Source organism: Nostoc sp. (assembly GCF_036916985.1).
Classification (GTDB): Bacteria; Cyanobacteriota; Cyanobacteriia; order Cyanobacteriales; family Nostocaceae; genus Nostoc.
The window spans coordinates 115,344-173,014 of record NZ_JBALFD010000025.1 but is presented as its reverse complement, the minus strand read 5'-3'; the positions used below and the strand labels follow the sequence as shown (position 1 = coordinate 173,014).

Sequence of the window (57,671 nt, the reverse complement as noted above, 5' to 3'; positions counted from 1 at the left end):
GATGTAGTATGTTCGTTCGTCTCCTGTTTGCCCAGCATTTGAAGGAAAATTTCGACATTGCTTCTTCTTCACTCCATGAAAATAGCGCTGTTCTTGGAGGTATACCACGGATTGAGGAAGGTGTAAAGACCTTAATCGCACGATATCCCGATTTACGGATTATCCCAATTATTACAACTTGTTCAACTGAAACAATTGGGGACGATATCGAAGGAACCATTAACAAGCTCAACGTCCATTTAAAGCAGGCTTATCCCGATCGCAAGGTTATCCTGGTTCCTGTACATACTCCCAGTTACAAAGGCTCTCAAGTCACTGGCTATAATGTCGGCGTAAATGCAATCATTTCTACCCTAGCAAAAAAAGGTGAACCAACTGGCAAGTTGAACATCATCACTGGGTGGCTGAACCCTGGAGATGTTACCGAAGTTAAACGCATCTTAAAAGAGATGGACGTTCCAGGAAACATTTTACTGGATACAGAAACCTTCGATGCGCCCACAATGCCTGATAAGACAAGTTTTGCCTTTGGGAATACTACCATCGAAGACATCGCTGATTCTGCTAATGCGTTGGGAACTATTGCCTTATGTAAATATGAAGGCGGTAGTGCAGCCGAATTCTTACAAGAGAAGTTTAAGGTTCCTGCAATTATTGGCCCAACACCAATTGGTATCAAAAATACCGACATCTGGCTACAAAATATCAGCAAACTTACTGGCAAACCAATACCAGAATCTTTAGTCAGAGAACGGGGTAAAGCTATTGATGCGATCGCCGATCTCGCACACATGTTCTTCGCCAACAAGAAGGTAGCTATTTACGGAGATCCCGATTTAGTAATTGGTCTAGCAGAGTTCTGCTTAGAAGTTGAGTTAGAGCCAGTGCTGATGTTGTTGGGAGACGACAACAAAGCCTGCACCAAAGACCCAAGAATTGCCGAGTTAGAGAAGCAAGCAGCTTGTGATATTGAAGTTATCTGGAATGCAGACCTCTGGGAATTGGAGCGCCGCATTACAGATAAATCCCTAGAAATCGACTTGATTTTAGGTCATTCCAAGGGTCGTTATATTTCTATCGATAACAAGATTCCGATGGTTCGGGTAGGCTTTCCTAGCTTTGACCGCGCAGGTTTGTGGAAATATCCGGTGATTGGCTATAAAGGGGCAGAATGGCTAGCAGACAACATTGCCAACGCCATGTTTGCAGATATGGAGAACAAGCACGATCGCGAGTGGATCTTAAACGTCTGGTAGATTGAATTTTCAACGCAGAGGAACACAGAGTAAAACGCAGAGGAGCGCAGAGTTTGAACCTCTATTCAAAACTTTGCGTTCCTCTGCGCCAACCTCAGCGATCCTTTGCGTTTAAAAAAGATGAAATATTTGGAGGACTATCATGATAGATCAGAATGTCGTATTTTACGGAAATTTGAGCGAACTGTATCGCTTGGCAAAAGAGGGTAAGATTAAGACCACTTTACAAGGTAGTCATACCCGCCCTTGTAAATTTTGGACTGCAACGAAGATTTTAAGTGGGATTAAAAATGCGATCGTCATTTCTCACGGGCCGAGTGGCTGTGCTTATGGTGTAAAGCGGGCATACAAGCTGACCAATAGCCGCAATAGTGGTTCCCCTTATGAACCCGTGGTGACTACGAACATGAGTGAGAAAGCGGTAATTTTTGGAGGGGAAAAAGAATTAAAAGGCGCGATTCGAGAAGTAGATGAAAAATACCATCCCGATGCGATCGTTGTTGCTACTAGTTGTGCGTCTGGTATTATTGGCGATTGTGTTGATGACGTAGTGAATAAGGCACGTGGCGAAATCGATGCTGAGATCATGACGATACATTGTGAAGGATTCGCCGGGGAGTATCGTAGTGGATTTGATATCGTATTTCGGCAAATCGTAGACTTTATGGAGCCGCCAACTCCAGAACGGAAAGCACAACTAGCTGATTCTGTCAATATTGTGGGCGCAAAGATGGGCCCTGAAAGGACGGAAGTCGAAACTGATGTCAAAGAACTGGTGCGATTAATAGAAGCAATGGGGGCAAGAGTTCACAGCGTCATCGCAGGTGATTGTACATTAGAAGAACTCAAGCAAGCGCCGAGTGCGGCAGTTAATTGTACCTTATGTTTGGATCTTGGCTATACCATCGGCAAAGCCATGTCAGACAAGTTCGGTACGCCGTTAAATTCTACTATCCTCCCATACGGAATTAGTGCTACAGAAAAATGGCTCGAAGGGGCGGCAAAATATTTAGGCATGGAAGAACAAGCGGCTGCTTTGATGGAAAGAGAATATGCCGCAATTAAAACTGAATTTGAGGAAGCTAAGAGTTATATAGATGGGAAATTAGCGATTATCGAAGGACATGATGCTATCAAGTGCTTGTCCATCGCCCACATGTTGGAACGTGATTTTGGGATGCGTGCGGTAATCTATAATTTCCATCCCTGGAGTACAGAAGCACGAGAAACCAGTGTAGATTATTTGTTGGAAACAGGGTTAGACCCGGAAATCCTGATTACGAAAGGGACACTGGCCTTTGGCAAGTACGAGTCCATGAAACAAACAGAAGATGAATTACTGGATTTCATTGGTGGTCTTGATGCAGAATCGGTAGTTTATTTTGGTTCTTCCTTGAGTTTTCCCCATATTCCCGTCGTCGATTTAAATGCTATCTTAAATCGTCCCAGATTTGGCTATCGCGGAGCCTTAAAGGTCGCAAGGTGTATTAAAACAGCACTTCAATATGGCTTTAGACCTCGGAGTGCTTTGACCAAGCAAATGGTGTTCCCAAAAAATTCTGGGTTAGCATCTGCTCAATCATTGACCGGAAAACTAGCTCAAGACCTGCCAGATTGTACCGTATATGCAGCAGGAAAGAAGCGGGGAAAATGCTTTAACGAGTAATGAATGAAATTTTGTCTAACGAAGAAAATTGTAGGTTGGGTGGTAGCTTGCTTCCCCGTAGAGGTACGAAGTGAAACCCAACAAACTCTCGGAAATGTTGGGTTAAGAAACAAAACCCAACTACACGCTGATTCGGTGGCGTCTGATACGGGCAAGGCTTAAGCCAAAAATGTCAAAGCGGAATCCGTTACAAGCTGCGTGAAACACGGAAATGTTGAGGCAGAAGTCGCTACAGGCTATGTGAAACGGGTTGACCATATTCAAACCTTAGAGAAACAGGAGGGAAAAATGTCTGCTGGACTAACTTTTGATAATTGTGACCATAGTAAAGATCCAGTTGTTGGGTGCGCCCTTGAAGGTATTGCAACTACGGTTGCTGGCATTAAAGATGTCAGTATTGTGATTCAGTCTCCACAGGGTTGCGCGTCCACTGTTGCAGCTGGGTATGATGCTCATGAGGTTGATTTCACCAAGCGAAAAGTAGGTTGTACCCGCCTTTTTGAGTCAGACATTGTGATGGGAGCGTCTGAGAAACTCAAAAATATGATTAAAGAAGCGGATCAATCTTTTGATTCTAAGGTGATGTTTGTCGTTGGTACTTGCGCGGCAGACATTATTGGTGAAGATATTGCGGGATTGTGCAACCAGCTTCAGCCAGATATCAAAGCTAAACTCGTTCCTTTAATGGCTGGTGGGTTTCGGGGCAATGCTTACGATGGCTTGGAGATGGGTTTGGAGGCTTTACTTCCTTTTATCAAAAAAAGGCAGACTAAGAGAAGGGGCAGGAAGCCAAGGATTGTAAATATCATTGCGCCACAGGCAAATCTTAATCCTACTTGGTGGGCTGATTTGGAATGGGTAAAGCAGACGTTAAAATCTTTGAGGATCAGAGTGCAAACTGTGTTCTCTCATAATACCTCATTTGAAGAACTGGAGCAAGCTGGTGAAGCAACGGCCAATATTGTTCTCAGTCATGATGTTGGGTATAAGTTTGCTCGGAAAATGCAAGAGACTCATGACATCCCATTGATCCTTGATGATATACCTTTACCGGTAGGTGTAAATAACACTACTCGATGGTTGAAGGCATTGGCGGCACATTTCAAGATCGAAGAAAAAGTCGAACCGCTAATTAAACAAGGCGAAGAAATGGTCGTAGATACACTTCGCAAACGAGCATTGATGATTATTCCCCGATATCGTAACTGTAGAATTGCCGTATCTGCCGATGGGACGCTTGGCATTGGATTAGTCAGAATGCTTTTTGAAGAATTGGAGATGATTCCTGAAGTCTTATTATTTCGCTCGGCGATGCCTGATTCTCGTTTAATTCTGGAGCGAGAACTAGATAGTCTTGGTCTTGCTCCCCGCGTAGCATTTTCGGCAGATGGCTATCAAGTTAAACAGACCTTACAAGAGTTGGATGTTGATGCTGTGATTGGCTCGGCATGGGAAAAATACATGGCAGAGGAATTAGGAATCAAAATTGCTTTTGATGTATTTAGCCCCACTAACAGAGAAACTTATGTTGACAAGCCATATTTTGGCTATGAAGGCATGATCAATATGATGGAGGTGATTGCTAACGATTGGGATAGAGCTTTTCGTTCCAAAGAGATTCATTGGACATAGAAAAGTATTGTGTCAAGAATGTTTTGATATTTTGATGCAGAGTTATCATGTAGGGTGTGTTAGCGAAGCGTAACCCACTAAAAGATTGAAGTAGTGTGTTAGGCATAAGCCGTAACGTACCCTACTTATATTTCAAAAATCAAGGCGTAATCACCCTGAACATTAATTAAAAGTGCCATTGGTTTAGTACAATCGCACCTCATCGGCTATTTCGGTCAAAGATTGCAATTAGGACTAACTCTAGAATATGGGCGCAAACTCTTACATTTACCCCCATCTTATTTTGAAGGACGACGTAGTGGGGAAGTAGTCAGCCGCATTGCAGATGTTCACGCTTACAAACTAAAAAAAGCCAACTGCAAACTGATATTGAGAAAGCTAAGTTGCAGCTAGTGCAAATCGAGGCTCAAATTCACACTTTTAACAGTCAAATTACCGCCAAAACTGCTAAATTTAACCGGATTATGACTGCTAGCGAGGCGACATTAAGCGATCGCCAGCGCCAATATCAGGATAAAAAATTACCGCTGTGGCTGAATTCCAAGAAGCTAAAGCTAATCTCCATTCTACTAGGGCAGCACAGAAAATATATAATTGAGTGTATCAATAATGACTAAATCGGCGGGTGGCTATCCCGAACACCTCTCTTGTTGGGATGGGATTCCCGTCGATTTTTGTTGATTGGCTTTTCACCAAGAGAAAAAGATCCCCGACTTCCTGAAGAAGTCGGGGATCTTTTTGTTCATAACTATTTTTTAAATGCTGTATCAGCACTTAGTCATTATCATCTTTACGCTTATCGTAAGGCTCACCTGTAAAAGGTTGTACCCCTATAACAGGATAAGCATCATCCGTAGGCCTAAAAATCCGCATCGCAGCTTCAGAAATATACTGGGTTATGTTAGCAATGATTTTGGAAATAGCCATAATATTTGACTCCTCTTTTCGAGTCACTTTAATGGTGATGCCTATACTGTAATGCTAATATTCAAAGCTGGCGCTAATTCTCAATATATTGAGAACTTATGCAATGTTTATTTAGATAACTTCGCAATACTTTAGCTTCTCAAAAAGCCAAACTTTTTTCTTCGATTCTAATTGTAACATAGTTATTTCTTCAACTCTAGTTGGGGAAAGAGGCTGGCAAACAAACTTTCTCTGACAGAATCTTGTTTTTTTCATTGGCTGCCTGTTCCGATTAACATTATTACTAGCTATTACTATTAAAAAATATTAAGTATTTGATAAAGTTAGTATTAATTTGACTATTAATCCACCTTTTGACAGCGATCTCAGAAATATACTTGCTGGTAGTTGACATTATTTATGGTAAATATTACCATAAATAAAAGAAGCATCTTGTAAGGAAGCTCTTGCATGACAACTTTGCCAGATTTGAATTATGTACATAAACAGCAAAGCCAGCAGAACCAGGAATTAAACCTTTCTGCGGATGACTACAGCTTGCTGACCGACCTTTACCAGTTAACAATGGCAGCTTGTTACACAGGCGAAGGTATAGAACAACGACGGGCAAGTTTTGAATTGTCTGTCAGGCGATTGCCAGAGGGTTTTGGTTATTTAATTGCAATGGGGCTAACGCAAGCATTGGAATATTTAGCCAAAATCCGCTTTAGTTCGGCGCAAATTGCAGCGTTACAGGCAACGGGAATTTTCGCTCACGCAGGCGATCGCTTTTGGTCACTTTTAGCTGAGGGAAAGTTTACGGGTGACGTTTGGGCAGTACCAGAAGGGACGGCTGTGTTTGCCAATCAACCACTGTTACGAGTAGAAGCACCCCTGTGGCAAGCGCAACTAGTGGAAACTTACCTTTTAAATACGATTAATTACCAAACTTTGATTGCCACAAAAGCAGCCCGGTTGCGGGATATTGCGGGGGAATCAGCAACACTTTTAGAATTTGGCACAAGACGAGCATTTAGTCCCCAAGGGTCTTTGTGGGCGGCGCGGGCGGCTTTGGCAGGTGGTTTAGATGCCACCTCCAATGTGTTAGCAGCGCTACAACTGGGACAACAACCAAGTGGTACTATGGCACACGCCCTGGTGATGGCGTTGTCAGCAATAGAAGGCACTGAAGAACAAGCCTTTAGTGCATTTCATCGATATTTTCCGGGTGCGCCGTTGCTGATTGATACTTACGATACCATTGCTGCTGCCCAGCGCTTGTCTGAAAAAGTAAATTCCGGCGAAATGCAATTAACAGGAGTGCGATTGGACTCAGGAGATTTAGTTACCTTATCAAAACAGGTGCGATCGCTCCTTCCCGGTGTGCCAATTTTTGCTAGTGGCGACTTGGATGAGTGGGAAATTGCCAGATTAAAAGCTGCTGGGGCGCAAATTGATGGTTACGGACTGGGAACACGACTAGTTACAGGTTCGCCTGTAAACGGAGTCTATAAACTTGTAGACATTGATGGTATCCCAGTGATGAAGCAGTCTAGTGGTAAAGTTACTTATCCAGGATGCAAGCAGATTTTTCGCTCGTTTACGGGAGGTAAGGTAAAAGCAGACAGGTTGGGACTTTTAGGTGAAAGTTCTGTGGAAGAAGAACCTTTGTTGCAGCTGGTAGTGCAACAAGGTGAACGGGTGCAGCCGTTGGAATCGTTAGCAACAATTCGTCAGCGTACCGCCGCCTCAGTTGCTAGTTTGCCACAAGAGACACGGCGTTTGAATGATCCTGTCTCGGTGCAAGTGGAGATTTCTGCTGTACTGCAAGAGTTAACGGAGAAGACTAAGAAACGAACCGCAAAGGACGCAAAGTAAGATGATGAAAATTGCTTTGTTTGGTACTAGTGCCGATCCACCAACTGCTGGACATCAAAAAATTCTGAGTTGGTTATCTGAGGGTTATGATTGGGTAGCAGTTTGGGCAGCGGATAATCCATTTAAGTCCCATCAAACACCCTTGGAACATCGGGCGGCAATGTTACGATTGTTGATTGCGGATATAGACGCACCAAGGCACAATATTGCTTTGGAACAAGAATTGAGCAGCTTTAGAACACTGGAAACAGTAGAAAAAGCGAAGCTTATTTGGGGTGAGGATGCTGAATTAACAATGATCATTGGTTCAGATTTACTGAGTCAGCTACCACGTTGGTATCGCATTGAAGATTTGTTACAGGAAGTGCGACTACTGATTGTACCGCGACCCGGATATGCAATAGATGAATCTAGTTCAGAGGTAGTGCAAAAGCTGGGAGGGAAGATTGCGATCGCCAGTCTGATCGGTCTAGATGTTTCCTCAACAGCGTACCGCGAACATGGAGATTCTCAAGCCCTCATAGCCCCTGTAGTTGCCTATATTAATCGAGAGCATTTGTACGAATGCCAGGACGTTCACAAAAAAAGATACCAATTCCGTTAAACCAACAACCTTTGGCCGATTTCAAGGTTGGTGTTGATAATGTAATTTTTTCTGTAGATACTGTACAAAATCGGCTGTTAGTTCTCCTAGTAATGCGACAGCAAGAACCATTTTTAAATCATTGGAGTCTTCCCGGTACTTTGGTACGTCCTGGAGAGTCTTTAGAAGATGCTGCCTATCGCATTATGGCAGAAAAAATTAAGGTCAATAATCTCTACTTAGAACAACTTTATACATTTGGCGGGCCGAATCGCGATCCACGGGAAGCAACTGATAGTTATGGTGTACGTTATCTATCAGTTAGTTACTTTGCCCTAGTGCGATTTGAAGAAGCTGAATTAATTGCCGATCGCATGACTGGTATAGCTTGGTATCCAGTAAAACAAGTGCCGCAACTAGCTTTTGACCATAATGAAATTTTGGCTTATGGACATAGGCGGTTGCGAAATAAATTAGAGTATAGTCCGGTGGCTTTTGAAGTCTTGCCAGAAATGTTCACCTTGAATGATTTATATCAGTTATACGCCACAGTTTTAGGTGACAATTTTTCCGATTATTCCAATTTTCGGGCGCGTCTACTCAAGTTAGGTTTTTTATGCGATACCGGAATTAAGGTATCGCGGGGTGCTGGTCGTCCAGCTAGCTTGTATAAGTTTGACGCGGAAGCATTTGCTCCCTTAAAAGATAAACCTTTGGTGTTTATTTAATCAATTGTTACCCAGAGTTAACTGGTTCCCAGCCCGGAGGCTGGGAACGAGGCAAACTTTCTCAAACTCCTAACTCTTAACTAAAATGAAGATTGCGATCGCTCAAATTAATCCTACTATCGGTGATTTGCTTTTAAATGCCCAAAAAATCCTGGAAGCGGCACAACGAGCAGCATCTAGCGGTGCGCGTTTGTTGTTGACACCGGAACTTTCTTTGTGTGGCTATCCACCAAGGGATTTATTATTAAATCCAAGTTTTGTGGAAGCGATGGGCATTACTTTACAAAACTTGGCTCAGGATTTACCACCAAATTTAGCTGTGTTGGTAGGAACTGTTGAACCGAATCTCAAAGCGCATATTAGTGGCGGTAAAACTTTATTTAACAGCATAGCTTTGTTAGAGAATGGTAAGGTAGAGCAACTTTTTCACAAGCGACTTTTGCCTACTTACGATGTATTTGATGAACGTCGCTATTTTGAAGAAGGCTTACAAGCTAATTATTTCACTCTCGATGATATCCATATTGGCGTAACTATTTGTGAAGATTTATGGAACGATGAGGAATTTTGGGGTAAACGGAGTTATGCCGCAAATCCGATTGCTGACTTAGCAATTTTAGGTGTAGATTTGATTGTAAATTTGTCTGCTTCACCCTACACGGCTGGTAAGCAACAGTTTCGTGAAACAATGCTCAGACATAGTGCAGTACGTTTTCAACAACCATTTATTTATGCTAATCAGGTCGGGGGAAATGACGATCTAATTTTTGATGGGCGTAGTTTTGCCTTAAATCGTCAAGGTGAAATTATGTGTCGCGCCCGTGGTTTTGAAACCGATTTATTAGTAGTGGAATTTGACGAGGCGCAACGTGATTTGCAGTTGGGTTCTGTAGAACCGATATATGAATCGGAAGATGAAGAAATTTGGCAAGCTTTAGTTTTGGGAGTGCGAGATTACGCTCGTAAGTGTCGGTTTTCTAAAGTAGTGTTGGGTTTAAGTGGCGGGATTGACTCTGCAATAGTAGCTGCGATCGCTACGGCTGCACTTGGTAAAGAAAATGTCCTTGGTGTTCTCATGCCTTCTCCTTATAGTTCCGAGCATTCCATTAGTGATGCTGTAGCATTAGCTGAAAATTTGGGGATTAAGACTAATCTTTTACCAATTGGCGAGTTAATGCAAGGCTTCGATCAAACATTAGGTGAATTGTTTGCGGGTACGGAGTTTGGACTGGCTGAAGAGAATATCCAATCGCGGATTCGCGGTAATTTATTAATGGCGATCGCTAATAAATTTGGCTATCTGCTTTTATCTACTGGGAACAAGTCAGAAATGGCTGTGGGTTACTGTACCCTCTACGGCGATATGAATGGCGGGTTAGCGGTGATTGCAGATGTTCCGAAAACCCGTGTGTATTCACTTTGTCAATGGTTAAATCGCAATAATGAAATCATCCCGCAAAACGTCTTAACTAAACCACCCAGCGCCGAACTCAAACCGGGTCAAGTAGATCAAGATTCTCTACCGCCCTACGAAATTTTGGACGACATTTTGCAACGCCTGATTCACAACCATCAATCAGCAGTGCAAATTGTCGCAGCTGGTCACGATGCGGTGATTGTAGATAGAGTAATCCAAATGGTAGCGCGGGCTGAATTTAAACGGCGACAAGCACCCCCCGGCTTAAAAATCACCGATCGCGCCTTTGGAACAGGTTGGCGAATGCCAATTGCTAGTAACTGGGTTGGTATCAAAAACGCTTACCAGGCTAAAACCATAGCTACACCTACCTCAATACTGCTTGGTTAAAGAATTTCTTGGTTGAAAAAGAGGCAAGAGAGCAGGGAGCAGGGAGCAGGGGAGAAAGCTTTTTGCTCCCCTCTCCGACACGGAGAGGGGCTGGGGGAGAGGTCAAATAAGACTTGTCGAACTCACGTTAATTTTTACTTAAATTTTATGAGTTTCTGTAAAAATATTGAAGAAGTTTCAGGAAATTTACATAGTGGCTATGATGTCAATAGAGAAACTACGGAAATCTGTTGACAGTCGACTGCCTAAAAACTGAAAAGGGTATAAAATGAGTTCTGAATCTAACGTCAAACTGACGATCGCACTTTCTAATCCAGACTTAGATGCAGATGAGCAAGAATGGGAAACACGAAATCTGCTGCGAGAAATCAATGAGCTAGATGTCGAAAGTGCTGAACTCGTAGCAGTTACAGAAATCCCTGAAGGAGCTAAGTCTGTTGGCGGTTTTCTGGTGGGGGTGTTGCAGACAGAGGTGAGTATTAATAATTTTAAGAAATTATTGGGATTTTTAGGCGTAGACGCGGAGCGGCTTGTCGCCAGACATCGCTTGCGTAACAAAAGCATTGAATTGGAAGTTGAGGCTAACGGCAAAAAACTTAAGGTGAAAGCTAGCAGTCGGGAAGAATTAACCGCCGCCATTGAACAAGCGCAAAAGTTTGTCGCAGGTAACTAAGAAATTCCAGCAGCAAGGAAGAATAACGAGATGGCGAAAGTAGCACTGCTAATCGGAGTCAGTAAGTATGAGCCTGGTCTTACTCCATTGCCAGCAGCGGCAAAAGATGTCGAGGCGATGCAGCGAGTTTTGCTAAACCCAGAGATTGGCGGTTTTGATGACGTAACACTGCTGATAAATCCTCAACGACAAGTAATGGATGAAGCGATCGAGGCTTTGTTTGCCAATCGTCAAAAAGATGACCTCGTGCTGCTGTTTTTCTCTGGACATGGCATCAAGGATGAGAATGGCAAGCTTTACTTTGCTGCTTGCAACACTAAAAAAACTGACAAAGGAGAACTAGTTAAGGCCACAACAGTACCAGCTAACTCCGTACATTCGGTCATGAGTAATAGCCGTTGCAAACGCGAGGTAGTAATTCTTGATTGTTGCTTTAGTGGTGCATTTGCTGAAGGAATGTCAGCGAAAGATGATGGTTTTGTTGATATCAGAAACCAATTGGGTGGAGAAGGGCGAGCTGTTCTGACATCTAGTACCTCAACCCAATATTCTTTTGAACAGCAAGGAGCAGATACTTCAACTTACACCCGCTACATAGTTGAGGGGCTGAAGACTGGTGCAGCAGATAAGAATGAAGATGGTTGGATTTCCGTTGATGAATTGCATGAATATGCTACTAAGGCAGTACAAGAAGCTACTCCGGCAATGAAACCGGAGATATATGCTATCAAAGAAGGCTATAAAATAAACCTTGCTAAAGCACCTATTGATGATCCCAAGCTCATATATCGTCGAGAAGTTGATTATTGGGTAAGAGACGGTGAGATTATTAATATGGGTCGTATTCCTTTAACTAAGCGACAAAAAGAATTAGGACTTAAACCTGATGAAGCTTCTGCTATCGAGGCTGAGGTTTTAAAACCTTATCAAGACTACAAAGAAAATTTACAGGAATATCAAAAGGCCTTCATCGAAGCAACTAAAGGTAAATTATCTGTTAGTGACAATACTCATGCTGATTTGAAACGTCTTCAGCAAGCGTTAGGACTTAGAGATGAAGATATAGCGCTAATCGAAGCTCCAATAATTGCCGAAAACTCACCTCCCTTACCTCCTCCACCCCCCCCAAATAGCAATTTTCTCCAATATATAGGAGCCTGCATCATCGGCGTCGTTATTGGTGGCACTGTAATATACGCTCTTTTTCACAGAGATGCCTCTAGCTCTTGTGCTATGGAGGATTATATTTCGGGCGACAGAATCAGTTTTGGTGAAAAAATCTTATTGAAGCAGGATACAAACTCAGACAAAGAAGCTGGAGTTAGAGCATTAACTCAAGGTGATTGTCTGACTGCTATTAATAAATTTCAAGCATATCGAAAAACAAATCCTAGCGATCCAGAAGCATTGATTTACTTGAACAATGCTAAAGCTCGTCAACAAGGAAATCGACTCAAAATTGCTGTGAGTGTACCTATTGGCGAAAGTCCAAACATAGCGCAAGAGATGTTACGCGGTGTGGCTCAAGCTCAAAATGAAGTGAATAGCGGTTTTGGTATCAATGGCAAAGCATTGGAAGTAGCGATCGCTAATGATGATAATAGCGAAACTATTACCCCAACTATTGCAAAGAGCTTTGTCGATTATCCCAGTATTTTGGCTGTAGTGGGACATAATTCAAGTAAAGCTTCCAGGGCCGGAGGTCTAGTATATCAAGGTAAGTTGGTGATGATATCTCCTACTAGTTATACCCGAAACATCAGCTTTGATAATCAAAGTCAAGACAACTATATTTTCCGTACTGCTCCTAGTGTTGTTAAGGTAGCAGAAAGGGTTGCTAGTTACGCCATCAATAACAGGGGGAAAACTAACTTTCTGATCTGTTCGGATAAAAATCCAGATAATGAATCGGTTAAGAGTTATTTGGTCACATCGATAACAAACGCTGGCGGCACTATCAACCTCACAAAATGTGATTTTCGGGATTCTCAATTTAACCCACAAGCAGTCCTTTCCCAAGCTATAAATAGAGGTGCTAATGCCTTAATATTAGCTTTCTATATTGACAAATCAAGAGACACAACTGGTCAAGGGTCATGCGTTATTACTAGCTAATAAAGGTCAATTAGCTCTATTTGGTACTCCAGCGGCATTGACTCAAGAAACCTTAGAACAAGGGCAAAATATCAACGATATGACTATCCCTGTACCTTGGCATCCCACAGCATTTACCAGTCATCCATTTGGAAAAAATGCTGAGAATCTTTGGGGTAAAATTGTGAATTGGCGAACAGCGACAAGCTATGATGCAACTCTGGCAATTATTAAAGGTTTGCAGCAAAGCAACACTCGTGACCAACTCCAAAAGACTCTGTATAGTAACAGTTTTTCAGTCGATGGTGCCACAGGAAAGATTCAGTTTTTACAATCAGGCGATCGCAAAGACAATAAAGACAATCCCATCTTCCTAGTTAAAGTTCAACAAATACCTGGCACTGATAAATATAAGTTTGTGCCCATTAATAAGTTTGTGCCCATTAAACCTTAATTTTGCAGCTTTAGTTAATAGCGATCGTACCAGAAATTCGGTCAAATCTCTAGCATTCAACTGGCGGTTCAAGACATTTCTGAGCAATATTCCCTACAGCGCGATCGCAGATGCTCTGCAAAAATTAGTACGGCAATTACTCAGTGCTAACTTTGCTGATTTTAAGGCAGCAATATCTAACTGTATTAACACCGCTAATACTGACAAACAGGAAAAGCTAGATAGCTTGTTGTCTCTGAATTTTCAGACTTTTCAAAAAGTCCAATTTTTAACCGTTTAGAGTATAGGAATAGCTAAATCTTGGTTTTGACTGATGTTCAGGTATTACTGAAGCCGCTCAGAATAAACATCCTCTAAGACTTACTTAAGTTAAGAATTACGTATATTTACGGTTTACAATACCTTCGTAAATTTACGAGGGTGAGCTAATGACGCTTTCAGTATTAACTCGCTGTTCTCTGAGGTTTGACAAAAACAATAAGTTCTTTAAGGTTTCCCATAAGGTTTCCCACAAGGTTTTTTTAACGTATTGACCGCAGTATAAGGGTTTGAGATGACAAACTACCTTTTAAGCGAAACGCTTATTTATGAGTAATTTTGCCAGTTTTACCAAAATTTTTCTAGGCTCTTATTTTGGCAAAGGTATTGACATTACTGAATTGGAGAAATAACTATGACTATTTACACTTTAACCACCAACAACGATACAATTGTTGGCACCACAGACAATGACACACTTAATGGGACTTATGATGGTGCGGGAACGGATACTTTTAGTTCTGGCGATTCCCTCAATGGTGGATCAGGTATTGATACGCTGCGTATTGACCATCTTCTGGCCGGTGCTATCACACCGCCTGATGCTCTCTGGACTAATCTAAGCAATATCGAGAATATTGAAATCAATACGACAGCTAATGGTGCACAAACCATTACTACAGGTATTAATTTTCAAAAGGCATTTGCAGCCTTAGGCGTAAACCTAACAACAAAAACATCTGGGGCCGGTGCGATTGACATCGCCATGACCACATTCACGGGTACGGCAACCCTCAAAACAATATCCAAAGCCGGTGCACAGACGATTGTAACGGGTTTAGGTGCTACCACGGTGACAGCAACCTCTAACGCCGGGGCACTGAATATAAAAGGTGTAGGTCTTAACTCAGTTGTTGCAGCTACCATCGGAGCGGGGGAGCAGACGATTGGTGACGATAGTGGTAATGGTGCAAATCTTGTCCAAGTGAATGCCATATCTGCTGGAGGCGCACAAACCATAACCAGTACCAGCACAAGTGCAGTTGAAGTGGAAGCAACCTCTACTGCGGGCAAGCAAATTATTACAACTGGTTCTGGTGCAGATATCGTCACGGCATCTACAAGCAGCGCCATTAACACCATTAATACAGGGGATGGCAACGATAGGGTTACCATTTTAGATACGGCTTCGGGTAACTACACTATCGATGGCGGTGCCGGGGATGACACCCTAACTGGTGGAGCAGGAAATGACTTTCTGATTGGTGGTGCTGGAGCCGATATCCTAGATGGGGTGGCTGGTAACAGTCATTATGGAAAGGGAAAGGGAGAGATCGACACCCTGATGGGAGGTCCCGGCCCAGATATCTACATTCTGGCCAACAATACCAGTATTTACTATGACAATGGCGACCCCACCACTACCGGAAATAACGACTACGCCCGGATTATCGGGTTCAATGCCCAACAAGATAAAGTTCAACTTCTCGGTTCGTTTGATAAGTACCGCTCACAAGAGATCAGTGGCGACACATACCTCAGCATTAAACGCGATGGCGAATTCGATGAACTCATTGCAATCTTTCAAAATACCATTGGGTTAGACCTTAACTCTCCTGCCTTTGACTACCAGAACGTACCGACCGACCTGAGCCTTAGCAACACCACAGTCAACGAAAATGTCCCCGCCAATACTGTCATCGGCACATTCAGCAGCACCGACCCAGATACAGGCAATACTTTCACCTACAGTTTAGTTACTGGCATTGGTGATACTGATAATAGTGCCTTCACCATTAACGGGGATAAACTACAAATCAATACTTCCCCGGACTTTGAAAATAAACCTACTTACAACATCCTGGTTCAGACTAAAGATAATGATGGATTGACTTTTCAGAAGCCATTAACTATCACCATCAAGGATGTCAATGAAGCACCCACAGATTTAGCATTAGATAAAACTGATGTCAACGAAAATGTCCCCGCCAATACTGTCATCGGCACATTCAGCAGCACCGACCCAGATACAGGCAATACTTTCACCTACAGTTTAGTTGCTGGCACTGGTGATACTGATAATAGTGCCTTCACCATTAACGGGAATCAACTACAAATCAATACTTCCCCAGACTTTGAAAACAAATCCAGTTACAACATCCTGGTTCAGACTAAAGATAATGGTGGATTGACTTTTCAGAAGCCATTAACCATCACCATCAACGATCTCAATGAAGCACCCACAGATTTGGAGTTGAGTGCCAACACCGTCAACGACGAAGCACCAGCCAACACCGCCATCGGCACATTCAGCAGCACCGACCCAGATAAAAACAATAATTTCGCATACAGCTTAGTTTCGGGAATTGACGATACTGATAATAATGCCTTCACCATTAATGGCAATACCCTCAAAATCAACAATTCTCCAGACTTTAAAACTAAGGCTACTTACCAAATCCGCGTCCGCACTACTGATAATGGTGATCTCTCCTTTGAGAAGGGGTTGACTATTAATGTTAATGACGAAATACCCAGTCGTCTGACTAACCCCAATGATGATATCTTCAACATCACAGGTCAGGATGTCAAGACAACACTGGAAATCAAACTCACTGGACACAATTCTCCGCTGGTGAATGAACTGGGTTTATTTACTGTTGATGATGTTCAAGGTACGATTAACGGTATTGCCCCTGGTGCTGAAGGTTATGCCCAAGCTGCTTTACAACGCTCAGTAGTAATTTTATCTGCGATCGCTAATAACCCCAATGGCTTTGATACTAATAATCTCAGCAGGCTGCTGCAATTGAATTCTGGTCAGGATTTTAGATTCTTATTAGTCCCAGACGGTACACTTAATGCTGTACGCAATGATCCTAATTCTATCGGAAAATTACTGTTTTCTAGTGTCTCAACCCAAAAAATTACCGACTTGGGTAATAATAGTTTCTCTCTCGGTTGGAAGGATGCTTCTGGTAAGAGTGCCACAGATTTTAATGATTTGGTAGTGAACATTAACCTGACAAATCAAGCTTTACCTTTGGGTACAAATCTCCAAGGTCAATTTCAAGGGGAAATGATTGATTTGCGAGATGTCCAACAATCAGTCAAAGCGGAATTTAATGTTTACAGAGAAGCATCTTACAACGATTACGTCGGCTTTTATCAGGTGACTGATCCAAATGGTGGAATTGATACCAATGGCGACGGCAAGCCTGATATTCTCGCGGGACAGGCTGGTTATATTCAGGCTGCTGTGCGTGGTCGGGTTGCTGGTATTGATTTGAGTGTGAAAAATCAAGGTACTGCTACTGAGACTGGTATTTTCCAATCTGGTGCTATCTTTGCTCCATTCATTATTGTTAATGCTAAACCTGATGCGCTTTTAGATAACAATCCTAATAATGATCCGGCGGTTTATTTCCCATTCTTGGGTGCTAATTCTGATCATACGGATCACATTCGCCTGTTAGCTAGTAATACTTTTGGCTTTGAGGATTTGCCAAATGGTGGCGACAAGGATTTTAATGATCTGATTATCAAAGTTAATTTGGCAACCACAATTTAGTCATCTTATCGAAGAAAGGCTTTTTGCTTAGTGGTGCAGAAAAGTTCTGAAGAGTTGATATATAGGGAATGTCACAGTGAGACAAGAGTGACAGAGTGGGGGACGACATGGGATGCTCAAGTTTCCACAATAGCATTAACAGCCAAAGTTGGAGCCAACCTTCCATTTTGAGATGACAACTAAGCTGTTCCATATTTAAATTGCATAAGCTGGGCGGGCAAGATGTCAACCCCACAAGAGTTATGTTTAATTCGATTATGTAAATTAGATGTTTTTGAGCTTAATAGATTCTCGTTCCCTAAAAGAGGTATTGCAGATTATCCTTCTTTAATAGCTTTTGCGAGAATAAAAATTTATACTTATGCTTTTGCATAAGTTTTTAACTTTGCAGTGAGAAGTACTTTAAGTTACTTAACGCATCAAACGCTACCCGCTTTCACGGTTAGCGCTAGGATAGCTATGTATTTTATTAAAGTATAAATATGGCTCAAACTTTTTACGTAAATCCAGCATCAGGTAGCGATACCAACGCTGGTAGTCAACAAGCCCCCTTCAAAACGATTACGCAAGCCCTCAAGGTCGCTACTGTTGATACCAAGATTCAACTAGCAGATGGTAATTACAATGCTGCTAGCGGTGAAGTGTTTCCGCTAACGGTTGCATCTGGTGTAACAGTGGTGGGGAATGAAACCAACAAAGGTAATGGTATTTTGATTGAGGGAAGTGGTAACTACCTAAGCCGTACTTTTGCTGGTCAGAATGTCACATTTGTGTTGCTGGACAAAGCCGAACTCCGGGGAGTGACTGTAACAAATCTAGCTAGCCGTGGTAGTGGTGTCTGGATTGAATCAACTGCCCCAACTGTTGCTAATAGCACCTTCATCAATAATAAGCGGGAGGGCGTATTTGCTACAGGCGATGCTAATCCAGTTGTTCTAGGTAATGTGTTCAGTGATAATGCAGCTAATGGAATTGCGATCGCTAAAAATTCTAAAGGTCAAATTGAAAATAATACCTACTCCAAAACAGGTTTTGGCATTGCCATTAGTGATACTGCATCACCTATCCTTCGAGATAATAGAATTTATGAAAACCGTTCTGGGATTGTCATCTCTGGTAGCGCTCGTCCCGTATTACGTAATAATGTCAGTGAAAATAACACTGATGATGGTATCACAGTAATTGGAACTGCTCTCCCGGATATCGGCAGTAACAATAATCCAGGGGGTAATACTCTACGCAATAATGGTAAATTTGATTTGCAAAATGCCAGTTCTAACAAGCTGGTTTCTCTAGGAAATAAAATAGATGCGTCTAAAGTCACCGGAAACATAGAGTTTGCAGATAGTCCGGTTCCAACGCCAACACCAACAACTCAAACCCCGACAACTCCAACACCGACAATTCCAACCCCAACAAATTCAACCCCAACAAATTCAACCCCAACAACTCCAACAACTCCAATCCCAACAACCCCAGCAACTCCAACCCCAACAAATTCAACCCCAGCAACTCCAACCCCAGCAACTCCAACTCCAACAAATTCAACCCCAACAACTCCAACTCCAACAACTCCAACTCCAACAACTCCAACCCCAACGCCTACAATCGAATTAACTGATATTGCGAATCATTGGGCAGGTGGATTTATTCGGGAATTAGTCAAATTGGGGATAATTAATGGTTTTCCCGATCGCACATTTAAGCCCGATGCAACGATGACACGCGCACAATACGCGGCATTATTGGTAAAAGCTTTCAACCCATCGCCAAATCGTGCAGCAAGCAAATTCAAAGATGTACCAGCAGACTTTTGGGCATCCAAGGTAATTCAGCAGGCATATCAAGGTTTATTTCTCTCTGGTTTTCCCGATAATACCTTTGGCCCCAACAAAAACATCCAGCGCGTGCAAGTGATTGTCTCCCTAGTGAATGGATTGGGGCTATCTAGCGATGGTACGGCAAGTATCAAAGTTTTCGATGACCAAGCCAAAATTCCTGAATATGCCAAGGATGAGGTAGTAAAAGCTATAGACAAGGAAATTATCGTCAATTACCCAAACCTAAAACAACTTAATCCTACCCGCGATGCTACGCGTGGTGAGGTAGCGGCGATCGTGTATCAAGCTTTGGTGGATGCTGGGCGTGTAGCAGCGATCAACTCGTCTTATATCGTGACTGCTTGAACTCGGTATTGGGGATTAGGAAGGGGACAAGTTTTACCCTTGTCCCCTTCCCAATCCCTTGTTATATAAAGGATAAGGAAGAGGAAAGGACGCGATCGCTACCAATATTTGCTGCTTTTAATGGTGTTTTTACTTGCCCCACTTTCCTGACAATCTAGATTAAAGCAGGTTTTATTAATTTTGAATTTTGAATTTTGAATTTTGAATTAGTATTATTACCGTCTTCCAGTAATAGAATTGATCACGAAGGCTTTGTAAAGTCTATCAAAAGATAGAAGCTCTAGTAGCAGATTTTACCTGTAGAGAAAAAAAATCTGTATTCAAAGTAAGCTTGTAGCATATAAAACGCTAAGATTTTTATGACTTCCCGGATTCGCTTTTTAATGTGCCCTCCTGACCACTACGATGTAGATTATGTGATTAATCCTTGGATGGAAGGGAATATTCACAAATCATCGCGCGATCGCGCCGTGGAACAGTGGCAGGGACTACATCAAATCCTCAAACAACACGCCATTGTAGACTTAGTACCACCAGAAAAAGGCTGGCCTGATTTGGTTTTTACTGCCAACGCTGGCTTAGTTCTAGGTGATAATGTCGTTCTCAGCCGCTTTTTGCACAAAGAACGTCAGGGCGAGGAGCCTTTCTTCAAGCAATGGTTTGAGGCAAATGGTTATACAGTCAATGAACTTCCCAAAGATTTACCCTTTGAGGGAGCAGGAGACGCACTGCTAGATCGGGAAGGACGCTGGTTATGGGCGGGATACGGTTTCCGCTCGGAATTAGATTCTCACCCTTATCTAGCTAAATGGCTGGATATTGAGGTGCTATCCCTACGATTAATAGACGAACGTTTCTATCACCTGGATACCTGCTTTTGTCCCCTAACAAATGGCTATTTGCTGTACTATCCCGGTGCTTTTGATTCTTACTCCAACCGCTTAATTGAAATACGAGTCGCACCAGAAAAGCGAATCGCCATTGCTGAAGCCGATGCAGTCAACTTCGCTTGTAATACAGTGAATGTGGATAACATCGTGATCATGAACAAGGCGAGTGATGCTTTGAAAACCCGCCTTGCAGATGTAGGTTTCCAAGTGTTGGAAACACCGCTGACGGAATTTCTCAAAGCTGGTGGTGCGGCTAAATGCTTAACTCTGCGGGTGACAGAACCAGTTAGAGATGAAATTCATGCCAATGTCTCGGTAGAAAGCCGCGTCATTCGCATGGAAGGACATTTGCTAGATGCTGGCTTAATCAACCGCGCTTTGGATTTGATTATAGATGCCGGGGGAAGCTTCCAAGTTTTAAATTTCAACTTGGGAGAACAACGGCAAAGTACCTCAGCCGCAGAGGTGAAGGTATCAGCACCATCTCATGAGGTGATGGAAGAAATCATCTCAATGTTGATTGATTTGGGTGCTGTAGATTTACCCCATGATGAGCGAGATGCCAAACTGGAGCCGGTAATCCAAGATGGTGTTGCGCCTGATGATTTCTATGTCAGTACCATTTATCCCACGGAAGTGCGAATTAGTGGTCAGTGGGTGAAGGTAGAAAATCAGCGGATGGATGGCGCGATCGCCATTACTCAATCTCCCACTGGTTTAGTTGCTCGGTGTAAAATTCTACGCGATTTAAAAGTTGGCGAACAGGTAATTGTAGACGTTTTAGGTATCCGCACCATCCGCAAAACTGAATCGCGGGAACTCCGCAGTACTCAAGAATTCAGCTTTATGTCGGCGGGAGTTTCCAGCGAACGGCGCGTGGAAATAGTCGTTGAGCAAGTGGCTTGGGAATTGCGTAAAATCCGCGATGCTGGTGGTAAAGTAGTTGTCACGGCTGGCCCGGTGGTAATTCATACTGGTGGCGGCGAACACTTGGCGCAACTAGTTCGGGAAGGATATGTACAGGCGTTGCTGGGTGGGAATGCGATCGCAGTTCACGACATCGAACAAAATATCATGGGCACTTCCTTGGGTGTGGACATGAAGCGGGGTGTCGCCGTCCGTGGTGGACATCGGCATCACCTGAAGGTAATTAATAGTATCCGCCGTTATGGCAGTATTCCGAAAGCTGTGGAGGCGGGAGCAATTAAAAGTGGCGTGATGTATGAATGTGTTCACAATAATGTACCTTTTGTGCTTGCGGGTTCGATTCGGGATGATGGGCCTTTGCCTGACACCCAAATGGATTTGATTCAAGCACAGGAGGAATATGCCAAATATTTAGAAGGTGCGGAGATGATTTTGATGTTGTCATCGATGCTGCACTCCATTGGCGTGGGGAATATGACCCCGGCGGGTGTGAAAATGGTATGTGTGGATATTAATCCAGCTGTGGTGACTAAGTTAAGCGATCGCGGTTCTGTAGAATCGGTGGGTGTGGTGACGGATGTGGGATTATTTCTCAGTCTGCTGATTCAGCAGTTGGATAAGTTGACAAGTCCTTATGTGAATAAGGTAGGTTAAGAAACGAACCGCGAAGACGCAAAGGGCGCGAAGAAAGGAAAATGACAAGAGTAGCTTTCAGTGAAGAGTTGCAGGTTAATTGGGTTAGTTTGATTGCTGATTTCTTGTTGGTAGGGATGGTTTTTGGCCCGCCTATCGCTCCCTTTTTGGCTGCGTCTGGAGTGTCTTTGCTTCCTGGGATTGCGGACATCATTTACTTCATGGGTAATCATGTGTGTCCGCAACCAGATATGGGGTTAGATTTAGCACCACCGTTTATTATGGCTGTGTGTATGCGCTGCTACGGCACTGTCACGGGTTTGCTGATTACTCGTCTGCTGCATGGGATAACTGGTGGTAAGGGATTTTACTGGTTGAGTCAGTATGACTGGAGTGGTGTGGCTTTAGCAAGTGTGCTGATGATGGCTTATCCTTTGGAATTGGCAGCACAAGTTTTTGGTTTGTGGAATTTTAATAATTATCTGGTTACACCTTTTGGGTTAATTACGGGTTTGGCGTGGGGATTGTTTACTATGCCAATCTTGCATGGGTGGCGGGGTGCTAAAACTTAATAGATCCCCATAATTAACAATTAAAAATTAAAAATTAAAGACATTTCAGACGAGGATTTAAACCAATACAGTTCAGTTAAGCTTCTCTTCCTTCTCTTCCTTTGCGTCCTTTGCGTCCTTTGCGGTTCGTTAAAAAAAGAATTTTAGCCTTAACTGAACCGTATTGGGATTTAAACCCCGACTGAAATGGGTGCTAAGTACCTGTGCAAAATTAATTGTATATTGGCATTGTCTTAAATGCTTATCACAAGGTCATTCCAGCTTAAATAAATGTTCAATTAATTTTGCGTTAGTACCTACATATTGATAAGCCTACACTGTACCGGACTGTACAGTGTAGGCAGTTGAAATTATGTCAGGTTAATTAAAACAAGTCCAAATCTGTCACAGCGCCAATACTGCTAGAAGATACTAATTTGGCATATTTCGCCAACACGCCTTTAGTGTAACGTGGAGCGGGAGGTTGCCAATTGGCACGACGACGCGCCAATTCTTCTTCAGATATATTCAACTGCAATAGACGAGCGGGTGCATCAATAGTAATACTATCGCCTTCTTCTACAAGGGCGATCGCACCACCAACTGCTGCTTCTGGTGCAACATGACCAACCACCATGCCGTAAGTACCGCCAGAAAAACGTCCGTCGGTAATTAATGCCACAGCATCACCTAAACCAGCACCGATAATTGCAGAGGTGGGAGCTAACATTTCTCGCATCCCAGGGCCACCCTTAGGCCCTTCGTAGCGGATGACTAGAATATCACCAGGTTGAATTTTACCCGCTAAAATTGCATCTAAAGAAGCTTCTTCTGATTCAAACACTCGTGCAGGCCCGGTAATCACTGGTTTTTTTACCCCGGTAATTTTGGCGACAGCCCCTTCTGTTGCCAAATTACCTCTGAGGACGGCTAAATGTCCTTGGGGATACATTGGGTTATTCCAAGGACGAATCACATCTTGATTGGCGGATGGTTCTTCGGGGATATCTGCTAATATCTCTGCAATTGTTTGACCGCTGATGGTAAGGCAATCACCGTGTAATAAATCATGCACAAGTAGCATCTTCATTACTTGAGGAATGCCACCAGCTTTGTGTAAATCTGTGGCGACATATTTACCACTAGGTTTTAAATCACACAAAACGGGAACACGGCCGCGGATAGTTTCAAAGTCGTCTATGGTTAACTCTACATAAGCGGCACGGGCGATCGCTAATAAATGCAACACTGCATTGGTCGAACCACCCACCGCCATGACTACAGAAATGGCATTCTCTAGAGATTTGCGGGTGATAATTTGGCGAGGCAAGATTTGTTTGCGAATCGCTTCGACTAATACAAAGGCTGATTTTTCGGTGCTATCGGCTTTTTCGGCATCTTCTGCCGCCATTGTTGAAGAATAGGGCAAACTCATCCCCAAGGCTTCAAATGCTGAAGACATGGTGTTAGCTGTGAACATTCCCCCACAGGAACCAGCGCCAGGACAAGCTCGATTTTCAACTTCTAATAATTCTTTTTCGTCAATTTTTCCAGCACTGTATTGACCAACAGCTTCAAAACAACTGACAACAGTTAAATCGCGTCCGTTGTAGTGACCGGGTTTAATCGTGCCTCCATAAACGAATATTGCCGGGATATTGATCCGCGCGATCGCTAGCATTGCCCCTGGCATATTTTTATCACAACCGCCAATCGCTATCACACCATCCATACTTTGTCCAGTACAGACGGTTTCAATGGAATCGGCAATGACTTCCCGCGATACTAGGGAATATTTCATCCCTTCAGTTCCCATCGAAATCCCATCGCTGATGGTAATTGTGCCGAACACTTGCGGCATCGCCCCGGCAGTTTTAATCCCCACCTCTGCTATGAGCGCCAGTTGATTTATCCCCATATTACAGGGAGTAATCGTACTGTAGCCATTGGCAATGCCCACAATGGCTTTATTGAAATCTTCATCTTTAAAACCAACTGCACGCAGCATAGCCCGATTAGGCGATCGCTGCACCCCTTGCGTCACAATTTGGCTTCTCAAATTCTCCGACATTTTTTTTCCTTCCGTGGCATCATCGCTTGTATTGCGATTGTATTATCTGATTTTCTCATGATAAGAACCCCACTTCTAAGAGCGATCGCTTAGGAGTGGGGTTTAGTGACTTTTACAAAAAATCTATTGAAGATGACAGAGATATTTTATCCAGGTAGAATTATCCCAGTCACAGCGATCGCACCGGCGATCGCACTAGCCGCAAGAGAAGTAATCGCTGTCCCAAATATCCACCACGCAGCATTTGCAACGGTTTTTTTAGTTTCTTCCGCTTGCTTTTTAGCTTGCTGTTGAATTGCTTTTAAGCGTTTTTGGGTTTCTTGCTGGATGCGTTCGGCTCGGTGCAATACGCTATCCCGCGCTGATTCTATTTGGCTAATTATGCGGTTAGCATCAGCCTCAGAAATATCTTCACGAGAACTCAATACAGCAACTAAGGTATCACGATCGAATTGACTGAGGCGATCGCGCAATGCTTCAAATCCAGCTTGGGGATCGTCGAAGACTTTCGCAAAGTCTTGTTTAATGCCTTCATAGTTGAGTTCGGAACGATCCAGGGAGTTGAGATAGTTGCGAACTTTGGCAAAAACTCCATCCAGCACTGATTGCACTCTCTGCTGAATCTGTTGGAATTGTTCAACAATAGAACTACGAACAGAATCAATTTGATCCACAATTCGGTTAGCTTCTTCTTCTGAGATATCCTCCCGTTGGGATAATAGCGCCACAATTGTCGAACGGTCAAATTTCGAGGCGCGATCACTTAAATTCCCAAGTCCAGCGCGGGGAGAAGACAGCAGCAATTGTAAATCGCGTTTGATTCCTTCGGGGTTGAGTTCATCTTTGTTGGTATTACGCAGATATTCTTCCAGATTGGCTTCAAAATCTAAAGCTTGTTGAGTGGTACGCTTGGCTAAACGTCGTGGCGCTCTCAGGATATCACCAATGGCATCTTGAGCGCGATCGATAATCTGATTAACTTGCTCTTGACTCAAGTCGCCGCGTTGACTCACAAGTTTAACTAAGGTTTCTCGATCGACATTAGATAAGCGATCGCGCAGTGCTAAGGCTCCAGCTTTGGGATCGTCGAGTAATTTTTCCAAATCGCCTCTGATACCTTCTGGATCGAGTTCCTCCAAGTTGGTATTGCGGAGATATTCAGCGATCGCTTTTGTGGTTTTTTCGTACTGTTCTTTCGCTTGCTGCGGTACTTGCAAAATACTATCTCGGACTGCTTCAAGTTGATCGAGAGTTTGATTTACCTGTTCTTCGCTCAAATCTTGACGCTGACTGAGCAATTGTACCAATGTATCCCGGTCAAATTGTGATAGGCGCGATCGCAACAGGCTAATTCCGGCTTGCGGATCGTCTAGCAAAATTTTAAACTCACGTTTGATAGCTTCGGGATTGAGTTCGTCTTTGTTAGTATTCCGCAGATATTCTTCAACCCTTTGGCGCAGTTCATCAGCTTTCGCTTTTGCTTGTTCTTGCAATTCTCTAGCACGATTCAACAGATTATCGCGGTTGCTTTCGAGTTGACTAACTATATTATTAGCTTCCTCTTCGCTGATATCTTGACGCTGTTGGAGCAATTGTACAAAAGTATCTCGATCGAATTGCCCAAAGCGATCGCTTAAATCTTCAAAACCAGCTTGTGGATCGTCCAGCAACTTAGCAAAATCCCGCTCAATAGCTTCAGGATTGAGTTCTTCTTTCCCCGTCGAACGCAGATAATCTTCGATGCGGCTGCGGAAATCTTGCCCTTTTTCGCGCGCTCCGGCCTGTTTGACAGTTTCTAAAACTTCCAGGCGATCGCTTTCCATTTGTTCAGAAATTTCTTTCACCCTGGCTTCGCTGATATCACCCCGCTGCTTTAGTAAGTTGGTGAAATATTCTTGATTGATTTCTTCCAACTCTCGTCTCACAGTTGTCGGATCTGCATTTACGTCATAGATGACTTCTTTAAATTCATCTACTAGAGTAATTCGATTGAAGTGCCAAGGGAACGAATGCAATATGTAGTCTTCGACATCTGCCTTAATTGCATTTTCTAGTGATATTGGTAATTTTGCAGATACTTGCTCAGTTGCTTGCTCTCTAAACTTTTTGAATTGTTCTGTGATTTCATCGACATCGACATCTTGAACTTTTTCTTTCAGCTTTTGCAACTGAGTTGTAATTTTGTTCACATCGATATTAGAAAGATTGACTCGCTCCATAACTGCTGGTGCAGCAGCACTCAAACCATATCGAATTGCTTGCTTAATTACACCATTGCCATTACCGCCTCCCAATGTAACCAGTTGTTGAAGCCGTTCACCCAATTGCTCAGAATTCAGTTCTTCAGGAGTAGCAGACTTAAGTAAATTGATTACTTGTTCTGTAGGATTTTTACGATTCAAAGCTTGTTGCCAAGCATCTTGAAATTGGTCAGCAATGCCATTGATATCTTCTTTAGATAAATCTGTACGACTGCTGATTAAATCAACAAATGTTTGGCGATTAATATTTTGCAGTAAATCACTATTGGCAACAGATTGTAAATCTGTATCTTTAAGAAGCTGGTCAAATTGAGTGCGTATTTCTTTAATATCCAGCTTTGGTAATTGCAGAGAGCTTAAGGAACTTTGGAGCGTATTTTTAATACCTTCAGAATCAAAACCTGAAGTTAATTCCCGTCGGACTGCGGCTGTAATCTCTTCAGCAGTAGAAACTAACTGTTTTTTTGCCGCATTAGCACCAATGCCAGCATTTGCTGTACCCATCAGAGCTTGAAAACCTGAAGTGACAGTATTAGATATAGAACCAATTAAAGAACCTACCGCCGATGAACCCAACCAAATTACTAGTGAGAAATAGATAGACCAGATGACTACACCAATAATTGCTCCTAAAAATGCACTTTCGATTAAGCTAAGTTTTACGGCTAAAAAACAAGCAATAGATAATGCAATGCTCGCGGTTATTAATGCCCAAGCACCAGCTTTAGCTTGAACTTTACGAATAGTCTTACCCAAACCTTCTGACTCATCGTCAGAATCAGAGTCAATTTCCCAAGATGAAATTCCGACTGCGACTGAAAAGTTTGTGAGTAACAATTGAAAGGCAAATGCCATTGAAACTCCAGCGAGCATTGCCACTAAGAATTTAGATCCAGAAAAAAGAACTGATGCTTTTTCTGGAGTTAGTATTTCCTGAGCTAAATTTACAGGCTCTAATCCAAAAGGCAACCAGTTCCATCCCAAAATGGTTAAAACACCTTGAAACATAAGATTTTCTCACTTGCGCTCAATTACATACCCATTTAGAAAATGGCTTATTTATCAGCTTAATTATCAGTTATCTACGCTGGTACTTTCTTAGGTAGTAGGTTTGTTTGCCAAAAGTTGTATCTCAAAAGAATATTTTTCTTTTACTAAGTAATGCAATTTTAGGAATTCATGGAAATACAAAATATCAAAAAAGCAATATTTTGTAACATATTTTTAAAGCAGTCATTGATAACTAGTAGTAATCAATATTTAACTTTTTATACTTAAAAATCATTTAGCCATTTAGATAAAGTCACCTATGCCTAATGATAGAGATAAAAATTCTTCCAAGCGATTGATGTAAACGGGAACTAAAAATGTATTAATAGGTGGTATTACAAGCTATACATTTGTGAATAATTAATTGTTGCTGAGGAGAGAAAATAATGGTTGTAGGTGTTGTACATAAACGCGGTGTAGGCGTATTTTCTAATCGCCGAGATGTTGAGAATGCACTACATGAATTGAAAAAAGTCGGCTTTGACATGAATAGAGTTTCTGTCATTACCCAAGATGGGGACAGAGATGATATTGCTGGGGCTGAAGTGCGCGATCGCGTCGGCGATAAATCTGACGAAGGTGCTAAAGTCGGAGCAGCCACAGGCGGTGCTTTGGGCGGATTAACTGGCTTATTAGTCGGTCTTGGTACTCTGGCAATTCCTGGCATTGGGCCAATTATGTTAGCTGGAGCCGCAGCAACTACTCTAGCTACAACTCTTGCTGGTGCTGGTATTGGTGCAGTAGCAGGTAGTTTGCTTGGTGCATTAATTGGTTTAGGAATTCCCGAAGAACGAGCCAGAGTTTACGACGAACGCGTGAGACGAGGACACTATTTAGTGATTCTTGATGGCACAGATGCAGAAATTCTCAGAGCCGAAGCAATTCTACATCAGCGGGGTGTGGAAGAGTTTGGCATTTTCGATAATCCAGATGTGGCAAATGTAGGCACTGATTATGTTACTCCTACACCAGCTTATAGTGGTGTCGCTAAACGTGCCATCGGGATATTTTCACATCGCCGAGATGCAGAAGTAGCAATTACAGAATTACGAGATGCGGGTTTTTCTTTAGATAGAGTTTCCATCATTGCCAAAGATACAAACGGTCATGGGATCGCTGGCGTAGATGTAGACAGAAATGTTGGTATAGGTAATAAAGCAGACGATGGTGCAAAAGCTGGAGCAGCAACAGGTGGAGTCGTCGGCGGTTTGACTGGCTTATTAGTTGGTTTAGGAACTTTAGCAATTCCTGGAATCGGGCCCGTGCTTGCAGGTGGCGCAGTAGCAACGGCTTTGGCAACAACATTGGCTGGTGGTGCCATCGGTGCGGCGGCTGGGAGTATTGTTGGTGCGCTCGTTGGCTTGGGAATTCCTGAAGATAGAGCTAGAGTATATAGCGATCGCTTCCAAAGAGGCGACTACTTAGTAATTATCGATGGTACGGAAGCTGAAATCCACCAAGCTGAAGCAATTCTCAAACATCGAGGTATTGAAGAATTTGCTATCTATGATGCCACAGAGATTAGTGAACCTCGCCCAGGTTTTGAACAAGTCACGCATAATAGCGATCGCACCAATTACTCAGCAGAGCCTCATAGAAACGATCCTGCCGTAGTTATTGTTGATCGTCGTGATGAAGCACTTTAACCCAAAGTAGTTGTCACTCAAACTCATTGCCCAAAATTGCAGGATAAAGAAATTGAAAACTTTGCTCCTGACTAAAAAAACTTGCTCCTCTTTTCTGCCGTAAATATCAACAAATTTCACCTTCCGATTGCGAATTAAACCTATGCAAAAGCTAACCCCCTTCTTAATTAGCACCCTTTTAATGTTTGGTGTTGCTGCTTGTGATAACGCTTCTAAAACAAGTGAATCTGCACCCAATAATCCTAATGAAGCCCCCCAAACACCGACTGCAAAGACCACAGAAGCTTCTCAAAAAGATGCACAAAGTGAAGTTCGCAGAAGACAGCTAAATGAGGATATTCGCGCCCGCGAACAGCGCAACAATACCACTGGTGGCGATACAACAAGAGCTAAAGGTGACTTAGCAAGTGAAGTTCGCTCCAAGTTGGAGGCTAACATCCCCAAAGGTCAACTAACAGTTAATGCCGCAGATGGTGGTGTTGTGACTGTCGCCGGAACTGTCAACAATCAACAGGAATTAGCTAAAATTGAAACTTTAGCGAAGCAAATTAAAGGTGTCAAAAGTGTAGTTGTTAAAGCAACTGTTGCCCCACCAAAAAGCTAAGAAAGCTAACAAAAAATCCAACTGAGTAGGTAGGCATAAATAAAATTAAATACTCTTACTCAGTATTAGTGGTCAGTTATACTTATAACTGACCATTAAGAATTGACAACTGACGACTCGAATAATTATTATTTATTTACGATTAGTCAGTTATACAAACTATTGTAATTGCCCCAAACAAAAACTATGGGAACTGAACAACAGCAACGAGAATTGATCAATGCTTCATTCTCACCAGGTACGCTAGCACTTGAAGGTAGTAATACTGCAAACTTGCCAAAGTTACCACCAGCCCGTGAACCTGAATCTCAATGGCAACAAATTAGCAGACCAATTACTCAATTTTTGGAGCAACTGCCCCAATACTTAAGTAGCTTTTTTCAAGACTACAAGCAGCCTCTAATAACTGTTACTTTAATTTTGGCGGCGATTGTTACAGCCAAGGTAGTGCTAGCAGTTTTGGATGCAATCAACGACATTCCACTACTATCACCCCTCTTTGAATTAGTTGGAATTGGTTACGCCACTTGGTTTATTTCCCGCTATCTACTGAAGGCTTCAACTCGGCAAGAATTGTCCGCTGAAATTCAATTCCTGAAAAACCAGTTTGTGGGTGAATAAATTTCCTGAACACTAAACTAGCAGTCTGTCCCAAAAGTTTTGAGAGGTTAGTGGTGTTCAGATCCCCGACTTCGCAGAAGTTGTCGGGGATCTAGCAGCCCAACAAGATTAATAGGACAGACCACTAGTACAACACGGTGTAAATAAACCACCCATTTAAAATAGCCAGAAAGCTTACAAAATAAGCATTCTTTCTTTTATACTTTTGCCTTCTTGTACTAGTAGTCTGTCAGGTAGGGAAGCATCTCAACGAAAGCAAATATACCAGGCGATTAGAAATCGCGGCTACACAAACGTACTCCTTTGGAGAACCCTTTCGCGTAGCGTCTCCGAAGGAGAAGGGTAGGCCGCCTACGCGGACTCAAAGAATTTGAAACCCACGGAGGTGGGTTTTGTTTGTATAGCCGCGAATGGAATGAGACTGTTGGCGAATTAATAGGACGTGAGTTCGATGAACCTCTCCCTCCCAACCTCCCTCTCCGAAACGGAAGGAGCAACGAAAAATTAAGCTTTTTGCTCCCCTCTCCGACACGGAGAGGGGCTGGGGGAGAGGTCAAATAAGACTTGTCGAACTCACGTTAATAGGGGATCTAACCCATCATTCCTGATTACTCTGATTTCAGTCCGTTTCAACGGACTTAAGCTATTAGCCCGAAATTTATTTCAGGGCGGGAAAGCAGGGCATGGTGGTTTTTGCTTAAATATGATTTTTTTGATACCTCAAAAGATAGAGAATATAACATTATATTTAATTTTAAATCACTTCTAAAGATAGTAGTTCGGAGATAAAAAACAGCCTAATCTAGTTCTTGAAGTTATTTAATAGATTCTTTAACGAGGACATAAATTATGGCTAATGAAGCAGTTAATAAAGGTATAGATTCATCTGATCGTGCTGAAGTAGATACTTACGATCGCGGTATTATCCCAGCAGAAACAGCCGCCCGCATTGAAAGAGAAGGAAATAAGTATAAAACACTCCCTACAGAAGAAGGGAAGGCAGATGCCTCCACCGATGACCAAACCGATCCAGAAAGTATACGCACCACTGATGGCTATACTGTGGATAAAGAAGGTTTGTTGAACAACTATGCAGTTGAACCAGAAATTTACTACGAACAACCAGGCGATGCACGCCAACAAGCAGCAGAAGATAGAGCAGAACGTATTGAAGAACTCAGTGAAATTAATCAGGACGAAGAAGGCAAGTTAACAGAAAATAGTGACAATCGGGGTAGAGGGCCAGGAGTAATTTAATTAGGGAACTCCAAGAGATAAATTCTCCAATATTGTGGGGTGGGCATTTTGCCCGCCATATTGACTGGGCTTTCGTGTCGCCCACCCCACAAGAATTACAGCTATTGACCTGAAAACTACTGTAATTGAATATTTTTTTATTTGTCAGTCCCTTATGTATTAGCTCAACTTACTACTTTATCGGCAATTACAAACAAATAATCTCCGTGATTGTTCTCATATTTATTGACAATATCAGCGATGCGTCCTGTATTAATATCTGCTGCCAGCCTTTGACACCCGGCGGTGATTTCATCCGCAGAAGCTAGCAAAGAAAACGTCGAAATTCCAGAGCGGACATTTTCATCTAAATATATTTCAGGACGATATTTACCACTATATAAAAATAGGTCTTGTAAGTTTTCTGAAATAGAATAAGGTTTGATATCTACTGAATTAAAACCTGCCTCATTGAGAGCAAATCTGACATTTTCTAAACTTGGCATCTGTTCAGCAGATTTATATATAGCCTCTGGAAAATATTCGACTAACCAATATTGGCTCATTTGCTCTGGTGTAGCAGTAAATAATACCAAATGACCACCCATCAACACACGATAAATCTCCTGAAAAACAGGGGTTAATGCAGCAAAATGATGTATTGCTAGAGTGCATAGCACACCTGAGAAAATCTCATCAGCATAAGGTAAAGCTTCAGCTTCGGCAACTTGCCAAGCTACAAAATTACTCTTATTCTTCGCAGCATCAATCATCTGCTTTGACTGGTCTATTCCATGCCAAATACCACCATGTTTTGCTAAAGCTAGAGTGTAATTTCCTGTGCCGCATCCCACATCGAGATATGAGGAATTTGATTTGATTTGGAGGTGAACAGCTAATCGGGCAGCAATGTCAGGATCAGCCCGACGAGTCAAATCATAGCCTTTGCCAATTTGCTCATAAACAGCCATTTGTTTAAGTTTTTCACTAATTCTTCAAACAGTGAATATATTATATAGAAATCGTATTTGATTTTTGAAAAAACTCAGTAGATATCTATTTGCTTCTGTTTCCTGTTCCTTTACACAGTAAACTTCAATCATGAACTGTACCATCGGGCATAATCGCTCCCTGGAAATCAACATCAGTGAGAATTGCTCCAGTTAAGTCTGCTCCTTGCAGATTAGCCTTTCGCAAAATAACGCTATTTAGATTTGCATAGCTCAAATCTGCTCCTTGCAAGCTAGCTCCACTTAAATCTGTTGCTAAATCTCCCCATTGTATTGTCAGACTCAGATTTGCCCGACATAGCTTTGCTCCATCTAAATTTGCATGATGCAATGAAGCAGCTCTGAGATCGGCGTAGCTTAAATCTGCTCCAGTTAAAGCTGCATATCCTAAATCTGTGCGTTGATTGGAACTGGGACGTAAATCTGCTTCAAATAGTAGGGAACCAGAGAGGTTTGCACTATTTAAATTAGCACCACATAAACTAGCTTTGATTAAGTTGGCTTTTTCTAGGCGTGTCTGAACTAGCTTTGCACCGGTCAAATCAGCCTCACGAAGAATAGCACCATACAAGTCTGCTTCACTTAAGTCTATTCCCCACAGGATCGCTTCACTCAGGTTTGCTTCCCGCAGACATGCTTGGTTAAAGTTGGTTTTACCCAGCCGTGTCTGACGTAAATCGGCATTGCTAAAATCCGCACCTCTGAGGTTTGCATTGGTTAGCTCTGCTTCTTGCAGATTTACTCCCTGAAAGTTTCTTTCTCCGGTATCATAGCGTTTGAGAATTTCATCTACATCCATAATAATTACAACCTTTAATTTATAACTGAAGCGCATTCTTCCTGTGGACAACTGTTGGAGAATATTGGTTTTTGAGGCTGGGTTAATTCTGCCATCAGTTCTGTGACGGACGTAATTCGCTCAGTGTACCTAACATTGGCTCCAGAGAAAATTAGACCATGTTCTATGTCTCCACATGCAGCCTTAGCCAGTGCTTGGAGAAGACAATAAGTTTTTCCAGCGTCTCGACACAGACAGTCCTCTAAACAATTGGCAATACATCTCTGTTCTAGCCTTGTTGATGAGTCAGTTATTGCCTGCTCTGCAAAGGAATTATGTAAAGCGCGGCTGAATTTTCCTACAGGACTGGGTACAGTCACAATATCTTCTGGACAGGCTTTGAGATGGTAGTCTTTATAGCGTTGATCGGCATCACATTCTTCTGTGGTAATGAAGCGAGTACCGATTTGTACGCCATCTGCCCCAATTGCCAACATCCAATCGATGTCGGTGCGATCGCAAATCCCTCCCGTTACAATTAACGGAATCATCACACCCACTTGTTTTTCTAAATAGTCTCGCACCTGAGAAATCACACTCTCAATTGAGAATCCTGGAGAGTTCATGTCTTCGCACTGCGTAAAATGCCCTCCAACTAGCTGACAATTTTCGATAATCAAGGCATCGGGTAGTCTATTGTATTCACGTTCCCAAGTTTGGCAGATTAACTGGCCCCCAAGCAAGTTGGATATAGTCGGCACCAATGCCACATCGGGATATTCTGCGGTGTATTTGGGTAAATTCAAAGGCAATCCTGCTCCAGTAATAATCAGATTTGCACCTTGGGCAGCAGATGTCTGAGCCAACACTGGATAATTTTTGGTGGCAACAAGAATATTAACCCCGATTACTCCATCTTGGCTAATAGCGCGGGCTTTGGTAAGTTCATCTATCAAAGCAAGTCGATTAACTTCAAAAAAGCTCCTGACTTTGCGTTGCTGAAAGTCAGGAGAATGCAGCCCCAATCCCAGTGAGGCAATTACACCTACTCCACCTGAATTGGCAACCGCTCCAGCAAGCTTTGCACCAGATACCCCTACTGCCATTGCACCTTGAATAATGGGATAGCGGGCAATGTGTCTGCCAATCCGCAGGGGATGGAGGATGGAGGTCATTACAATATATTTCCTTAATTGACTAAATAACAGTGGAGTAATTTTAGCACTTGATAATCAAAGATAAATAAATTGCTTTCCTCACAAGTTCCTCAAATTCTTTTGTTATAAAGATAAATATGAAGCGAAAACATTTAATAAAACAGGAGTCAGAATTCAGAATACTCTACCCATAAAGTGATAGATAGAGTTTTAAGGCGAGAATATTTTAATTTTTTTCGCCCACTAGGGGCGTTAGCATAACGGGAGGCTCGCAGTAGCGTCTCGTAGAGAAAGAAGTACGGTTTTAACCAATATTCAGACGCGACTCGAAAATACTCGCTACCGCGAACTCGTTAACGCTGCGCTATCACCCACTCATACAGAATTCATACTGTTAGCGGTAGCAGGGCACATTTAGCCCATTCTGACTGGAGGCGGAGCGTCTCCGGCTCCGCTCCTGAGTTCTAAATTCTTCTTATAAATTTGAAATTCAAAAGTCGCTAAAGATAGTTGAGGGATTGATCGTTATTGACAATCCAATATCTGGAAAACCGAAACCGTAAAGACCAATTACCAATAAAATCGGAGGTCTATTATGATGTTTAAAAAGATTCTAGTTGCATTAGATCGCTCAGAAGTAGGGCAACAGGTTTTTGATGAAGCGTTGGGTTTAGCAAAGTTAACACAAGCTAGTTTAATGCTACTGCATGTCCTATCTCCAGAAGAAGAGGGTAGTCCTTACGTACCGATGTTATCTAATATGGACTACTATCCAGGATTGAGTAGTCAAAGCTTTGAGTTATACCAAAAGCAGTGGGATACCTTCAAAAATCTAGGAATCCAGATGTTGCAATCTTTCTCTGCTCAAGCTAACACAGCAGGTATCACTACAGAATTTACGCAAAATGTTGGTAATCCTGGCCGGGTTGTTTGTGATTTAGCCCATAGTTATGGTGCTGATCTAATTGTTATGGGGCGTCGGGGTCGTTCTGGGTTGATGGAACTATTTCTCGGTAGTGTGAGTAATTACGTTCTTCACCATGCTCCTTGTTCAGTGCATATTGTACATCTTTCAGTTACTCCTAAAATAGATGAGGTTGTCAAAGAAACTACAAGTGCTTTCAGCGTTAACTAAATACTACTTTGTCAGCCTAATAGTCTGTCTCAAAAGTTTTGAGAGGTTAGTGGTGTTCAGATCCCCGACTTCGCAGAAGTTGTCGGGGATCTAGCAGCCCAACAAAATTAATGGGACAGACCACTAATTACTTCAATCGATAACTTCTGTGAGTCAAATTTCCACAATCTATCTTTAACTGCACGGTATTGGGATATAATTGATTGATCGCTTTTTCAGTAAGAAAGAAAAAGTCCACTACCCAAAATTTAGAGTTGAGAGCGAAAAGTGGATCTATGAAAGAAGATACTATAGAGATCGCTGGTTTTCACGCTCATGTTTACTTCGATACTGCGAGTCAGGATGTAGCTGCGCGTGTACGTGAAGGATTGGGCGCTAGGTTTGATGTGCAACTCGGACGCTGGTTTGACCACCCCATCGGTCCCCACCCACAAGGGATGTATCAAGTTGCTTTCTTACCTAATCAATTTGCTCAAGTCGTTCCTTGGTTAATGCTCAATCGTGAGGGATTGGATATTCTTGTCCACCCAAATACAGGCGATGCTGTCTCAGATCATACGGAGCATTCTTTATGGTTAGGAAAAAAGCTAGATTTGAATACCGAGTTTCTTCGACAGGTTAGTTCAACTTCATCTAATTAAGGGAAGTAACCTACTTTATTGAGTAAAAGTTCTGGACTGGGGCGTGAAACTTTTTCTATTGTGATTAATCAAGTCCAATTTCCTGATAAATATAAGTTTCAGCCTATACTTAGGAATAAGAATTAAATAACAAACAATTTATGTCCCTGGTTTACCTCACCCTCAACGAAGAGGCAGGGGGCAGGGGGCGGAGAGGGAAGCTAGAGACAGAATGAAGTTTTCTATCTTATTTAATTCACGCTCCTTAAGTTAAGTCTAGCGGAAAATGACTCCTCTTGTGATCTCTACAAGAGGAGTCATTTTCTAAGGGATATGTAATATTGTAGCGTTCTGCATCGGCAAGAATAAATAGTTATTCTTGCCTATTTACTTGCTTGAGTAAAGCTATCCACATATCAGATGGATCGGAATAGTAATCAATTTCTTCAACTTGATATTGATAAGATTCACAACCTTCTCGTAAAATAATGCGATCACAGGGTTTGATGCCTGTCCCTATTCCAGTCATGTAGCCGATCAATCCTTCGTTGAGGCGCTCAAATACGTAGTCGCTCCCCCAAGTTTGTTGACTGTAATCGTGTATTTTATTCTTCTGTTTTAATTTTGCTGCTGAAGAGATAACCAAAGATAATTTATTTAAAAAACTAAAACTTAAGTTCATACCTATCCTAATTGAAGAGAAGGCACTTAATAAAAATTAAAAAGTAGAACTGATAATTTATTAAAGCTAACTTACTTAAAGTTACGGTAATTTTAACCGTAAATTCAACTGTAAAACCACCTAATTATTAGATAAAGTTTTGTGAGATATGAGTGTTTATTCCTTAACAATATTATAAAATTTTTGTATCTTGAAAATGTTGTTTATGTATATTTTTTAATATAAATAATATTTAGTATCTAGTTGTAGGTTTTTAGGGCTACATCTACCTGGTTCAGTAATTCTTCTAGGGTGGAGTAGTTATCTAAAACGACATCTGCATGAGCCACTTTTTCTTCGATAGATAATTGGCTGTTAATTCTAGCTTGTGCCTGTTCTCGATTTAAATGGTTTCGTTGTATCAATCTTTGTAGTTGTTGCTCTTGAGAACAACGCACTACCCAGATTTCTGTAACTAAATCAGTCATCCCAGCTTCAAATAATAGAGGCACTACTAACACCAATATTTGTGAGGAAGACTGGGCAATTGCTTTGAGGAAGCGATCGCGCACGTCAGGGTGAATCAAATTGTCTATCCAGTTGCGTTCATCTTGACGATTAAAGATAATTTCGCCTAGCTTTTGGCGGTTGAGGCTGCCATCGGGTAGTAAAATTTTTTCGCCGTAACGTTGAGCGATCGCACCCAGAATCGGCGAACCTAAAGATACTGCTTCTCTAGCATAAATATCTGCATCCAAAATCGGCAGATTATAAACGCTAGCTAAATAATTGGTGACAGTGGTTTTGCCTGTGGCAATACCTCCAGTTAAGCCGATTATACGTTTAGGCATTGGGGATTGGGGATTAGGGATTGGGGATTGGGGATTAGGGATTAGGATTGGGGATTAGGGATTGGCAAGAGACTTCTTCAATAATTCTCCCTTGTCCTTGATTCCCAGTCCCCAGTACCCAGTCCCCAGTCCTCAGTCCCCAGTCCCTCATCTAAGAATTTGTCGCCCATAGGATTAGTGCTTGGGTTAAACCATCTAAAGTATATTCTTCAGCTTCTACATCCACACGTCCGAATAAAGTATGGCAAGTTTTGGAGGTTTGGGGGCCGATAGAGGCAATACAAACGCCTTCTAAGAATTGGCTAGCATCAGAGTTGTGGGAAAATATATTGTTAGTAAGCTCACAGAAAAATTGCACAGTTTTAGAACTGGCAAAGGTAATCACGTCTACCTTGCGGTTTTGCAGAGCTAACTCTGCGGCACGTGGAATACTACTAGGACAACAAGATTGATATGCAGCAACTTCTATTACCTTTGCTCCCTTGATGGTTAATTCTTTAACTAAAACTTCCCTTCCACCGCTTTCAACTCTGGGAAATAAAACCGTTTTACCATCCAGTTGCTCTGGGAAATTTTCTACTAAAGAATCGGCAACAAAATTGGGGGGAATAAAATCTGCTTGCAGAGAGCGTTGTTTGAGACTTTGGGCTGTTTTCTCACCAACAACGGCAATTTTGACACCTGCTAAGGCACGGGTATCTTTACCTTGGGCATTTAGCCTTTCAAAAAAGTAGTCTATGCCATTGGTAGAAGTGAGAATTAACCAGTCGAAGTCAGATAAATGAGCGATCGCACGATCCAAAGCTTCCCAACTGGAAGGCGGGCCGATTTCTAAAGTAGGCATTTCGATGACTGTTGCACCTAATGCGATCAGGCGATCACTAAATTGACTCGACTGGCTAACTGAACGTGTCACCAAAATTATTTTACCAGTAAGGGGAGATCGGGAGAAGTTGCTTGACATAGCAGGGAGGCTAAAAGTTTTGGCTGTAGTCGAATCCTGATAATCTATTTTCTCAGGTTGTAAGTACTTGCGTAGCCCAACAACTTCGCCAATCACAATTACCGCCGGAGAAAGGGATAATCCGGTAGTTTGTTCCAAAATATTGCCTAGTTGCGCTGTCCAAATTTGTTGATTAGGAGTTCCTGCCCAACGGATGATGGCAATGGGTGTTAAGTGCGATCGCCCGTGCCGCATCAGTTGATCTACAATCTCTGCTAGATGCTGCCCTCCCATCAAAATTACCAGTGTCTCTAACCGTGAGAGTGCTTCCCAGTCTAAAACCTCTGGTTCGTGCGCTGTCAATACTGCAAAAGCGCGGCTTAAAACCGGATCTGTCAGGGGAATTCCTGCTAACAAAGGTGCTGCAAGGGCTGAGGAAATTCCTGGTATCAGTTCAAAATCACAATCGGATGCTTTCAACGCTTCAATTTCAGAAGTACAACGCCCAAAAATCAACGGATCGCCTGATTTCAGCCGTACAACTTGTTTACCTTGCTGACAGTGCGTTATAAGTAACTTGTTAATCTCTGCCTGGCTTGTACTGGGTTTACCACCGCGTTTGCCAACATCCAACTTGAGGCAATTATCTGGTACGCACTGCAATAATTGAGCATCTACTAAAGCATCGTAGACTAACACCTGAGCAGCAGCTAAAAGATTGTAAGCCTTTACTGTCAGGTATGCCACATCTCCAGGCCCAGCACCTACAAGATAGACTTTCCCCCTTTCTTGATTCACGATCATTTGTCATTTGTCAATAGTTCTTCTTCCCCAATCCCCAATCCCCAATCCCCTTTATTCAATTCGTTCGCGTATTAATTTTTTGGATTAGCTGATCAACTTGCTCAACCATCTCCTTATTTTCTTCTGCTTGGAATAACTCTCTGGCTTTTTTGAAATTTAAAATCGCTTCTTCTAGCTGTTTTTGCCTGCCCAAAGTGATGGCTAAATTATAGTAAGCATAAGCATAATTGGGTACGAGGCTAATGGCTTTTTTGTAATGTGCGATCGCTTCTTGTGGCTTACCTTGATCGTCCATCGCATTTCCCAAACCCGTGTAAGCTTGTGCATGTTTCGGATCGAGGCGAATCGCTTGAGTATATTCGGCGATGGCTTCGGGTAACTGTTCTTGAGCGTATAAAGCACTTGCTAAATTATAGTGAGCGTCTGCATACTTGGGATTGAAACTTATAGCTTTTTTGTATTGTGCGATCGCATCTTCTAGCTTGCCTTGATCGTATAGAGCATTTCCCAAGGCGTTATAACCTGCTGGGTTTTTCGGATCGAAGCTAATGGCTGCTGTATATTCTGCAACTGCTTCCGTTGGTTTCCCTTGAGCGTACAAAGCGTTTCCTAAGTAATAATGAGCGTCTGCATACTTGGGATCAAAGCTTATAGCTTTTTTGTATTGTGCGATCGCTTCTTCTCGCTTGCCTTGATCGTATAGAGCATTTCCCAAACGTGCGTAAGTTGGGGCATAATCTGGTTTAAGGCTAATCGCTTGGGTATATTCGGTAATTGCATCTGTGAGCTTACCTTGAGCGTAGAGAGCATTTCCTAAGTTATAGTGAGCTTCAGCATACTTGGGATCAAAGCTTATAGCTTTTTTGTATTGTGCGATCGCTGCTTCTAATTGATCCACTCTCGCTAAAGTCAAACCCAAATTAAAGTATGCTCCAGAATCTTGAGGATCGAGGCTAATGGCTTTTTTGTATTGTGCGATCGCTTCTTGTGGTTTACCTTGATCGTCGAGAGTATTTCCTAAACCAATATAAGCTTGTGCAAAGTTTGGTTGCAGTTCAATCGCCTTCCGAAAAGCTGCCTCTGCTCCTTTTAAATCTCCTTGTTTATAGAGATTATTTCCTTCCTCTAATTTAGCCACTGCGTTTTTGTTCTGAGGAAGTGCTGCTTGATCTGAGTCGGGAATTTTTGCTAAAACAACGCCAACATCTTTACCAAAGGAAGTATTTCCATTACTCAAACACAAGCAGATAATAGCTGCTACCAGTAGATTCTTGTTTCTCAGCATTTTTCTTACCTTACCTGCTTGGTTGACATTTAATATCAAGTTCGGCTAATTGCCATCACAAAATACCTTAGCTCCTCTGTGCTTGCTCCGAAAGGAGTAAAAGGGTAGCTTTGGCTGGGTTATAGGACGAATTATAAGTGATTAGGCTAACTTGATACAAGTGTACTCTCATATAATTGTTTGTTTGTACACAATATATAGGACTCCTATCAATACTGCTCGGTTAAGCATTTTTAACTCGGAATTGGGTTTGGGGAAAAGGTTAAAGGGTAAAGGTTAAAGGTTTTTTCTTTTCCCTTTCCCCCGCCCCTTATCCCCAGAGGGGGCCCCACCTTCCCCTTTTCCCCAAAACCCGACAAGTATTGGGACTCCTATTTGATTTTTGAAATACACGTAGTAGCGTGGCAAGGCTAAAATGTTGCAAAACAATTGTAGGTTGGGAAGCCACTGCGTTGCGCTCCGCTCCACCCAACCTATGTCTGATGCACTATTTTAAGCTTGCCAATTTCATTTGTGAAAAAACAAAGTACATTTTTAATCCTTCTTCCCTAGCTCAACAAGTAATTTCATAACTGATTTAGGATTGCTATAGATGAAGCTTGATTAAAAGTAAAAAGTCGTTTTTTTAGATAATTACTGATACTTTTGTTCCCATAAGTTTAATAATGGCTGCAATTAAATCTTCTGGATTAAGAGGCTTAGGTAAATGCATCTGAAACCCAGCGTTTAGCGCTTCCTGCTGGTCATCATTTCTTGCAAAGGCAGTCAAGGCAATTGCTGGAATTTGCCCACCTTGTTCTGGACTCAAAGTTCTCACTTGATTTATTAACATATAGCCATCCATATATGGCATACTAATATCGCTAACTAACACATCTGGCTTGATTTCTACTAAGGTTTGTAATGCTTCATCAGCCGAAGATACTGCAATGACAAAAGCCCCATCTTGCTCTAATACAAAAGCAACAAAATCTCGCGAATCAGTTTCATCATCGACAACTAAAACCCGGATACCACTGAGGGGTAAAGAGTTGGGAGTTAATAATGCCAGGTCATTTTGTTCATCAGTTAGCTTTGGGCTTGCATCTGGCAAAAGCGGTAAGCTAACAGTAAATATTGCCCCTTTACCCTCACCTTGACTATCTGCTTGGACGATGCCGCCATGCATTTCGCTAATATTACGCACAATTGCCAATCCTAATCCCAATCCCCCAAAATTTCTTGTAGAGGTGCTATCTGCTTGGCGAAAGTAATCAAACACGAATGGCAAAAAGTCAGCGCTAATTCCTTTACCTGTATCGCTAACAATTATTTGAGCATAGCCATCAGCTTCCTCTAATCGCACTTCTACTTTTCCTCCCCTGGGTGTAAATTTGATCGCGTTAGAAAGGAGATTCCAGACGACTTGTTGCAAACGAGTTGAGTCGCCCATAATTTGTCTCACATCTGGTTCAAATGCTGTATTCACCTTAATCAACTTTGTTTCAGCCGCTAACTGCATTGTCTGTAGTGCCGACAATATTGTAGATTCTAGATTAATCTTTGTAATATTCAGTGTCAGTTTGCCCTGTAAAATTCTGGAGATATCCAGCAAGTCTTCAATGAGTTGCACCTGTAAGTTGGCATTTCGCTCAATTGTGGCTAGTGCTTCCAATGTCTTTGTTTGGTCTAACCTGCGGGTTTGCAATAACTTTGACCAGCCGAGAATTGCGTTTAGTGGAGTGCGTAATTCATGAGAAAGGACGGCTAAAAATTCATCTTTAATTCGATTGGCTGTTTCTGCTTTCGCTCGTGCTATTTGTTCTAATTCTAGCAGGTGTGCCCGTTCTTCAAGTATTTGTTTTTGTTCGTGGATATCTGTACATGTTCCAAACCACTTGACTACAAAACCTTGCTCATCTTTGAGCGGTAAACCTCGCGCTAGTTGCCAACGATAGGAACCATCCAAAGCCCGTTTAAAGCGATATTCATTGTTATATATAGTCCTACTTTTGACAGCATCAGACCACACCTTATCAGCCCTTTGGACATCATCTGGATGCAGTGCCGCTAACCAACCAGAACCTAAGGACTGCTCTAATGTTAGTCCTGTGTAATCGCACCAATTTTGATTAAAAAAATCACATTCACCGTTAGGTTTAGTTGTCCATACAAGTTGAGGAATTGCCTCAGCTAAGTAACGGTAGCGTTCTTCGCTTTGTCGGAGAATTTCTAAGATGCGTTGGCGTTCAAGGATTTCTTGTTGTAATTGCTCGTTAGTTTTAGTAATTTCATTGGTGCGAAGAGCAACCATTTCTTCTAGATGATTCTGGTATTTTCGCAGTTCCTTTTCTACCCGTAAGCGTTCGGCTATTTGGATTTGAAGTTCTTGATTTGCTTGTTCTAGTTGAGCAGGGCTAGGAAATGCCAATGCTTGGGGAACTAGATACACAAGATTTATTGCTGTAATAAAAGATATTATGGCTGTTACTGCTTTGACAAACCCCGATACCCAATAGATGGGATGCCAAAGTGTCCAAATCTCTATTAAATGAGTAGTGCCACAAGCTACAATAAATGCACTAAATAGCAGAAAAATCCAATCAAAGGGCAGATCCTCTCGCTTACGGACAAAGTAAAATAGTGTCGCTGGAATTGAGTAATAAGCTAGTGCAATGAGAGAGTCAGATAATATGTGCAACCAAACTAAATTTGTTTGCCATAGATAGCAGTGTCCATGTGGAATAAATGATTCTGATGTAAAAAAATTAGTCCACAATTCTGATATTATGTCTGGCATAAATGCTTGATTTTTGGGAATCTATAAAATTTAATAATATCCTGTCTGAAGATAGGAATGAGAGAATAGGTAGACGTTAATGTAAATGCGGTTCGTTAAAAAAATGACTTTAAATCAAGAGTTAAACTTTAACTTACTTATATTGCAATAGGCTTGGGTTTTTGAGCCGCGATAAATCGCCGTCTCCACAAGTGTTTTGTTGCTCATTCTGAATTGTATTGATCTATATTGGAACATAATTACGGTAGACACTAGGAAATTCCCAAATAAAAACCATTCTCACCATAATGATGAGAATGGCAAAAAAATTAGGAGACAGAATAGGAAAATTTAATCTTCGCAATTCTCATTCAACTTAAGATTCACTTGACTTAACACTCATTTTATCTAACAGTTTAGTGATTTTTTGAGCTTTTTCAGGTTGCCTCTGTTTTTGTAATAAATCTTTAGCTTGTATCAGGTTAGTTTTCGCTTCTTCTTCTCGCTCTTGCTGCATGAGAATGTTTGCCAGACGCAAGTAAGCATCAGGATTTTTCGGGCTGCGGTGAATTACTTCTTGGAATAATTTTGTTGCTTCTTGTATTTGTCCTTGCTGGTTTAAAACATCTCCCAAAAACAACCGCACCACATCATTTGTAGAGTTGATGGAAATCACTTTACGAAAGGCTGCTTCTGCACCTTGGTAATCTTTTGCTTGAGCAAGATTGATGCCTTTTTGAAACAAGTCTGAGGTTATCAAAGTTTTCCAAGCGAAATAACCAAGGATTGACAGACTAATCGCAACTACAACAGCAGCGATAATCGAACTAGTGGGAAAGGTTTCTAGCATTGTCTAAGCCAAAAGACAGGCGATAGGAAAAATCAGATATTCCATAAAAAAGAGTTTCCAGATAAATTGGTAGAATTGAGCGATCGCACTTTTATCTTCTAAGTCTACCGTCAAACTCCGCAACCACAGCCAACCCAACAGCCCCAAATGAGTAACTATCAAGAATATGGGGTTAACTGAGGCGAGGCGTAGCACCCCAACCAGAATAATTCCCAAATAGCAGGCAGTTATTACCCAAAGAGACAGATTAAACACAGCTTGTGAGCCGAGTTTGATGGTGAAAGTAGTAATATTGTAGAGGCGATCGCCTTCCATATCGGGGATATCTTTAAAAATAGCGATCGCAAAGGTAAACACCAAAATAAATAACGTCAGCACCCATACCACAGGCGGAATCGTTTGGCTTTGGTGCAACGCCCAACTGTAATGCAGATATAACCCTAAGTTCACAATCGTACCGCGCACCGAAAAAATACACAGCGCCGCCCAAACGGGAAACTGTTTCAAGCGAATTGGCGGTAAAGAATAAGCAGTACCAATGGCCAAACTAATCGCCACCATCCCCAATAAGAACGGGCCAGTTAGCCACGCCACAACTAGTGCCAAAATCCCAGTAGAAGCAACAATCAATTGCCCTGTTTGCTGAGAAAACTCACCAGATGCTAGGGGTAAATGAGGCTTATTAATCTTGTCAATTTCCACATCTTCTAATTGATTCAGCCCCACAATATAGACATTGCCACACAGACAAGCAATCCATGCACCCAACAAAGGTAGTAGGGAATACGTTGTTGTAGAGACGCGATGAATCGCATCTGTATTTATCGCGCCTGTATTTATCGTGCCTGTACTAATGGCAACGGCAATTAAATATAAACCCAAAACACTTAGGCTTGTACCAATAATTGTGTGCGGGCGAGAGAATTTCCAGAAAGCGTATAACCACTGGAAATATGATTGAACGGGTTTGCCTGATAAAGGGCTGTTTTGAGAACTCTGGCTCATGAGTAGCTTAAATACTGTATTCTGGCTAGTTGTTAATCATTGTTACAGAATTTGGTCATTAACAAGAGCCAAAGACCTACATAAACCTCGTCTAACTTGAGAACTGTAGTTTTTTACCAAAATTTTGCGATTGCTTCCTACCCTGCGGGAACGCTAAGAGCGAACGAGCGTCGTGGCGCAGCACTTGCACTAGTTAAAACTTAAAAGAAACAAATAAGTTTATCTTTCTTTTTACTTTTTACTTGGTTCTTTTTACTTTTTGATACGTCCGTGATTATTTCCCCTAAATTTATCGTAAATTAAAGTGTTTAAGACCCCTACATCTACATGTAGTAACCATTTCAGTCGGGGTTTGTCTTGAGAAATCGCTCCACTTGGGCAAAGCCCAAGACCGCGTTTATCGCTAAATCCCCGTCTGAAATTTCTTTAATTTTGAATTTTGAATTTTGAATTTTGAATTGTTAATTATGGGGATTATCTTTTTACTTTTTACTTTTTTGTCACCATCTCTAGTTTTGCCTAAATACTATCTTATTATCAATAAGACCCACTTTTTAAGTGAGTTAGAGGATCTCTTCTGCGTAAGTTATAAAAAAGGGAGAAGCAGGGAGAAGAGTTTCCCCTCTGCCTCTTTCCCCTCATCTACTTTTAATACGGCCACTTCCAGTCACGAATTTCTGGCACATCATCGCCGTACTTCTCAATATAGTGCTTGTGTTCGATCAGCTTATCCTGCATCTGCTGTTTGACATAAGCTGCCTTAGATCCTAGTTTGGGGACGCGATCGATTACATCAATTACTAAATGGAAGCGATCTAGATCGTTGAGAACAACCATATCAAAGGGAGTTGTGGTAGTTCCCTCTTCCTTGTAGCCACGCACATGGATGTTTTTATGATTAGTGTGGCGGTAGGTTAAGCGATGAATCAGCCAGGGATAGCCATGAAAGGCAAAGAGAACGGGTTTGTCGGTGGTGAAAAGTGTGTCAAAATCTTTTTCACTCAAACCGTGGGGATGTTCGGTTTTTGGCTGGAGTGTCATCAAATCGACTACGTTCACTACCCGCACTTTCAAATCTGCGAAATGCTGACGCAGGATGTCTACAGCCGCTAAGGTTTCTAAAGTGGGAACATCCCCAGCACAAGCCAGCACTACATCTGGATCGCCGCCTTCGTCGTTGCTTGCCCATTCCCAAATGCCAATGCCTTTGGTGCAGTGCTTAATGGCTGCATCTATGTTGAGATATTGCAATGCTGGCTGTTTTCCAGCAATGATGACGTTAACATAGTTGCGGCTTTTTAGACAATGGTCAGTTACCGACAGCAGAGTGTTGGCATCGGGGGGCAAATACACGCGAACAATCTCGGCTTTTTTGTTAAGTACATGGTCGATAAAACCAGGGTCTTGGTGAGAGAAGCCGTTATGGTCTTGTCGCCAAACGTGAGAAGTGAGTAGGTAATTAAGAGAAGCAATCGGTCTACGCCAGGGAATATGTCTGGTGGTTTTCAACCATTTGGCGTGTTGGTTGAACATCGAATCAATGATGTGGATGAATGCCTCATAGCAAGTGAAGAATCCGTGACGACCTGTGAGGAGGTAGCCTTCTAACCATCCTTGGCAAGAAGTTTCGCTGAGAATTTCCATCACCCGACCGTCGGGGGAAAGGTGGTCATCTTCGGGGTAAATCTCGGCTTCCCAAACCCGGTTTGTAACTTCTAACACAGGGTCTAGACGATTCGATGCTAATTCGTCGGGGGCGAAGATGCGGAAATTGCTACTTTCTTGGTTAAGTCGCATGATATCCCGCAGGAATTTGCCGGTCACTTTGGTAGCTTCGGCGATCGCCTTCCCTGGTTCAGCAACATCTACAGCATAGTCTTGAAAGTCCGGGATATTCAGGTCATGCAGCAAAATACCGCCGTTGGCGTGGGGATTATCACCCATACGTCGATGCTTTTTGGGGGCTAGTTCTGCTAGTTCGGGAATCAGTGTGCCGTTAGCGTCGAAGAGTTCTTCTGGTTTGTAACTCTTCATCCAATCTTCTAGGAGTCTCAGGTGTTCTGGCTGTTTCGCTATGTTGCTCAAGGGGACTTGGTGCGATCGCCAAGAACCTTCAGTTTTTTTGCCATCCACCTCTTTGGGCCCTGTCCAACCTTTAGGGGTTCTCAAGACAATCATCGGCCACTGGGGACGTTCCGTGAAACCATGTACGCGGGCTTCCCTTTGGATACTTTGAATTTCGGCGATCGCTGTTTCTAGAGTTGCTGCCATCTGCTGGTGGACATCTGCGGGATCGTCACCTTCTACAAAGTATGGTTTGTAGCCGTAACCCACAAATAAACTCTCCAACTCCTCACGGCTAATTCGTGCTAATGTCGTTGGGTTAGCAATTTTATACCCATTCAGGTGCAGAATCGGCAATACAGCACCATCACGTACAGGGTTAAGAAACTTGTTGGAATGCCAGCTAGTTGCTAAAGCACCTGTTTCGGCTTCACCGTCACCAACAACAGCAGCAACAATTAAGTCAGGGTTATCAAAGGCAGCACCGAAAGCGTGGACAAGGGCATAACCTAATTCCCCACCTTCGTGGATCGAACCAGGAGTTTCTGGTGCAACGTGACTGGGAATACCACCGGGGAAAGAGAACTGTTTAAAAAGTTTCTTCATTCCCTCAGCATCCTGGGAGATGTTGTGGTAATACTCGGTATAAGTGCCTTCTAAGTAAGTATTGGCTACCAGTCCAGGGCCTCCATGACCGGGGCCAGCAATGTAGATTGTGTTTAGGTCATATTTCTTAATCAGCCGATTCAGGTGAACATAGATAAAGTTCAGCCCTGGCGTTGTTCCCCAGTGCCCTAAAAGTCTGGGTTTGACGTGTTCCAGCTTTAGGGGTTCTCTTAGTAGCGGATTGTCCAGTAGATATATCTGCCCAACGGAAAGATAGTTAGCTGCACGCCAATAGGCGTTGATCTTCTGTAATTCTTCATCTGTTAAAGGCTTTGTTTGTGGAGTCGTTGCTAATGTCATTATCGACACTCCATTCCAAAAGGTTTTTGATGGATTCATCCGTAAGCAATTTTACTTGTTTTCTAGATTATGTCCATCTACCCATGATGAATTTTTTCAGCCTTCTTGACTAAATTCCTTATAAACGTTTCCTCGCATCAAACTGCGTCCTCTTGTTGAAGTCGAGAGATATAATCAGTTAAAACGGATTCTGCAAAAGCTAAATCTTCATTAGCAAACTCAGTTTTCAGTGCAGCAGCCTCGACATCAGAAATAGCATCCTAATGCTGAGTTAGTTTTTTTTCTGGAGAGAGATAGCAAAATCTAATACTTCTTCTTGACTAGACTTGGGCAATTGGGACAATATTTCCAGTAGTTGCCTGTGAATAGTTGCTGTTGGTTTGTCTGGCATTGCCACACTTCCTAGATTCATAGATAGAGTATGTAATCTAATTTTCTCATGCTTCAAGCTTTGCTTTTCCTTGAACTATCCAGTACAGCAAAACTAGCTAGAGGCAGATTAAGGAATAACCTAATTATTAATTTCCAATAACCCAGGCGGTGGTGTGATTTCAATGCGATTAGATTTCAAGTCTACTACTGGTGCGATCGCTTCCACAAATGGAATCAAAACAGTCTTTTGCTTTTTGTCATTTGTCACTTGTTCTTTGTCAGTGCTAAAAGATGGGTGTAACTTGACTTCTAACAAATCATTGCCAGCAGGGATGATATCTACCACTGTACCAACGAGTTCACCAGATACCTGCATGAAGACTTCCAAGCCAATCAAATCGAGGACATGATATTCATCTTCGCCTAATTGGGGGCGATCGCTAGCTGGCACCATTAACGTACAACCACGCAACGCCTCCGCCTGATCGCAATTTTCTACACCAGCTAATTTGATCACATACAAGTTTTTGTTACTGATATAACGTCCTGTCAATAATTCGATTGGTTGCGGTTCTGTGTCACCTGAACGCAACAACCAACGTTTTCCCGGTACCTCAAATCTTTCGGGAAAGTCTGATACAGGATAAACCCGCAATTCTCCAGACAATCCTTGAGGGGAAACAATCTTACCAATTTCTAGCCAATTATCTGATTTGTCATTAGTCATTAGTCATTAGTCATTTGTTATTGCTTATTTTTCCCTTGTCTCCCTTGTCTCACTCAGCACTCAACACTCAACACTCAACACTCAGCACTCAACACTCAACACTCAACACTCAACACTCAGCACTCAGCACTCAACACTAGGCAGTCACAGCAGCGCGCTTATAAGCTTCTTCAGCTACTTTTGCTAAACGTTGCATACCAGTGGCAATTTCCTCATCGCTGCCGGTGAGGCTGATGCGGAAGCATTGGTGTTTATGTGCCCACTCTTCCTCTAAACCGGGGAAGAAGGTACTTCCAGGGACAATAATTACACCTACTTGCTTTAATTGTTGGTAAAATTCCCAATCAGTGATGGGTAAATCCTCTAACCATAACCAAGCAAAAATTGCTCCTTCACCGCGATGGAGGAACCAAGGTAAATCCTTGGACATCGCTTCTTCTAAGCTGGTTTCTAAAACAGTAAATTTATTTTGGTAAAAGGGACGAATGACAGTGTGGGAAATTTCCACTAAAGCACCAGAATTGATTGCATAAGCTGCGATCGCTTGGCCGTAACGTGAAGAATGGAGACTCATATTTGCCTGAAAACACTCCAGCACCTCAATCCACTTTTCATCTCCAATAGCTATACCAATTCTTTCCCCTGGTAATCCCGCTTTCGATAAACTCATGCAGTGGAGGATATTCTCACCAAACACTGGAGTCATTTCAGTAAAGTTTAATGCGGGGAAAGGAGGCGCATAAGCGGAGTCAATTAACACAGGTAAATTGTAAGGTGCAGCTAGGGCGGCAATTTTTTTCACCTCATCATCGGTGAGGACGTTACCTGTAGGATTACAGGGGCGAGAGAAAAGTACACAACCAGTATTTTCTGTAATCGTAAGTTTGCTGAAGTCGGGGCGATATTTAAATCGGTGGGCAGCTGCATCAATATCGAGAGTTGGTTTGTAGGCAGTTAAGGCTTTTGGAACTAAGCAGATACCGCCGTAACCTGTGTAATCAGGGCTGAGGGGCAAAACGATTTGTTTTAACTCGCCACTGGGGGTGTAGCCACCAAAGGTATTGGCAGCGTAGAAGTAGAGGGTTTGACTGCCGGGGGTGATGAGGATATTGCGATCGCTTAAGTTTAACCCGTAGCGTTTGTTAAAATCATTAGCGATCGCTTCAATGAATGGTGCATAACCCTGACTTGAGCCGTAGCGGCAAACTACCTCACCATATTCTGGACTAGCAAGAAGTTGTGCAGTACAATCCCGCCATAATTGCTCTACTTCTGGCAAAATCAACGGATTACCAGCACTCAAATTAATAAACTGCTGCCCTGCACCCGCTCGTAATGTTTCGATAATATCCTTCATGATTGCTCTGACGCCAGTCAGGTTGGACATTTGAGCGCCGATTTGAGTTAGGGCAGGGTTCATAAGCTGTAATAAAATATATTAATTGAGGGGTGGACAAATTATTTGGGGTTTGCTGCTGACATCCAGTTTACATCGTTGTCAAAACAGCTGTTGCCGCCTTTAACCAATCTAGCTAGAGAATGATATTTTAACAAAGGTAATAATATTTATCGTTATAGCGGCAATCTTGCTGAGTAAATCCAATGAAGTAATACAAAAGTTTATCATGTGTTTAATATTTTATGAGAGGACTGGGGATTAGGGACTGAGGATGAGGGGGAGCAGGGAGAAGAATTTTCCCCTCCGCCCCCCGCCCCCTGCCCCTCTGCCTCTTTTCAATGCCCAATGCCCAATGAAAAAACTATACAGGAGCGCTGAAATTGCAAGTTAAAGCAGCAGTAGCTTACAGCGCAGGTAAGCCATTGACGATTGAAACAGTTCAACTATCGGGGCCACAAGCCGGCGAAGTGTTAGTTGAAGTGAAAGCAAGCGGGGTTTGTCATACCGACGCTTTTACCTTATCTGGTGACGATCCCGAAGGTTTGTTTCCGGCTATTTTGGGACATGAAGGTGCTGGCGTGGTAGTGGAAGTAGGCGCTGGTGTCACTAGTCTCAAACCAGGGGATCATGTGATTCCCCTCTATACTCCCGAATGTCGTCAGTGCGAATATTGTCTGAGTTTCAAAACTAATCTCTGTCAAGCCATTCGCCTAACTCAAGGACGCGGTGTGATGCCCGATGGCACTAGTCGCTTTAGTATCGACGGGCAAATGATTCATCATTACATGGGTACATCCACTTTTGCTAACTATACGGTGCTGCCGGAAATCGCCTTAGCAAAAATTCGGGAAGATGCCCCGTTTGATAAGGTTTGTTACATTGGCTGCGGTGTAACTACTGGTATTGGTGCAGTCATCAATACTGCCAAGGTGGAACCTGGGGCAAATGTCGTGGTTTTTGGTTTGGGTGGTATAGGCTTAAATGTCATCCAAGGGGCGCGGATGGTAGGGGCAAATATGATTGTCGGGGTAGATATTAATCCCAACAAACGTGCCTTGGCAGAAAAGTTTGGGATGACGCACTTTGTTAATCCTCAAGAAGTAGAAGGTGATTTAGTTCCCTATCTGGTTGATTTAACAAAAGGCGGTGCTGATTACAGCTTTGAATGTATTGGTAATGTCAAATTGATGCGTCAAGCATTAGAATGCTGCCATAAAGGTTGGGGTGTCAGTGTGATTATTGGTGTTGCTGGTGCTGGACAGGAAATCAGTACTCGTCCTTTTCAACTAGTAACTGGGCGCGTTTGGAAAGGTTCAGCATTCGGTGGCGCTAGAGGGCGTACAGATGTGCCAAAAATTGTTGATTGGTATATGGAAGGTAAGATCAATATTGATGATTTGATTACCCATATAATGCCCATTGAGCAAATTAATGATGCGTTTGAATTGATGCACAAGGGTGAATCAATTCGCAGTGTAGTGACTTTTTAATTCGTAATACTCGCCTCCGGCGAGAAGCAAGCTACGTAATTCGTAATTTTTGACTGATGCTTACGCAGATAGTCCTGTTTCAAATAAGTTTAAATCTCTATTTGATATCTCCGGGTAATCGCTTACGATATGTCATTGCGAGCGCAACGAAGTGGAGTGAAGCAATCACAAGGCCTCTGCAATTGCTTCACTTCGTTCTCAATGAAATAAAAAGTAGCAAAATTTGTCAACTTGATAAGACTCCATCAAAGTATCGATCAATTTCTGCTACCAGAATTTCAAAGTCTACAGGCTTTGTTAAGTGGCATTTGAAACCAGCTTTCAGCGCAAGCTGCCGATCCTCCTGACTACCGTAGCCGGTGAGTGCAATCAGAATTGAGCGATTAAATTTGGAGTCTTTACTCAGTTCTTGTGCAACGGCAAATCCATTCATCTCAGGAAGTCCGATGTCACAAATAATCACATGAGGCTCAAGCTTCTTTGCAGTTTCTACCCCTAAAATTCCATTCTTGGCAATGGAAACTTCATGCCCAAAATACTCAAGTACTGCTTGTAATGATACGGCTGAATCCTCGTTATCTTCGATGACTAAAATCTTTAACGATTTTTTAGCCGCCTCTGTAATCTCCAGGTTATTGTCCAAGGCTGTAATCTCTTCACATACAGGGAGAGTAACTTTGAATTCTGCTCCCAGATTAATCCCTCTGCTTGAGGCTTCAACATGACCACCATGAAGTTCTACAAGACTTTTTACTACCGAAAGTCCCAAGCCTAGTCCGCCTCTTGAACGGTCTAAGCTGCGATCGCTTTGGGTGAATGGCTCGAAAAGTTCTGGTAATATTGTCGGGTCTATTCCTATGCCTGTATCTCTTACGGATAAGGCTGCCTCACTACCTAAGCCATTTTCACCTGGAATAACTGAGAAATCCACCCAGATCGTCCCATCTGGCTTTGAGAATTTTAAGGCGTTATCAAGAAGGTTCCCAAAGATTTGGAAGAAGCGAGTGGAGTCAACATAAGCCCACACGGGTGTGTTTGGCAGGTCTTGTACTACGTTAAGATTCCATCTGTTGATTGCTTGTGCATGGTCATTGAGACTTTGGCGAACCAATTCCACCAGATTAACTTTCTCAAGGTTTAATGAAATCTTCCCATAAGTGATAGACGATACGTCAAGTAACTCATCGATCAATTTCGAGAGGTGCTTAATCTGGTGCTGCATCATTACAACTGTTTCCCCGACTGCACCAGTCTCACCCAGCTTTAACTTGAGTAGCTGAACGCCGTTGGAAATAGGGGCAACAGGATTCCTCAACTCGTGAGCCAGCATCGCAATAAATTTGTCTTTCAGGGCGTTTTGGTTCGTAAGTTTCTGAAAAAGTTGCACATTAGCGATCGCAACTGCTGTAGTATCTGTCAAAATCTCAAGCAGTCCGATTTCTTCGGGTGTAGCTAGGTGTCGTGTACTCCAGTAGGCTCCAATCGCACCCAATGGTTCAGAAACCCTGATCGGAAGCATCACTAAACTCTTGACAAAAGTTACTTTGTACGCGTCAATAGGAATTCGTGCATCTTGGTAAATGTCCTCAATTACGGCTGCTTTTTTATTGAGCATTGCCCAACCGGAAATGCAAGACTTGAGCGGAAAACGCATACCTTTCCAAAGCGGCCCAATGGCGTTTTCATCGACATAGTGGCAACATTCACCATCCCGCAGTACAAAAGTGACTCCATCCGCATTTGTCAGATCGCGAGCTGCTAAACGCACAATCTCAATAATTTCCTCAATAGTCCGCACACAAGCCAAATCCTTCACGACCGAAAGCAGCCTGTTGTAAGACGAAATGTTATAGCTTTGATGTGAATTCTGTTCTTGAGAGATGGAGGTTTGTAATATATTTTTCATAAAAGACTCCAAACAAAAGGGATGTCTGTATAAAAACTCAGGTAAAGCGGGTAGGTTTCAGCAGATACTTACTCTTAATCGTAATCTTAACTTTAGATATTGAGAGTACAATCTTTTAACGCATTTTTTATCCTATTGTAGTATAAATATTTTTAAGTAAATCAGTGAATGTTCGTAAAAAATTTGTGTGTTCTAATGCAACCTCTGATGTTTGATGTACTGCGGTTACGTAGTTAGGAATAAGAATTAAATAAAATACAATTTATGTCTCTGGTTTACCTCACCCTCAACGAAGAGGCAGGGGGCAGTCCTGATCAAACAAGTTTCACAGCCTTGAATGAAAGAATGACTGGGGACTGGGGACTGGGGACTGGGAACTAGTATTTTTACTCAGCACTCAGCACGGGCTAAACGCCCCGCTACCGCTAACAGCACTCAGCACTTTCAAGTCAGGGAGCGGAGAGGGAAGCTAGAGACAGGATGAAATTCAATTAACTCTTGTGGGGTGGGCGCTTATGTTGCCCACCCCACAATATTGGATAATTTATTTCTTGGAGTTTCCTTATTTAGCGATCGCCAAATAATACTCAAATCGCTCTCGGAGTTGTTCAATTGTTAGATTTTGAGTCCAGTACTCTACTAGGGCGTGACCAAATGCCCAGGCGTTGCGATCGGGTGCAGCGGAGTTTTCCAGCAGTAGCGGCCAAAGGGATAGCAATTCAAAGTTGAGCGAGTTGGAGTTGCCTGTATTCAAGAGCGAGAAAAGGTCGTATCCCATTTGAAGTTTGCCAATCACAATCGGCAACTGTTCCACGGGAATTTGCTCTGCCAACATATATGCTAAAGCTGGAGATCCGGTTGAGAGCGTAGAAACAAACTGGAGGACGGGACTTTTGAGCAAAGCCGTTAATCCCTGTGTTGTCGTCATTTGGAAGGTGTAGTGGTCAATGATTTTGGCAGCAGCGACAATACGGGCTTCTAAGTTACGCAAAAAGCGGGCGAGACGGAGTTGCTTGGTCGGCGCGATCGCATCGACTAATCCCAACGATAGCGCCTCCACTCCCCAAGGAACTCGATTTGTTTTGCTGTCACCTGTAACCACGGGTAAAACTAGATTACAGAAGTTTCCTAGCAGTTTGGCACGATACTCAGTGGCTTCGCGAATGGCAATTTCTTTGGCGCGATCGCCCCATTCCCAATCATAAGGTGGTTGCCATTCGCGGATGGGACGCAGCCGATCTACCTGAGTGACGATCGCGATCGCAGGTAAATCTGCAACTTCTGCTTTGATATCTTGCAAAAAGTCCACATCCATTTGCAGGGCAGGATCGAGGGCAGGAGTAGCTAACAGCAGTAAATCTGCGTTGATGGCATAATCAAGCACCAAATTTCGGAGATCGCCACGGTTGACTTGTTCATAACCAGGTGTATCCCAAAGCGTTAGAATTTCCCCACCTTGAGCCTGCCATTGATAATTTTGAATGCGATCGGTACTCGGTAAAACATCAACGGCTGCGAGATCCGCCTGAAATAGCGTGTTAATCAGGCTGCTTTTTCCCGATCCTGTGCGCCCTACCAGCAGAATATTAACGGGCTTTTGCCCAACCGCCTCGGCTGGTTCAGCTTGAGTTAAGATTTCTCGGAGTGTTTGGGTTTTTGCCTGGGGTAAAGTTGGTGTGGAAACTACGGTTGCTGAAACTGGGCTGCGTCCGTAAAGTGCGATCGCCTGCCGACATAAGTTTCTCAGGGCAGCTTCCCGAAATAATTGGCTCAAATTCCCCAACAATTGTTGAGTTGCTTGGTTGCTGGAACCCTGGCTGGCTTGTTTTGCCACCGCCGCCACTGGATTTAAAACCCACTGTGCCCAATTCCAAACACGCCAGAATTTCCGAGCCGATGGTTCCAACTTTCGGTAGACTTCGTATCCTTGGTATGCTTGTCCCACCGTTACCTGATTGAGGATAGGGGATAACTTTTGCATCCACTGATCCATATCATCCACCGTTCCGCGAATCAACCCGTAAGCTTGGGGAACGTAAATATTCAGCAGAGGATATTGAATTTGAGGATTGTAAATATGAGCGATCGCCACGACTAAATCTTGGCAGCGCGTCCAAAAAGTTTGCCAGTCTTCCCAAATGGGGCGATCGCTTTGTGCTGTTTGCAGAATTTCTTGGAGTGCGGTTTCTGCAAGCTTTGTAGTATCACTTCCCACTGGTTGTACTGTATCTTCTGCCGTCGATTCCAGTTCTTCACGGACTTGAGTTAATACAGCTTCTATTTGGTTAACAGCTGGTTGAGTCCATTTGACTAGCAGCCAACGCCAACCCACGAATAAAAGGGTAAACAAACCCCAAATCCAATTAATGCCCCATGCATGAATTTGCAAACCGGCGGATACCAGTAAAAAAATGATGATAAACGCGATCGGGATTGCTAATACAACCCACTGCCACGGTTTTAATCGCACCATTGCCCCATACCTGCTTTGGTTAGACTGCTTATATTGCTATTGTCGATCTAAATCTGTTCATTAGGGGCTTGAAAGTGCTGAGTGCTGTTAGCGGGGCGTTTAGCCCGTGCTGAGTGCTGAGTCAGGAGGTAGGCTGTTGACTTTGATGAAATTTGGAGGTTTTTGGCTCATGCTATTTTTGTGTCAGCGCAATGACGGAACATATTTTGCATGAATTTTGACGCCCTAAAAACGC

General features: G+C 42.6%; 41 protein-coding genes and 1 pseudogene (1 of these 42 only partly in view). 24 read left to right on the top strand and 18 right to left on the bottom strand.

Features of this window, described 5'->3' with window-relative positions; genetic code table 11:
- The 5 genes and pseudogenes from vnfK to V7L07_RS10180 all read left to right on the top strand — a co-directional run.
- Positions 1-1,256: the 3' portion of a V-containing nitrogenase subunit beta gene (vnfK, locus tag V7L07_RS10200; RefSeq protein WP_335057401.1), read on the top strand. The gene continues 130 nt to the left of window position 1, outside the view; the window shows 1,256 of its 1,386 coding nt (coding positions 131-1,386); its start codon lies beyond the left edge, outside the window; it ends in the stop codon at positions 1,254-1,256.
- A 142-nt stretch (positions 1,257-1,398) separates the two neighbouring features.
- Positions 1,399-2,922: a nitrogenase component 1 gene (locus tag V7L07_RS10195; protein WP_335057400.1), complete on the top strand. Its 1,524-nt coding sequence runs from the start codon at positions 1,399-1,401 to the stop codon at positions 2,920-2,922.
- Between the two features lie 198 nt (positions 2,923-3,120).
- The gene (locus tag V7L07_RS10190) at positions 3,121-4,554 is read left to right on the top strand and encodes a nitrogenase component 1 (RefSeq protein ID WP_335057399.1); all 1,434 of its coding nucleotides are present in this window, start codon (positions 3,121-3,123) and stop codon (positions 4,552-4,554) included.
- A 162-nt stretch (positions 4,555-4,716) separates the two neighbouring features.
- Positions 4,717-4,890 (top strand): annotated as a pseudogene (locus V7L07_RS10185) (ABC transporter transmembrane domain-containing protein); the annotation flags it as partial.
- 56 nt (positions 4,891-4,946) lie between these two features.
- A complete protein-coding gene (locus tag V7L07_RS10180) occupies positions 4,947-5,171 on the top strand; it encodes a hypothetical protein (protein WP_335057398.1) in 225 nt (74 codons plus the stop codon).
- Positions 5,172-5,328: 157 nt separating this feature from the next.
- On the opposite strand, the gene V7L07_RS10175 is transcribed toward V7L07_RS10180, so the two are convergent.
- On the bottom strand, positions 5,329-5,481 hold the full coding sequence (locus V7L07_RS10175) for a nicotinate phosphoribosyltransferase (protein WP_335057396.1): 153 nt from the start codon (positions 5,479-5,481) through the stop codon (positions 5,329-5,331).
- A gap of 450 nt (positions 5,482-5,931) precedes the next feature.
- Here V7L07_RS10175 and V7L07_RS10170 point away from each other — a divergent pair, with 450 nt between their 5' ends.
- The 12 genes from V7L07_RS10170 (at position 5,932) to V7L07_RS10115 (ending at position 22,714) form a co-directional block, all read left to right on the top strand.
- The gene (locus V7L07_RS10170; RefSeq protein ID WP_335057394.1) at positions 5,932-7,338 is read left to right on the top strand and encodes a nicotinate phosphoribosyltransferase; all 1,407 of its coding nucleotides are present in this window, start codon (positions 5,932-5,934) and stop codon (positions 7,336-7,338) included.
- A gap of 4 nt (positions 7,339-7,342) precedes the next feature.
- Positions 7,343-7,942, top strand: coding sequence for a nicotinate-nucleotide adenylyltransferase (locus V7L07_RS10165; RefSeq protein ID WP_335057411.1), 600 nt, complete (start codon positions 7,343-7,345; stop codon positions 7,940-7,942).
- A complete protein-coding gene (locus V7L07_RS10160) occupies positions 7,903-8,649 on the top strand; it encodes an NUDIX hydrolase (protein ID WP_334985104.1) in 747 nt (248 codons plus the stop codon). The genes V7L07_RS10165 and V7L07_RS10160 overlap by 40 nt, the downstream gene beginning before the upstream one ends.
- Before the next feature lie 85 nt (positions 8,650-8,734).
- Positions 8,735-10,456: an NAD+ synthase gene (locus V7L07_RS10155; protein WP_335057392.1), complete on the top strand. Its 1,722-nt coding sequence runs from the start codon at positions 8,735-8,737 to the stop codon at positions 10,454-10,456.
- 268 nt (positions 10,457-10,724) lie between these two features.
- On the top strand, positions 10,725-11,129 hold the full coding sequence (locus V7L07_RS10150; RefSeq protein WP_335057390.1) for a hypothetical protein: 405 nt from the start codon (positions 10,725-10,727) through the stop codon (positions 11,127-11,129).
- A gap of 30 nt (positions 11,130-11,159) precedes the next feature.
- On the top strand, positions 11,160-13,244 hold the full coding sequence (locus V7L07_RS10145) for a caspase, EACC1-associated type (RefSeq protein ID WP_335057388.1): 2,085 nt from the start codon (positions 11,160-11,162) through the stop codon (positions 13,242-13,244).
- Positions 13,192-13,677 (top strand): hypothetical protein, encoded by a 486-nt coding sequence (locus V7L07_RS10140; protein ID WP_335057386.1) that lies wholly within the window; start codon positions 13,192-13,194, stop codon positions 13,675-13,677. Before V7L07_RS10145 ends, V7L07_RS10140 begins: the two co-directional genes overlap by 53 nt.
- Complete coding sequence (locus V7L07_RS10135; RefSeq protein ID WP_335057384.1) at positions 13,658-13,957, top strand: hypothetical protein; 300 nt, start codon at positions 13,658-13,660, stop codon at positions 13,955-13,957. The genes V7L07_RS10140 and V7L07_RS10135 overlap by 20 nt, the downstream gene beginning before the upstream one ends.
- A 393-nt stretch (positions 13,958-14,350) precedes the next feature.
- Positions 14,351-17,506: a DUF4114 domain-containing protein gene (locus V7L07_RS10130; RefSeq protein ID WP_335057382.1), complete on the top strand. Its 3,156-nt coding sequence runs from the start codon at positions 14,351-14,353 to the stop codon at positions 17,504-17,506.
- Between the two features lie 482 nt (positions 17,507-17,988).
- Positions 17,989-19,692 carry a DUF1565 domain-containing protein gene (locus tag V7L07_RS10125; RefSeq protein ID WP_335057380.1) on the top strand — a complete coding sequence of 568 codons (1,704 nt, stop codon included), beginning with the start codon at positions 17,989-17,991 and terminating at the stop codon, positions 19,690-19,692.
- Between the two features lie 359 nt (positions 19,693-20,051).
- Positions 20,052-22,163, top strand: a complete 2,112-nt coding sequence (argZ, locus tag V7L07_RS10120; RefSeq protein WP_335057378.1) for a bifunctional arginine dihydrolase/ornithine cyclodeaminase — start codon at positions 20,052-20,054, stop codon at positions 22,161-22,163.
- A 41-nt stretch (positions 22,164-22,204) separates the two neighbouring features.
- Positions 22,205-22,714 (top strand): DUF2085 domain-containing protein, encoded by a 510-nt coding sequence (locus tag V7L07_RS10115; protein WP_335057376.1) that lies wholly within the window; start codon positions 22,205-22,207, stop codon positions 22,712-22,714.
- Positions 22,715-23,078: 364 nt separating this feature from the next.
- Here V7L07_RS10115 and ilvD read toward each other — a convergent pair whose 3' ends face one another.
- Positions 23,079-24,764, bottom strand: coding sequence for a dihydroxy-acid dehydratase (gene ilvD / locus V7L07_RS10110; protein WP_335057374.1), 1,686 nt, complete (start codon positions 24,762-24,764; stop codon positions 23,079-23,081).
- 146 nt (positions 24,765-24,910) lie between these two features.
- Positions 24,911-28,033 carry an MFS transporter gene (locus tag V7L07_RS10105; RefSeq protein ID WP_335057372.1) on the bottom strand — a complete coding sequence of 1,041 codons (3,123 nt, stop codon included), beginning with the start codon at positions 28,031-28,033 and terminating at the stop codon, positions 24,911-24,913.
- 428 nt (positions 28,034-28,461) lie between these two features.
- On the opposite strand from V7L07_RS10105, the gene V7L07_RS10100 reads away from it, so the two are divergent.
- The 4 genes from V7L07_RS10100 to V7L07_RS10085 all read left to right on the top strand — a co-directional run bounded on the left by V7L07_RS10100 (position 28,462) and on the right by V7L07_RS10085 (position 32,203).
- Complete coding sequence (locus tag V7L07_RS10100) at positions 28,462-29,721, top strand: histidine kinase (protein WP_335057370.1); 1,260 nt, start codon at positions 28,462-28,464, stop codon at positions 29,719-29,721.
- Between the two features lie 142 nt (positions 29,722-29,863).
- Positions 29,864-30,325, top strand: coding sequence for a BON domain-containing protein (locus V7L07_RS10095; protein WP_335057368.1), 462 nt, complete (start codon positions 29,864-29,866; stop codon positions 30,323-30,325).
- Positions 30,326-30,511: 186 nt separating this feature from the next.
- Positions 30,512-30,946 (top strand): CAAD domain-containing protein, encoded by a 435-nt coding sequence (locus V7L07_RS10090; protein ID WP_335057366.1) that lies wholly within the window; start codon positions 30,512-30,514, stop codon positions 30,944-30,946.
- A gap of 849 nt (positions 30,947-31,795) precedes the next feature.
- The gene (locus V7L07_RS10085; RefSeq protein WP_335057364.1) at positions 31,796-32,203 is read left to right on the top strand and encodes a hypothetical protein; all 408 of its coding nucleotides are present in this window, start codon (positions 31,796-31,798) and stop codon (positions 32,201-32,203) included.
- A gap of 164 nt (positions 32,204-32,367) precedes the next feature.
- Here the strand turns inward: V7L07_RS10085 and V7L07_RS10080 are convergent, their stop codons facing one another.
- From V7L07_RS10080 to V7L07_RS10070, 3 genes are all read right to left on the bottom strand, one after another.
- Positions 32,368-33,153, bottom strand: a complete 786-nt coding sequence (locus V7L07_RS10080; RefSeq protein ID WP_335057362.1) for a class I SAM-dependent methyltransferase — start codon at positions 33,151-33,153, stop codon at positions 32,368-32,370.
- A gap of 124 nt (positions 33,154-33,277) precedes the next feature.
- A complete protein-coding gene (gene hetL, locus V7L07_RS10075; protein WP_335057360.1) occupies positions 33,278-33,991 on the bottom strand; it encodes a heterocyst differentiation pentapeptide repeat protein HetL in 714 nt (237 codons plus the stop codon).
- 14 nt (positions 33,992-34,005) lie between these two features.
- Positions 34,006-35,145, bottom strand: coding sequence for an NAD(P)H-dependent flavin oxidoreductase (locus V7L07_RS10070; protein ID WP_335057358.1), 1,140 nt, complete (start codon positions 35,143-35,145; stop codon positions 34,006-34,008).
- Between the two features lie 580 nt (positions 35,146-35,725).
- On the opposite strand from V7L07_RS10070, the gene V7L07_RS10065 reads away from it, so the two are divergent.
- Together V7L07_RS10065 and V7L07_RS10060 are read left to right on the top strand one after the other, a co-directional pair.
- A complete protein-coding gene (locus V7L07_RS10065) occupies positions 35,726-36,262 on the top strand; it encodes a universal stress protein (protein ID WP_335057409.1) in 537 nt (178 codons plus the stop codon).
- Between the two features lie 275 nt (positions 36,263-36,537).
- On the top strand, positions 36,538-36,903 hold the full coding sequence (locus V7L07_RS10060) for a DOPA 4,5-dioxygenase family protein (RefSeq protein ID WP_334696944.1): 366 nt from the start codon (positions 36,538-36,540) through the stop codon (positions 36,901-36,903).
- Positions 36,904-37,255: 352 nt separating this feature from the next.
- On the opposite strand, the gene V7L07_RS10055 is transcribed toward V7L07_RS10060, so the two are convergent.
- The 10 genes from V7L07_RS10055 to V7L07_RS10010 all read right to left on the bottom strand — a co-directional run bounded on the left by V7L07_RS10055 (position 37,256) and on the right by V7L07_RS10010 (position 51,588).
- Positions 37,256-37,564, bottom strand: a complete 309-nt coding sequence (locus V7L07_RS10055; RefSeq protein WP_335057356.1) for a hypothetical protein — start codon at positions 37,562-37,564, stop codon at positions 37,256-37,258.
- 239 nt (positions 37,565-37,803) lie between these two features.
- Positions 37,804-38,394, bottom strand: coding sequence for a dephospho-CoA kinase (gene coaE, locus V7L07_RS10050; protein ID WP_335057354.1), 591 nt, complete (start codon positions 38,392-38,394; stop codon positions 37,804-37,806).
- Positions 38,395-38,545: 151 nt separating this feature from the next.
- Positions 38,546-40,141, bottom strand: a complete 1,596-nt coding sequence (gene cobA, locus V7L07_RS10045) for a uroporphyrinogen-III C-methyltransferase (protein ID WP_442936040.1) — start codon at positions 40,139-40,141, stop codon at positions 38,546-38,548.
- A 55-nt stretch (positions 40,142-40,196) separates the two neighbouring features.
- Positions 40,197-41,426, bottom strand: coding sequence for a tetratricopeptide repeat protein (locus V7L07_RS10040; protein ID WP_335057352.1), 1,230 nt, complete (start codon positions 41,424-41,426; stop codon positions 40,197-40,199).
- Between the two features lie 625 nt (positions 41,427-42,051).
- Positions 42,052-44,205, bottom strand: coding sequence for a hybrid sensor histidine kinase/response regulator (locus V7L07_RS10035; protein ID WP_335057350.1), 2,154 nt, complete (start codon positions 44,203-44,205; stop codon positions 42,052-42,054).
- Between the two features lie 355 nt (positions 44,206-44,560).
- Entirely contained in the window at positions 44,561-45,034 is a 474-nt protein-coding gene (locus V7L07_RS10030; RefSeq protein ID WP_335057348.1) for a tetratricopeptide repeat protein, read from the bottom strand.
- 3 nt (positions 45,035-45,037) lie between these two features.
- Positions 45,038-46,039 carry a homogentisate phytyltransferase gene (locus tag V7L07_RS10025; RefSeq protein ID WP_335057346.1) on the bottom strand — a complete coding sequence of 334 codons (1,002 nt, stop codon included), beginning with the start codon at positions 46,037-46,039 and terminating at the stop codon, positions 45,038-45,040.
- Positions 46,040-46,687: 648 nt separating this feature from the next.
- A complete protein-coding gene (locus V7L07_RS10020) occupies positions 46,688-49,069 on the bottom strand; it encodes a phosphoketolase family protein (RefSeq protein ID WP_335057344.1) in 2,382 nt (793 codons plus the stop codon).
- Positions 49,070-49,580: 511 nt separating this feature from the next.
- Complete coding sequence (rimM, locus tag V7L07_RS10015) at positions 49,581-50,168, bottom strand: ribosome maturation factor RimM (protein WP_335057342.1); 588 nt, start codon at positions 50,166-50,168, stop codon at positions 49,581-49,583.
- 136 nt (positions 50,169-50,304) lie between these two features.
- Positions 50,305-51,588, bottom strand: coding sequence for a valine--pyruvate transaminase (locus V7L07_RS10010; RefSeq protein WP_335057339.1), 1,284 nt, complete (start codon positions 51,586-51,588; stop codon positions 50,305-50,307).
- A 359-nt stretch (positions 51,589-51,947) separates the two neighbouring features.
- Here V7L07_RS10010 and V7L07_RS10005 point away from each other — a divergent pair, with 359 nt between their 5' ends.
- Entirely contained in the window at positions 51,948-53,057 is a 1,110-nt protein-coding gene (locus V7L07_RS10005; RefSeq protein WP_335057337.1) for an S-(hydroxymethyl)glutathione dehydrogenase/class III alcohol dehydrogenase, read from the top strand.
- A gap of 226 nt (positions 53,058-53,283) precedes the next feature.
- On the opposite strand, the gene V7L07_RS10000 is transcribed toward V7L07_RS10005, so the two are convergent.
- Both V7L07_RS10000 and V7L07_RS09995 read right to left on the bottom strand, forming a co-directional pair.
- Positions 53,284-54,963, bottom strand: coding sequence for a hybrid sensor histidine kinase/response regulator (locus tag V7L07_RS10000; RefSeq protein ID WP_335057335.1), 1,680 nt, complete (start codon positions 54,961-54,963; stop codon positions 53,284-53,286).
- A gap of 562 nt (positions 54,964-55,525) precedes the next feature.
- The gene (locus V7L07_RS09995) at positions 55,526-57,436 is read right to left on the bottom strand and encodes a GTPase family protein (protein ID WP_335057333.1); all 1,911 of its coding nucleotides are present in this window, start codon (positions 57,434-57,436) and stop codon (positions 55,526-55,528) included.
- Positions 57,437-57,671: the final 235 nt, after the last annotated feature.

Bases quoted from the DNA above. Each gene is read 5' to 3' on its own strand.
- V7L07_RS10195 (WP_335057400.1), top strand. From the start codon at position 1,399: ATGATAGATCAGAATGTCGTATTTTACGGAAATTTGAGCGAACTGTAT.
- V7L07_RS10175 (WP_335057396.1), bottom strand. From the start codon at position 5,481: ATGGCTATTTCCAAAATCATTGCTAACATAACCCAGTATATTTCTGAA.
- V7L07_RS10170 (WP_335057394.1), top strand. From the start codon at position 5,932: ATGACAACTTTGCCAGATTTGAATTATGTACATAAACAGCAAAGCCAG.
- V7L07_RS10165 (WP_335057411.1), top strand. From the start codon at position 7,343: ATGAAAATTGCTTTGTTTGGTACTAGTGCCGATCCACCAACTGCTGGA.
- V7L07_RS10160 (WP_334985104.1), top strand. From the start codon at position 7,903: ATGCCAGGACGTTCACAAAAAAAGATACCAATTCCGTTAAACCAACAA.
- V7L07_RS10155 (WP_335057392.1), top strand. From the start codon at position 8,735: ATGAAGATTGCGATCGCTCAAATTAATCCTACTATCGGTGATTTGCTT.
- V7L07_RS10150 (WP_335057390.1), top strand. From the start codon at position 10,725: ATGAGTTCTGAATCTAACGTCAAACTGACGATCGCACTTTCTAATCCA.
- V7L07_RS10145 (WP_335057388.1), top strand. From the start codon at position 11,160: ATGGCGAAAGTAGCACTGCTAATCGGAGTCAGTAAGTATGAGCCTGGT.
- V7L07_RS10130 (WP_335057382.1), top strand. From the start codon at position 14,351: ATGACTATTTACACTTTAACCACCAACAACGATACAATTGTTGGCACC.
- V7L07_RS10125 (WP_335057380.1), top strand. From the start codon at position 17,989: ATGGCTCAAACTTTTTACGTAAATCCAGCATCAGGTAGCGATACCAAC.
- argZ (WP_335057378.1), top strand. From the start codon at position 20,052: ATGACTTCCCGGATTCGCTTTTTAATGTGCCCTCCTGACCACTACGAT.
- V7L07_RS10115 (WP_335057376.1), top strand. From the start codon at position 22,205: ATGACAAGAGTAGCTTTCAGTGAAGAGTTGCAGGTTAATTGGGTTAGT.
- ilvD (WP_335057374.1), bottom strand. From the start codon at position 24,764: ATGTCGGAGAATTTGAGAAGCCAAATTGTGACGCAAGGGGTGCAGCGA.
- V7L07_RS10105 (WP_335057372.1), bottom strand. From the start codon at position 28,033: ATGTTTCAAGGTGTTTTAACCATTTTGGGATGGAACTGGTTGCCTTTT.
- V7L07_RS10100 (WP_335057370.1), top strand. From the start codon at position 28,462: ATGGTTGTAGGTGTTGTACATAAACGCGGTGTAGGCGTATTTTCTAAT.
- V7L07_RS10095 (WP_335057368.1), top strand. From the start codon at position 29,864: ATGCAAAAGCTAACCCCCTTCTTAATTAGCACCCTTTTAATGTTTGGT.
- V7L07_RS10090 (WP_335057366.1), top strand. From the start codon at position 30,512: ATGGGAACTGAACAACAGCAACGAGAATTGATCAATGCTTCATTCTCA.
- V7L07_RS10085 (WP_335057364.1), top strand. From the start codon at position 31,796: ATGGCTAATGAAGCAGTTAATAAAGGTATAGATTCATCTGATCGTGCT.
- V7L07_RS10080 (WP_335057362.1), bottom strand. From the start codon at position 33,153: ATGGCTGTTTATGAGCAAATTGGCAAAGGCTATGATTTGACTCGTCGG.
- hetL (WP_335057360.1), bottom strand. From the start codon at position 33,991: ATGGATGTAGATGAAATTCTCAAACGCTATGATACCGGAGAAAGAAAC.
- V7L07_RS10070 (WP_335057358.1), bottom strand. From the start codon at position 35,145: ATGACCTCCATCCTCCATCCCCTGCGGATTGGCAGACACATTGCCCGC.
- V7L07_RS10065 (WP_335057409.1), top strand. From the start codon at position 35,726: ATGTTTAAAAAGATTCTAGTTGCATTAGATCGCTCAGAAGTAGGGCAA.
- V7L07_RS10060 (WP_334696944.1), top strand. From the start codon at position 36,538: ATGAAAGAAGATACTATAGAGATCGCTGGTTTTCACGCTCATGTTTAC.
- V7L07_RS10055 (WP_335057356.1), bottom strand. From the start codon at position 37,564: ATGAACTTAAGTTTTAGTTTTTTAAATAAATTATCTTTGGTTATCTCT.
- coaE (WP_335057354.1), bottom strand. From the start codon at position 38,394: ATGCCTAAACGTATAATCGGCTTAACTGGAGGTATTGCCACAGGCAAA.
- cobA (WP_442936040.1), bottom strand. From the start codon at position 40,141: ATGATCGTGAATCAAGAAAGGGGGAAAGTCTATCTTGTAGGTGCTGGG.
- V7L07_RS10040 (WP_335057352.1), bottom strand. From the start codon at position 41,426: ATGCTGAGAAACAAGAATCTACTGGTAGCAGCTATTATCTGCTTGTGT.
- V7L07_RS10035 (WP_335057350.1), bottom strand. From the start codon at position 44,205: ATGCCAGACATAATATCAGAATTGTGGACTAATTTTTTTACATCAGAA.
- V7L07_RS10030 (WP_335057348.1), bottom strand. From the start codon at position 45,034: ATGCTAGAAACCTTTCCCACTAGTTCGATTATCGCTGCTGTTGTAGTT.
- V7L07_RS10025 (WP_335057346.1), bottom strand. From the start codon at position 46,039: ATGAGCCAGAGTTCTCAAAACAGCCCTTTATCAGGCAAACCCGTTCAA.
- V7L07_RS10020 (WP_335057344.1), bottom strand. From the start codon at position 49,069: ATGACATTAGCAACGACTCCACAAACAAAGCCTTTAACAGATGAAGAA.
- rimM (WP_335057342.1), bottom strand. From the start codon at position 50,168: ATGACTAATGACAAATCAGATAATTGGCTAGAAATTGGTAAGATTGTT.
- V7L07_RS10010 (WP_335057339.1), bottom strand. From the start codon at position 51,588: ATGAACCCTGCCCTAACTCAAATCGGCGCTCAAATGTCCAACCTGACT.
- V7L07_RS10000 (WP_335057335.1), bottom strand. From the start codon at position 54,963: ATGAAAAATATATTACAAACCTCCATCTCTCAAGAACAGAATTCACAT.
- V7L07_RS09995 (WP_335057333.1), bottom strand. From the start codon at position 57,436: ATGGTGCGATTAAAACCGTGGCAGTGGGTTGTATTAGCAATCCCGATC.